Raw genomic sequence first — 57494 nt, forward strand, 5'->3', positions numbered from 1 at the left:
GCATGCAGATCATCGCCGAAACCCGTTCGCTCGAGCAGATTTTCGTCCGAAACTCGACGCGGCCGCAGGACGTCGTAGTCGATTTCAGCTGCTGAGCAAGGGCGCGGCTCATCGGCCCTCACCGCGGATGAGTTTCGCGAGTTCGGACCGGTCGGCGACACCGAGCTTCGCGCAGATCCGGTAGAGGTGACCTTCGACGGTGCGCACCGAGACGACAAGGCGCTCGGCGATCAACCGATTGGTCAGACCCGTCGCGACGAGGTTGGCGATCTCCCGCTCCCGGACGGTGAGCGGCAGCGGGTTGGCCGCGGCCAGCAGCGCGGGTGTACGTGCCCCACCGCACAGTACGGCGAGGCGATTGGCGTGGGCCGCCGACCGGTGCTCGTCCACGCGAAAATCCCCGCCGTGCGCTGTCGCCGCCTGCGCGGCCGCGTCGGCCGCGGACAGCAGCGCGCCCATGGCCTCGAATTCGGCGGCTACTGCGTCGAGGCCCTTCCCGTCGCCCGCGGCGACGGCGGCAGCGTGCCGAGTCTGCACTGCCACCAACCGACCGTCGATTCGCTCCGCCAACTCGGCCAGCGGCGCGGCGGCGGTCCGGTCGCCGAAGCGACTGGCCGTGTGCCACGCCTCGGCCGCGACGGCCAACTGGCCCGACGCCGTCGCGGATTCTGCGGCAGCCCTGGCGAGTTCGACACTGCGGCCGACGGCACCTTCCGCGGCCGCCAGCCACGCCTCGGCCACATCCAGCTGCGGGCCGAACAGCGCCACGTGCCGGCCCATCCGGGACTTCGCGTCCGTGCACAACCGCGCCGCGTCGGCGCTCCGCCCGAGGGCGGCGTAGCCCTCAATGAGCAGAATCTTCGCCGGTAGGCTCCACGTGGCGGCCGATTTCTCCGGAAAGGCCGCGATCGCCTGTTCGAGGCGAGGCACGGCGTCGCCGAACCGACCCATGGCGACATTCGCCGTACCGATCATCGTGTTCGCCAACGCCCATGCGATGAATTGACCGGCGGAGGAGAACTCACGGTAGGCCTCGGCGCGAGCGAGCGCACGTTCGAGATCGCCGGTGAATGCGAGCGCCTGCACTTCGCAGAGCGCCGCCGGATAACGCAGCAGGCCATCCAACTCGCCCGCGACGGCGTCCATTCGGTCGACCACGCGCATTACCTCGGAGCTACGGCCCATCAGCGCGAGCGCCCGCCCTCCCCCGAAGCAGGCCCACTCGATTGCCACCGGCGGTGCGCCGCGCGCGCTCAGTACCCGTTCGGCCGCGGCCACCGCCTCGTCGAGCCGGTTCTCGTGCAGCGCGCATGCCGACGCAGCGCCCTCGACGATCAGCGACAGCGCCGGAATCGTGATCTGTTTCCGCATCGCCGCGAGTTGTTGGTCGGCCCGCACGGAATCGCCAAGAGACCACAGCGAATTCGCGATCCGGGTGAGACCCCAGCGGACCAGCTGGATCTGGTCGGACTCGATCGGTGGATGCGCGGTGAGCGTGGACTCCGCTTCCACCGCCTCGCCCTGCCACAGAAGTACGCGAGCGAGCATCGCCGCGGACGTCGCGCCGCCACCCGCATCGACCGCCGCTCGGGCGAACCGTTCGCTCAGTGCCACGTCGGCGAGTGCCATCGCGTCATTGGCTGCCGCGTCCAGCAGCGCGACATCGGGGCGCCGGTCGCTGTCGAGCCCGAGTTCGGCCAGCCGTATTCGATCCGCGACGGAGTCCACCGGGCGCGCGGCCAGTGTCGCGACCAGCCGCCCGCGCAACCGGCGGGCGGCGGCAACGCCGAGCGAGCGGCGCAGCACCTCGCCGAACAGCGGATGCTGCAATCGGGCATCGAGGCGGCCGTCGACCGGCACCAGCCGCACGAGTCGTTGATTCTCGGCGTCTTCGACCGCCTGCTCGCCGGCCACCTCGGCAAGAACGTCGGCGTCGATCGGCTCGCACAGGGTCAGCAGCCGCAGCGTGTTGAGCACAGCATCCGGCAACCGATCGAGTCGGTCCGCGAGGAGCGTCGCGAGCTCCGCGGTCACAGTTGCCCGCCCGCGCAACTGCCACACGCCATTCGCTTCGCGCAGCGAACCTGCTTCCAGCGCACCGTCAACGAGGTGCCGCAGGTACAACGCGTTGCCGGCCGACGCCTCCCAGATCAGTTCTGCACTCAGTCCTTCGAGCGGACCGCTCAGCATCGCTTCCACCAGTTCGACGCTCTGTTGCTTGGTGAACGGCGTGAGGTCAATGTGTCGGAGGTGACCGTCCTTCCAGAGCGAGGTGACCGCGTCGGGCACCGTCTCGCCGGAACGAACAGTGGCCACGATCGGCGCGGCCCGGTCGATCGCGATCTGGTGCAGCAGGGTTGCCGAAAGCCGGTCCAGCAGGTGGGCGTCGTCGACGCCGATCACCACGCCGCTCTCGGCGAGCAGCGCCTTGCGCGCCGCGGACATAAACGTCACCGGGTCGCGCGAGGTCGTCGGCCCGACGACGTGCGCGAACACTCCGAGCGGGATGCTGCGAGCCGACTCGGTACCGGCGACCCAGCGCACGTGACCGGGGAGGGTCTTGGTCACCGCCCGCGCCAGCGTCGTCTTGCCGACGCCCGCTGCACCGGTGAGCAGGACACCCCCGGCGTCCCCCCGACCGGTCAGCACCGCACGGATCTCGTCGAACTCGGTCTGCCGCTCGACCAGCGGCCAGGCGCTCACATCTGTGCAGCTTAATGGCCTGCGGCCGACTCCATGCGATTATCCCATCCGGCCGAACCGCGGCGGAACGCGCCCGCTACCTTGATCCGAGCGGCTCTCCGAGCGATGCCGCGAGTACGGAGGATCGACGTTCATGAGCACATCGCTGGCCTATTTCGAGCAGGGCGGAGCCGACCTGGTGCCGACGAAGTATGCAGTGAGTTCGTGGGCGCCGGACATGCTGAGCGGACCGGTGGTGTGCGGGGTGCTCGCGCGGGCGATCGAGAACGCCTACGGTGCGCACGACTTTCAACCGTCGCGACTGACCGTCGACATGTTCCGCCCGGCCCGCACCAAGCGGTTCGACGTCGCCACCACCCTGGTCCGCGACGGCAACCGAATTCGGGTCGCGGACGCGGAGATCGTCCAGGACGGCGAGCCGGTCGCGCGCGCGAGTGTGGTGTTTCTGCGCCGATCCTCGCCGCCGCCGGGCGAGTTCTGGTCGCGCGCGGAACGGCCGCAGGTCCCACCGGCGAGCCTGACCGACCCGACCGACCGTCCACATCATGCGGTATGGGGCAGCGATGCCGGCGGGTGGACTCGGCATCGCGGCGACCACCAGGGTGTGAGCCGTAAGCGGATCTGGCTGCGCCAACTCGACCTCGTCGCCGGGGAAACCCCGTCACCGTTCATCACCGCGGTCACCGTCGGTGAGCTGACCAGCATGGTCAACAACTGGGGTTCGGAAGGAGTCGGCTACATCAACGCCGACCTCACCGTTGCCCTGACCCGGCTGCCGGTCGGCCGGGAGATCGGCGTCGAGGCCGACAACCACCTGGCCACCGACGGCATCTCGGTCGGTACGTCGACGCTGTTCGACACCGACGGCGCATTCGGTACCGGCGTCGTCACCGCGCTGTCGAATGCCAAGCGCATGGTCGACTACTCGGGGACCCGGCCGCGCCAATTCGAGTAGCGCACTACCCACGACGATCTCCGCGCCGAGTCGCATCATTCGGTTATGACGAACACTCGTGTTCACAAATACGCCCGCCACCGACGTGCGCCCCTTGCCACCGCGTTCGCCGGGGTCACGCTTTCCGTCGTCGCGGCACTGAGCGGATGCGAACTGGAAGCAGCTTCGGGCGCAACAAGTTTCACGTCCACGCCTGCATCGGCACCGGCGAGCACGCAGCCGGCGGCCGTCACCACATCTCCGACGGCGACCCTCACCACACCGTCGCGCGGCGCCGCCTTCGTGCCCCTCCCCCCGACTGCGCCTCTCCTTCGGCCTGCACCGACCCTTCAGGCGCCACCGGCCGCTGCGGGAATGGAACCCTGATCCACCGAGCTACCTACTCGCTGCCGACGGCCCGATCTGCGCCCTCGCCGTCGGACCCGGCACCGAGCGCCGCTCGTACCGCCTTCGCCGTGGTCAGTCCGATACCCGGCACCTCGGTGATCTCCTCCACGCTGGCCTTCTTCAGGTTCGCGACCGAGCCGAAGTGCATGACCAGCGCCGTGCGGCGGGTCTCCCCCAACCCGCGCACGGAGTCCAACGCCGACGCGGTCATCCGGCGCGATCGCTTGCTGCGGTGGAAGGTGATCGCGAACCGGTGCGCTTCGTCCCGGATCCGTTGCAGCAGATACAGCGATTCGCTGGTGCGCGGCAGGATCACCGGATCGGCCTCACCCGGCACCCAGACCTCTTCCAAGCGTTTCGCCAGCCCGATCACCGCGACGTCGGTGATCCCGAGTTCGTCGAGCACCTCCGCCGCGGCCGCGACCTGTGGCGCGCCGCCGTCGACGACAAACAGGTTGGGTGGGTAGGCGAATCGGCGCGGGCGTCCGGTCTGCGGGTCGATCGCGGCCGCCGTCGCCCGGACCAGTTCCTCCGATTCGCCGATGCTGTCGGTGCGCATCCGCAGGAAGCGGCGCCGGGTGACCTCGGCGATGCTGGCCACGTCGTCGGAACGGCCCTCGCCTGCGGCTTCCCTGATGGTGTAGTGCCGATAGTCCGACTTGCGCGGCAGGCCGTCCTCGAACACCACCAGCGAAGCGACTACGTCGGTGCCCTGCACGTGGCTGATGTCGACGCACTCGATCCGCAGCGGTGCGGTGTCCAGGTCGAGCGCATCCTGAATGCCCTGCAGGGCGGCCGAGCGTGCATCGAAATCGCTGGCGCGCTTGAGTTTGTGCTGCGTGAGCGCGTCGGCAGCGTTGCGCTGCACCGTGTCGGCGAGCGCCTTCTTGTCGCCGCGCTGCGGCACCCGCAACTGCACCGCCGAACCGCGCAGCCGGGACAGCCACTGCTGCACCTGATCCGCGTCACGCGGCAGCGTCGGCACCAGCACTTCGCGCGGCACCGCGGAGGTCGGCTGCACATCCGCACCGTCGGATTCGGCGGCGGCGAAGGCTGCCTGCTCGCCGTAGAACTGCGTGACGAACTGTTCGACGAGTACGGCCAGGCCATCCTCGGGCGTCTCGTCGATGGTGGGTTCGATTGCCTCGCCAGACTTTTCCACCACCCAGCCGCGTTGCCCACGCACCCGTCCACCGCGGACATGGAATACCTGGACCGCGGCCTCCAGATCGTCGGTGGCGAACGCGACCACGTCCGCGTCGGTGCCGTTGCCGAGCACCACGGCCTGCTTCTCCAGCGCTCGCCGCAGCGCGGCGATATCGTCACGCAGCCGCGCCGCGGACTCGAAATCGAGCGCCTCCGATGCCGCACGCATCCGGTTCTCCAGATCGCGCACGAGCCGGTCGGTCTTTCCGGCGAGGAAGTCGCAGAAGTCCTCCACGATCTGGCGGTGCTCGGCCGCGCTCACCCGTCCGACGCACGGCGCGGAGCATTTGTCGATGTAGCCGAGCAGACACGGCCGTCCGATCTGGTTGTGCCGCTTGAACACTCCCGTCGAGCACGTTCTGGACGGGAACACCCGCAGCAGCAGATCCAGGGTTTCCCGGATCGCCCAGGCATGTGAGTACGGGCCGAAGTACCGCACGCCTTTGCGGCGGGCACCGCGATAGACGAACAGCCGCGGATACTCCTCGTTCAGCGTCACGGCGAGCACCGGATACGACTTGTCGTCGCGGTAGCGGACATTGAACCGGGGATCGAATTCCTTGATCCAGTTGTACTCGAGCTGCAGCGCCTCGACCTCGGTGGACACCACCGTCCATTCCACGCTCGCGGCCGCGGTGACCATCTGGCGGGTGCGCGGATGCAGCGAGAAAACGTCGGCGAAGTAGGAGTTCAGCCGGCTGCGCAGGCTCTTCGCCTTGCCGACGTAGATGACCCGCCCGTACTGGTCGCGGAACTTGTAGACCCCTGGTTCGACCGGGATGCTGCCGGGGGCCGGTCGGTACGTTGCGGGATCTGCCACGTAATCCAGATTAGTCGCGCGCGCAGACAGCTTCGCTCAGCTCATCCGATGGCGGGCAAGCAGCGCCTCGTCGTCGAGCAGTTCGGCGATGGGCCGGTCGGCGACGACCCGGCCCGCGTCGAGCAGCACCGCACGATCGCAGATCCGGGCAGCGTAGGGCAGGTCGTGGGTGACGAGCATGATCGTCGTGTCCAGTGCGAGCAGTACGTCGGCGAGCTCACGCCGCGACTCCGGGTCCAGGTTCGCCGACGGTTCGTCGAGGACAAGGACATCCGGCCGGCAGGACAGCACCGTGGCCAGCGCGGCGCGGCGGCGTTCACCAACCGAGAGGTGCGCGGGCGAGCGGTCCGCGAGCGCCGTCATACCCACCGCTGCGAGCGCTTCGTGCACCCGATTGTCGAGTTCGGCCGCCGTCGTCCCGAAGTTTGCCGGTCCGAACGCGACGTCCTGCGCGACTGTCGGCATGAACAACTGGTCGTCGGGATCCTGGAAGACCACGCCGACCCGACGCCGGATTTCGCGCACCGTGTCCCTGCGGAGCTCGAGGCCGTTGATCGAGACGGTGCCCGCGTGTGCCGTGTAAACCCCGTTGACGTGCAGCATCAGGGTGGACTTGCCCGCCCCGTTCGGGCCGAGCACGGCGACCCGCTCCCCGACGTCGATGTCCAGGTCGATCTCGCGCAACGCGGGTGTGCCGTTGGGATAGTCGTAGCTCACACCGCGCAAGGAGACCGCGGGGAGTGGCCTGTTCATCGCAACGTCCATGACATGGCACAGACCGCCACCGCCGCCGTGCCGGGCACGAGCGCAACGAGCCAGATCCGCGCGGTCGGTGCCGGGCTCCCGTAACCGGGCACGGCACCGGCGTATCCGCGCGAGAGCATCGCGAGGTGCACCCGCTCGCCCCGTTCGTAGGACCTCAGGAACAGCGCCCCGGCCCCCCGCGCGGTCGCCGCGGCCTGCCGCAACGTTCGCGGGTCGTCACCGCGGGCGATCCGGGCGAGCCGCATTCGTCCGGCCTCGGCCACGAGCAGATCGACATAGCGCAACATGAGTACGACGACAGTGGTGATCATGCCGGGGACCCGTAGCCGGGTCAGCGCTCCGGGCAGGTCGCGGACCTGCGTGGTGGCGGCGAGGGTGAGCGAAACACCAACACCGATCGTGCCCTTCGCGACGATTCCCCACGCCGCGTGCAAACCGGGCGTCGACAGCGACATTCCGAGCACGTCCGTGCGCGGCGTACCGGCGGCGAACGGCAAGAGCACGGCCAGCACCACGAACGGCAATTCGATCAGCATCCGGGGCGCCATCCAGCGCAACGGGATTCGGGCGGTGACCCATACCGCGAACAGGATGGCTGCGTAGCAGGCATACGGCCAGACCACGTCGCGTGGGGTCGCGACGACGGCGCAGACCGCGAGAATCGCAGCGACCACCTTGACGTCTGCCGGCAGCCGGTGCACCGACGACCGCCCGGGCAGGTAAAGCGCTGGAACGGCGACCACCTAAGGCGTCCGCCCGGCCAGGCTGCGTGCGGTTCCGTCGCTCGTTGGCGCCGGACGCCGTCGGGCCCCGATGGCGCGGACGAGCGCGACGAGTATGGCGAATGCGGCGGCGACCCCGAGTACCCCCGCAACGCCGGTGAGGGCGCCGTTACCGTCGACCGTGTAGCCGGCCAACGGGGAGTTCACCGGGTGGTGTTGGTTGGCCTGCTGGGCGATGCACGTGCCGTCGAGTTGCTCGACCCCACCGACTTCGCTCACGGTGCATCCACGCTGGGTGGTGGCGTCGAGGCCGTCGGGTGCACTGCCGGCCAGATAGGACAGCAGTCCGGCGACGGTCACGGCCACGAGCGCAAAGCCGACCAGGAACTGGTTTGCGGACACGCGCGCGCGGCGCGAGGCCGTCGACCGAGACCGGGTGCGGAGCAGATACACCAGGTCGGGCCGCGCGGCCGCGACGGAGGTGACCGTGATCGCGGTGATCACGCCCTCGCCGACGCCGATGAGGGCATGGGTAATCACCATGTAGCCGGTGACGGTCCCCAGCGATGCTCCGGCCGCTCCCCCGATCGCGTACTCGAGCACGAAGCCGAGTGCGGCACAGAGTGTTCCGATGAGCCCGGCGAGGAAGGCCAGCACGGCCAGGCCGGACTCGCGACGCGCCAGCAACACCGGCGCCAGCACGCGCGCGGCCAGATAGCCGACGGTCACACCGATCAGCGCCATGTTCGTGATGTTCGTCCCGAGCGCGGTGAGCCCGCCGTCCGCGAAGAGCAGCGCCTGCACGACCAGCACGACAGAAATGCAGAGGACACCGACGTACGGTCCGACCAGGATCGCGGCGAGCGCCCCACCGAGCACGTGTCCGCTCACGCCGGGCAGAACGGGGAAATTGACCATTTGCACGGCGAAGATGAAGGCGGCGACGAGTCCGGCCATCGGGGCTGTCCGCTCGTCGAGTTCGGTTCTGGCCCGCCACGCGGCGAACCCCACACCCCCGATGGCGATCGCCGCGAACAACGCCGACGTCGGAGCGTTGACGATGCCGTCGCTCATGTGCATAGCCAACGTCGCCGAAGTGCTCACCCATCGCAGGTTACTCCCCAATAATTCATCTGATCAGGTGAGCAGGTGTATTTCCTGCGTTCGTTCCGAGCTGCTGATCGCCCGCACCGGCGCACCCTGCGGTGTTAGTTTCGGGCCATGACCGCCGCGATGAGATCGGGCAAGGGAATTCGTGCCGCCATCGCGGTTGTCGCAGCATTCGGCCTCGTGGTCGGCTGCTCGTCGGACGACAACGAGGAGTCTGCGGCGAGCGCCGCGCAGACCTGCGTCGAGACGCCGAACGGCACCCCGGTCACCGCGTCCCCGACGGCTCCCCCCGTATCGGGTGCGCCCCCGACCACACAGAACCTGTCGACGAATCCTGAGGTCGCTACCGGTTACCGCTCGGACATGACCGCGGTCCACACCGCGTCCTACGCGGTGTCGACCGCCAATCCGGTGTCCACCCAGGCGGCGTGCGAGGTGTTGCGGGACGGCGGCACCGCTGCGGACGCGCTGATCGCCGCTCAGATGGTGCTCGGCCTCGTCGAGCCGCAATCTTCCGGGATCGGTGGTGGCGCCTTCCTGCTGTACTACGACCACGATTCGAAAACGGTCGACGCCTACGACGGCCGCGAGACCGCACCGGCCGCGGCGACCGAGAACTACCTGCGCTGGGTCAGCGACACCGACCGCACACTGCCCCGCCCCGACGCACGCGCCAGCGGACGGTCCATCGGTGTGCCCGGCGTGTTGCGGATGCTGGCGCTCGCGCATGCCGATCACGGTCAGACGACGTGGAGCAACCTGTTCCAGCCCGCGATCACACTCGCCGACAACGGTTTGACCATCAGCCCCCGCATGGCACAGCAGATTGCCGAGTCCGCGCCGCAGCTCGCGGTGGACGACAACGCGAGGTCCTATTTCCTCAACCCCGACGGCTCTCCCAAGCCGGTGGGCACGACGCTGACCAATCCGGCAATGGCCAAGACCCTCGGCGCGATCGCCACCGACGGCGCCGACGCGTTCTACACCGGCGCTACCGCCCGCAACATCATCGACGCGCAGGCCGCTCCGACCGGCGGACGCACACCGGGCCAGATGACGCTCGACGATCTGAGCGGGTACCAGGCCAAGAAGCGGACGGCGCTGTGTACGACCTACCGTGAGCACGAGATCTGCGGCATGCCGAATCCCTCCTCGGGCGGCATCGCGGTCGCGTCCACGCTGGGGATCCTCTCGAATTTCGATCTCGGCACGATGGGGCCGACCGAGGTGGATCGCAACGGCGGCAAACCGACCGCACCGGCGGTGCACCTTATCGCCGAGGCGGAGCGACTCGCCTATGCCGACCGCGACAAGTACGTCGCCGACTCCGATTTCGTACCACTACCGGGTAATTCGCCGGACACTTTGCTCAACCCGGACTATCTGAAACAGCGCGCCGGCCTGATCGACCCGAACAAGAGCATGGGCACCGCACAACCGGGTGATTTCGGCCCGGTGCCGCTGGCGCCGCAGACCCAGGACCGCGAGCATGGCACGAGCCAGATCACGGTGGCCGACAGGTACGGCGATGTCGCATCGATGACCACCACGGTCGAGTCGGCGTTCGGATCGTTCCACATGGTCGACGGATTCCTGCTGAACAACCAGCTCACCGATTTCTCCGCGAACCCCACCGGCGCGGACGGCGCACCGCTGGCGAACCGGGTCCAAGCGGGCAAGCGGCCGCGCAGCTCGATGTCACCGACCCTGGTGTTCGACCTCGGCAAGGACGGTTCGCGCGGGGACATCGCCTACGCCGCAGGGTCACCCGGCGGTTCGGTCATCATTCAGTTCGTGGTGAAGACCCTGGTGAACACGCTCGACTGGGGTCTCGATCCACAGCAGGCCGTGTCGGGGGTCGATTTCGGCGCGGCGAACAGTCCCACCACCAATGTCGGCGGCGAGCATCCCAATATCGACGCGTCCAACGATGGTGCGAACGACCCGCTGGTACAACAACTGCGAGCGATGGGACATCAGGTCTCGGTCGCGCCACAGTCGAGTGGACTCAGCGCACTCCAGCGCGACGGCGACGGCTGGGTGGGCGGGGCCGACCCGCGCCGCGAGGGCGCAGTCATGGGTGATGTCAAGAGTGGGTGAGCGTCTCGCCGGCCTGCTCCTTGCCGCCGGTGCCGGACGTCGGTTCGGCGGACCGAAGGCGCTCGCGACGGTGCACGGGCGGTCGCTGCTGACCACCGCGCTCGACGCGCTGCGCGACGGCGGCTGCGATCCGGTGCTCGTGGTGACCGGCGCTCGCGGCGATGAAGTCGCGCAGCGCCTCCCTACGGGTGTCACCGAGATACGTTGCGAGAAATGGTCACTCGGCATGGGCGAGTCGCTACGCGCCGGGTTGGCGGCGCTGCCTGCGACGGCCGCCGACGCGGCGCTCGTCCACCTGGTGGACCTACCCGACGTCGGTGCGGACGTGGTTCGCCGGCTCGGATCACTCACCGGGACCGACGTGCTCGCGCGGGCCGCTTACGGAACGGGCCCCGGCCATCCGGTGCTGATCGGTCGACGCTGGTGGCCCGACGTCATCGCCACCGCACGCGGAGACCGCGGTGCGCGCGACTTCCTCGCGACCCGAAGCGATCTCGTCGAAATCGACTGCTCGGATCTGGCGGGCGGTGCGGACGTGGACTACCCGGATCCCTGATGCGCGCGGTCGGCGCGCAACTCAGGCGGAGTACTTGACGTACAGCGAGCGGAACCGCTGGATCGCGGCGACCGCGTGGTCGCGGTCGTTCGACTGGATCGCGAGGACCGGAATGTACTCGTCGTCGGGCAGATCGATCCGCGCCCAGGATGCGCCGTCCGGAAACGACAAGCCCCGCATCGACTTCCAATCGACATGCTTCTCACCGAAGGCATTGCGCACGAGCACTCCCGACGCACCGGCTCGCAGCCGCGGCCGAGCGAGTAGCAGCACGCCACCGCCGAGCAGGAAACCGAGCAGCACCATGGCGATCTGATCCGACACTCCGAAGTACACCCCGGTCGCCGATGAGCGCAACAGCAACGCTACGACGATGAAGAGCACGACCAAGCCGGTGGCAATCCCGATCGCGACCCGCGCGGTCTTGCGCGGTCGGACGTCGAGTTCCCAGTCGGTGTCTGCAGTCACGGTCGGGGGGGTCATCGATTCTCGCGCAGCGTGCGGAGGGTGACGGCAGCGTCGAGCGCTGCGGCGCACGCCTCTTCACCCTTGTCTTCGGACGAGTCGGGGAGCCCGGCACGATCGAGCGCCTGCTCTTTGCTGTTGGTGGTGAGCACGCCGTTACCGATCGGAGTACTTGCGTCGAGTGAGACACGGGTCAGCCCGGCCGTGACAGCGTCACACACGTACTCGAAATGTGGTGTGCCACCACGGATCACGACACCGAGCGCGACGACTGCATCGTGGTCGCGGGCGAGTTCCTGTGCCACGACGGGCAATTCGCCCGCACCGGAGCAACGCACGATAGTGACCTCGTGTACGCCGGCAGCTTTGGCCGCGCGCTGCGCGCCCGCGAGCAGAGCCTCGCAAATGTCGTCGTGCCAGCGCGAAGCGACGACGCCGAGCCGCAGATTGGACGCGCCGCTGACGACGAGATCGGGAACGCCTTCGCCACTCATCGCAGTGTTCCGCCGGCGTCGAAATCGTCGAGACCGATCAGGTCGTGCCCCATCCGGTCTCGCTTGGTGCGCAAATACGTGAGGTTCTCCGCGTTCGCCCGCACCGGCATCGGCACACGCGCGGTGATGTGCAGCCCGTACCCGTCGAGACCGACCCGCTTGGCGGGGTTGTTGGTGAGCAGCCGCATCGACCTGACGCCGAGGTCCACGAGAATCTGCGCGCCGATACCGTAGTCGCGGGCATCGGCGGGAAGACCGAGCTGCAGGTTCGCGTCCACCGTGTCGTGGCCGGAGTCCTGCAACTGGTACGCCTGCAGCTTGTGCAGCAATCCGATCCCGCGGCCCTCGTGCCCGCGCATGTAGAGCACGACGCCGCGCCCCTCCTGGGCGACCATGTCGAGTGCGGCATCGAGCTGCGGCCCGCAGTCGCAGCGCAGTGACCCGAACACGTCACCGGTGAGGCACTCGGAGTGCACCCGCACAAGCACATCCTCGCCGCGGCCGTCCTCCGCGGGGATGTTGCCGCGCACCAACGCCACGTGTTCGACGTCCTCGTAGATGCTCTGGTACCCGACGGCACGGAACTCGCCGTGGCGGGTCGGGATACGCGCATCGGCCACGCGCACCACATGCTTCTCGTGCTTGCGCCGCCATGCGATCAGATCGGCGATCGAGATCAGCGCCAGATTGTGTTCGTCGGCGAAGACGCGCAGCTCGTCGGTCTGCGCCATCGCGCCTTCGTCCTTCTGGCTGACGATCTCGCAGATCACGCCGGCCGGACGCAGGTCGGCCATGCGGGCGAGGTCGACCGCGGCCTCGGTGTGGCCCGGACGCCGAAGCACGCCGCCCTCCTTGGCGCGCAACGGAACCACGTGGCCGGGGCGGGTGAAGTCGTTTGCACCGGTACCCGGGTCGGCGAGCAACCGCATCGTCTGTGCGCGATCCGCGGCCGAGATTCCGGTGCCGATCCCCTCCCGGGCGTCCACCGTGACGGTGTAGGCGGTGCCGTGCTTGTCCTGATTCGTCGCGTACATCGGCGGCAGACCGAGGCGGTCGCAGTCCTCGCCGGCGAGCGGAACACACAGGTAACCGGAGGTGTAGCGGACCATGAAGGCGACCAGCTCGGGCGTGGCCTTCTCTGCGGCGAAGATGAGGTCGCCCTCGTTCTCCCGGTCCTCATCGTCGACGACGACCACGGCCTTGCCCGCGGCGATATCGGCGACGGCGCGCTCGATGGTGTCGAACCTGGTCACGGCTACATTCTCCAAATCGCGAGTGTCTGGACGATGAAACTCGTCAGTACTACACAGTACGTGGGGTCATCCCGGTTGCTGAAACCGCTCGACGTGCAGGGACATCTCCGGCCTGGCTTGCCGTCCAACTCTCCGATCGCCGGCACGCGGGGCCAGTCGACCAAGGCATTGCCGCCTCGGCCGACGCACGGCTTTCTACGGCGCCGGTAAGTCGTCCAGCAGCCGAACGAACTGGTCGTCGCGACGCGACCGGCTACTCGCGTCGTCGCGGGATCAGCTTTGCCAGACTCAGTCCGGCGTAGACGAGGGTGTTGATGGCCACGAACGTCGCCATGACTTGGAACCATCCCGACTTGAGCGTTCCGTCGGAAAAGAAAATTCCGGCCAGGTTCGTCATTGGGCCACCGCCTCTCGCGGAACGTAGTTCCAGCCGGCAGAGCTGCCGGTGACAATGTCGAAAAGGGATTTCACATAGACCGCCTGCAGCATGACGTCATAGCCGACCTCCAGCGCGAGTGGGAGCGCGAGCGCCCTGCCCCGCCACCCGGCAGACCACACGGTAACCACGCGCTCGACCACGAAGATGGCGCCCGCTACCGTCCAGAACCAGACCAGCTCGAAGCCGCCTGCCGAGAGCAGCGTGATCAACATGAGGAGCAGGTACACGTTCAGAGCGATGGCGCCGTAGCCGATGCCCAACTGCTGCAACCAGTACCGCAGCGTCGCCCGGGTCAGCCCATAGGCACCGATGTTCTCCAGTGCGCCGCGCTGCCAGCGCATCCGTTGACGCCACAGCGCTCGCCACGTCGGCATCAGCTCGGTAGTGACACGGCACTGCATCGGCGAAATCATCTTCGCTCCCAGCGATTTCAACGCCAGAGTGAGCTCGTTGTCCTCCGTCATCGCCAAGGTGTCGTACACCTGACCGGGATTACCTGGAATGAGGGACCCGCGCGAGTCGGCGACCGCCTTCAGCGCATAAGCGCGGAACAGGGAGGCCGTGCCGGTGAGCACGAACACCTTCCCGCGGCGACGGCCGATGCTGCGGCCGTAGCGAGCGTATTCGTTGCGCTGCAACTGCCCCACCAACCCAGAACCAGATTCGCCGTAGAAGACTCCACCGACAGCGATGAGGTCGGCGTCGGCCTCGAGTCGTGTCATGGCCGTGTCGAGAAACTCCGGGACGATGACCGAGTCGGCGTCCATCACCATGACAACGTCACGGACGTCGATCTCGGCGAACATATCCGCCAGCGCTTGGTTGAGGCCGCCGGCCTTCTTGTCCGTGTTGGCGACCGTGGTGAACACTTCGGCCCCGTGCCGCCGGGCGATGTCGGCCGTGTCGTCCGTGCAGTTGTCGGCCACGACCACCACTCGCTGCGGTGGGCGGGTCTGGGTCCACAACGACTCCAACGTGGCCCCGATGGTGATCCGCTCGTTGTGCGCCGGCACCAGCACAGTCAGGCGCAGCGGCACCGCGGTGGCAACCCCAGCAGCGGGCAACTGGCTCGGCGGGAGGTCCGGCTCGTCCGTCACGAGCCGGACCGCCTTCGGACCGAGCGGTGTCAGCATTAGCCGGCGCATCTGACGCGCATGCGCTGGCAGCGGCGCGGGAATCCGCCGGTCGCGGGACAGGACCCGCATGGCAGCGGCCGCGTGCAGTGCCGTCAGTCCGACGATGCATCCGGTCGCCGCAGCGCCTGCAGCCAGGATCACCGAGAGCGAGGGCACGCTGGCATCCGACCCAAGCGGCAAGTAACCGACGTCGTCTCCCGGGGCAGTTCGCGATGCGATCCACCCGCCCAGCAACATCAGAACCAGGGTGAAACCTGCAAGCGCGATGGTGAGCACACTCAACCGAGCAACGCGTCGGCCGGGCGGGACTTCGTTGACTGACAAAGCCGACTCCTGGGTTCGCTGGGCCGCGCTCGTGCCCAATTTATCGTGGCGCAGTCGGTCTGGAACCCAATCCGGTGTATGTGTGCCAGCCCTGAGACGTTCTCAGCGAAGAATCCTCTGCTCTGATAACGAGCTGCCGGGATACTTTGAACGCATGACCGTTCCCCATCCCCCTTCAGGTGCCCGCAACGGCAAGCCGACCTGGGCGTCACCGGAACGATCCGGCACGGCAGCGGGTTGCACGTGAGGCTCCGGTGGGTGCCAGCCGTCCTCCTGTGTTGCCTTCTGTGTCAGCCGGCGACAGCGGGCGCCACGGAAACGGTTATTGACGATTTCAACGGGCCCGCCGGGACACATCCCGACCCAGGCCTGTGGGGTTACGACACCGGCGACGGGTGGTCCGAGTTGCAGACCTACACCGACTCCACCGACAACGTCTACCAGGACGGCGCGGGGCACCTCGTCATCAAGGCCGTCAAGACGGACGACGGCTACATATCGGGCCGGATCAAGACCCAGAACAAGTTGACGATGGGTTACGGCAGGGTCGAGGCCAGCATCCAGATGCCGTCCGGCCCCGGCAACCTCCCCGCGTTCTGGCTGCTGGGCAGCGACTACCCCAGAGTCGGCCACCCCGACTGCGGTGAGATCGACATCGTCGAATACGTCAAGTCGGCTCTCCACTCCACCCTGCACGGGCCGCAGCAGGGGGAAGCCGACTACCGACCACCTGGCACAGGCGAGTACACGGGGGTGGGGCGTTCCCAAGTGCCCGCCTTCGACCCCTCGGCAGGCTTCCACACCTACTGGATGGACCGGTCGCCCGACCTGATCACCATCGGCGTCGATGGCACGACCACCGGCGTGTTCACTCCGAACTCGCTGCCGGACGGTGCCACCTGGGTGTTCAACGACAAGCCCATGTTCGCCGTCATCAACTTCGCCATCGGCGGCCCTTGGCCCGGCACTCCGCCCGCCGGAACGCCGTTCCCGCAACAGATGGTCGTCGACTGGTTCCGATACACACCGTAAGAGAACTGATGTCGGCGACAATTGGCGTTCAATGGCAGCGAGCCGCCACCACAATCGGCGTCGGCGGAATCCCGTTGAACCTCGACGACGTCACCGAGGTGTAGGCGCCCATCATCGGACTGACCACGACGTCGCCGACCCCCAGCGTCGGCATCGGGTAGTCGCGAGCGACGACGTCGGCGCTGTCACACGTCGGGCCCGCCAAAGTCATGGGTTCCATGACCGCTGACCGGCCGTCGTCCTCGAGCTCCGACAACGCGAGGATTGGTGGGTGGACGTCCTCGGCCATCACATTGGAGTAGCTGCCGTAGACCCCGTCGTCGAGGTAGTGCCACTGCCGGCCCGCCCGCATCGCGCTGCCGACGACGCTGGTCAGCAGCGACATGCAGTCCGCGACGATGAAACGGCCAGGCTCGGCGAGCAGCGTGTGCTTACGGCGGTCGCTTCCGAGGGCCTCGTCGACGACGTCGGCGATCGCGCCGATGGGCCGCGCGTCGGCCCGGTAGGACACCGGGAACCCACCACCGATGTCGATGGTCGACGCCGTCAGTCCCAGCGTCCGCTCGACGTGCTTGCTCAGCTCGAGTGTCGAACCGATCGCGCGCCGAAACGGCTCGAGCGCGCAACCCTGACTCCCCACATGGAAGCTGAAGCCCTCGAACCGCACTCCGGCGGTGGCCACGTGTTTGACCAACAATTCGGCCTCGCCGAGTTCGGCGCCGAACTTGGTCGACAGGTCCGATTTGGCGGACGGATTGGGGAACGCCAGCCGCACGAGGATCCGGATATCGGATTCGCGGCCGACGAACTTCTGGGCCTCGATCTGGTTGTCGACGACGAAGGTGCGGATGCCCCGCCCGTAGGCGTAGCTGATGTCCGCCGGCTTCTTGACCGGATGGGTGTAGATGCACCGGGACATCGGGACACCCAGCGCCGCAACGAGGTCCACTTCGGCTGCGGTGGCTACGTCGAAACTGCTGCCGCACGCGGCCAGCACGGTCAGCACCGCTGGGTGCGGCAGGGCCTTGACCGCATAGTGCAGCCGAAATCCCCGAAGGTGTTCGGTGAGCAGCGAATATTGCACGGCCACCCGATGCGGGTCGAGCACCAGCAGCGGCGTGCCGTGTTCGGCCACCAGGTCCCGCCACTGTCCGCCTTGGGCGCGCAACGCATTGCGCAGCTGCGATCGTCGGCGCGCGTTCATCGGGCTCCTTCGGATGCCGATCGGCCGACCATCAGCAGGCGATGGAACCGTTCGTAGCTGAAGATCGCCAGCACGTAGAAGCCGATATCCGCCACCAACTTGGCGAAGATCCACCCGACCACCGTGCTACCGAACAGGATCGGCCCAAGGTAATAGGCCAGTGGCCGGACGATCAGGCTGTCGAGAACCTCGGCGGGCCCGAACTCGACGGCGACGCTACGCAGCGCGAGCGCATTCGCGACCAATGCACGTCGCACCGGGTGCAGCGACGGATGCGAGCGGGAGGCGATGCGGACCGCGGCGAGGTACGCCGCGGCGTAGTAGCCGACCAAGGCGCCGATAGTGGCGACCAACGCGGCCGCAGCCAAGGATCCGGTGATCTGGAAGGCGATCGCGGCGCCGCCGAGTTCGCCCACCGTTCCGGCGATTTCGCACGGCAGATATCGCCGCACCCATTCCACAAGCTTTCGACCCAACCTGCGGTCTCGAACCATGCATGAACTATCCCGTTAGGTGCCACGCCCGCGGATGAGTAGCGGCCTACCCGATTTCCCGCGATATCCGAAGGACGTCGCCGCATCGGGGAGGTGAGTAGTCACAGGGATTAGGGGTCCCGCGCCTCTTCCGTCCTGTCCACTCAGGCGTTGTCCCCGCTGGTGGGAGTCGTATTCCAGAGGGAGAGCCGCTCGACGTACTTGGCGATGACGTCCACTTCCAGGTTCACCGGTGCCCCGACCGGTGCCTGCCCGAGGGTGGTCAGTTCGAGCGTCGTGGGGATCAGCGACACCTCGAACCAGTCCGCGCCCTCCTCGCCGCCGCTTGCGGCGCCATCGCCACGGCCGAGCGCCGACACGGTGAGCGAGATGCCGTCCACCGTGATCGAGCCCTTCTCGACCACATACCGCGCGATCTGGGCGGGCAGCGCGATCCGCACCACTTCCCAATGCTCCGACGGGGATCGGGACACGACATGTCCGGTGGCATCGACATGCCCCTGCACCAGGTGACCGCCGAGTCGGCTGTTCAGCGCTGCCGCACGTTCCAGATTGACTCGGCTACCCACCTCGAGCGCGCCGAGGCTGGACCGGTTCAGCGTCTCGGCCATCACATCTGCGGTGAACGAACCGCCCGCAAGCACATCGACGACGGTAAGGCACACGCCGTTCACCGCGATCGAATCCCCATGTCCCGCATCGGAAGTCACGACCTCGCCGCGCAGCGTGAAGCGAGCCGCATCGCCCAGATCCGCTTTTTCTAGCACCTCGCCCAGCTCTTCGACGATGCCGGTGAACACGTGTCGCACTCCTTAGTCTTTGTCCGTGGTGCCGTTCGCGGAACCACGGTCGCCGGAATGGCCCGGCACCAGGCCGAGCAGAATATCCGGCCCGACCGTCTCGACGCTCTCTCTTTCGAACCGCAGCGCCTGCTCGATATTTCCGACGCCCGCGTCGCGCAGCGCCGCCGCGCCCTGGCCGAGTAGGACCGGCGCGATGTAGGCCTGGATGCGATCAACCCGCCGTGCGGCGAGAAACGCGCCGGCCAGCGTCGGCCCGCCTTCGAGCAGGACGTCGGGGTAATCGGACAATGCGTCGAGCACCTCGCCAGGGTCACGGGTGCGCAGCCGCAGCGTTGGCGCCGCGTCGTCCAGCACCCGGGCTGTGGCCGGAATCTCACCGATACCGACGATCACCCGCACGGGCTGATTCGGGGCGAGCGAGCCGTCGGGCAGGCGCGCGGTGAGCCACGGATCGTCGTACCGGACGGTGCCGGTACCGACGATGATCGCGTCGAGCTTGGCGCGTTCGGCGTGCACGCGAGCACGGGCGAGCGGGCCGGTGATCCAGCGGCTCGTGCCGTCCGCCGCCGCGCTTCGCCCGTCCAGACTGGCGGCGAATTTCCAGGTCACGTGCGGGCGGCCGTGGCGCTGGCGGTGCAGCCAGGCGCGCAGCGGACCCGCCGCCACCTCGTCGGCGAGCAGGCCGCGCTGCACCGCGATCCCGGCGGCTTCGAGCGTCTCCGCGCCACCGCGTGCGAGCGGATTGGGATCGGCGAGGGCGAAGTACACCGCGGCCACACCCGCGTCGATCAAAGCCTCGGCGCACGGCGGCGTCCGCCCGGTGTGATTGCAGGGTTCGAGGGTGACGACTGCGGTCCCGCCACGGGCCCGCTCCCCCGCTGCCGCGAGCGCGGAGACCTCGGCGTGCGCCCCACCCGGCGGCAGTGTCGCGCCGACACCCGCGGTGTTTCCATCCGCGTCGAGGATGACGGCGCCGACCGGCGGATTGGGGCTCGTCGTGCCACGAACCGACTCGGAAGCCTCGATCGCCGAGCGCATCGCCGCCTGCAACGCGGTCTCGGAGGTCGCCACATCGGGAGTCTAACCGCCGCCGCGATGGGAAGATTTCGACGTGACCGGTGAACGAGATCTGCCACGTTTGCTCGCCGGGGCCAGCCCCCGATTACTCCCCGCCGAGTACGTATTCGTGACGGTCGCAGCCGACCGCGTGGGCGACATTCCGGCCCGCGCCCGGATCGAGGAGGACGAAGGCACGACGCTCGTCATCGAGCGCGCCGACGCCGACGCTCGTGGGTTGTCCTACGAATTCGTTGCCCGCTGGATCACGCTGGATGTGCAGTCGGCGCTCGACGCAATAGGGCTGACCGCGGCATTCGGTACCGCGCTCGCCGTCGCCGGGATCAGCTGCAACGTCCTCGCCGGGTACCACCACGATCACCTGCTGGTACCGGCCGAGGACGCGCACACGGCCGTCGAGGTACTCGAGCAGTTGTCGCCGTGATCGATCAGCGCGACGGCGGAGGACCTCCGGGCGGACCGTACGGCGGCTGCGGCGGACTCTGCGGCGGCTGACCATACGGCGGTGGGTACTGCCCGGGCGCACCGTGGGGCCACGGGTTCTGCCCCGGCTGACCGTACGGCTGTTGGCCCTGGCCCGGCTGACCATACGGCGACGGTCCTTGGCCGGGAGGGCCATAGGGCTGCTGCCCTTGACCGGGCTGGCCGTAGGGCTGCGGCTGCCCCGGAGTGCCGTAGGGCCACGGGTTCTGCCCCGGCGGACCGGATGGCTGGTACTGCCCGGCACCGGGATCGAATGGGGGCGGCGTCTTCCTGCCGCGCCGCCGCAGCAGGACGATGACCACGATCGCAATGACTACGACTGCAATCGCGATGGCGATCAGCACCCAGATGAGGGGGCCGTCGAGGATTGCCGCCGCGCTCGGCTCTGCGCTTGCGGTTGCCTGCACATCGACGACGCCCTGCTCGTTCGGCGTAAAGGTGACTGTGCGGTCGTGGTTGCTCAGTTCGCCGTCGGTGGAGGTGACCTTGCCGGGGAAGGTGAACGTGAACCGGATGTCCGCCTTATCGAGGGCCTCGCTCATGTCGAACATTTCCTCGTCGCCCGACCCGGCCGCGTCGCGCAGATCGAGAGAGCCGGCGATCTCGAACGTGTCGCCATTGCGGGTCAGCGAGAGGTCGTCTTCCGTGCTGCCGCCGAACTCTTCGAGGGACACCTTCTCGAAGGTGCACGAGATTCCGGTGTAGCCGTCCTGCTTGTAAGACTCGGCGGTCGAATTCGGCAGGTCGCAGCCCTCGTTCATCATCTCGTCTTCGAAGCTCGCATCGTCCTGCGGTAGCAGGTCGAGAACCTCGTCCGACAAGCCGAACACGATCGAACCGGAGACGGTGTTGTCGGCATCCACTTCGGCGTCGACGATGGCGCGCATACATCCGGAGAGCACCAGGATGAGCGGCACGAGCAACAGGGGCAGGACTATGCGCCGCCGGACACGAATCATGCGCTCATAATCGCAGGTTTCGCCCGAATCGGGCGCGGTGGGCGGCTATGCCACCCCGCTTTCACGCTCGTAATCGATTCGGCGGCGGGCATCGCGGAGCAGCTCGTCCGGGTGGTGCCGGGTGTTGATCCCGACTCGTTGATCCGGGTCCGTCGCGACCGGGCCGATCCACCCGGTTCGACCTGATGCAGTGGTGCGAGTTGCCCAGCCGAGTGGTCCCTCGTTGACGAGGGCGTGGCAGGAGTCGCAGGCCAGGGCGAGGTTCTCGATGTCGGTGCTACCGCCCTTGTTCCAGCCGCGGACGTGGTGCACCGCGCACAGGCTCGCGGGCGCGTCGCAGCCCGGCCGGGTGCACCCGCGATCCGCCGCGATCAATGCCAGCCGTTGATCGGACGAGGCGAGACGGTGCGCCCGGCCCAGATGCAGCGGCCTGCCGTCATTGCCGAACACGACGAGGAACGGGTGGGCCCGCTCCGCCAGCCGTAGGGCATCCGAAATCGGCAGGACACCACCGGTAGCCGTCGTTGCGACTCCGCCAGCTGCCTGTTCGAGCTGATCGATCGCCATCGTGACGATCACGATCGCCGGAAGTCCGCGCTGCTTCCCCAGCACACCCGATTCGAGGACGGTACGGAAGACCGCTGTCAGCGCGTCGTGATTGCGCTGCGCTGTGCTGCGTTGGTCGCGGCCCGCGGCCGCAGCGAGAACGTCCCGGTCGACGCCTTCGCCTGCACCACAAGGTGATTCGGGATCGTCGGGATTGTTCATTCCGGGCCGCGCCCATTTCGCCAGAATGGTGTCGAGCATCGCCCGCGCGATCGGGTCGAGCTCACCCGCCAGTCGCGACATCAGCGCATTGTCCTGACGTCCCACTGTTACGCCGCGGCGGCGGACCCTGTCCGGCTCGTCGGAAACAGTGCCGTCCGGATCGAGATGTGCCAGAAGTCGCTCCCCCGCGGACTGCACCGCTTCGGGTGTACTTGTGCGCGACAACTCGACCAGAATCGCTTCTGCCGCACGCCGATCATCCTTCGACACCGCCGCCGGAATTTTGCGCATTGCCGCACGCACCGCCCGCACATGGTCGGCTCCGATCGCACCGTCACGCTGCGCAACGGCGGTCTGCGGCAACGTGACTGGTAATTCCGCTCCACTCGGTGCGTGCCAGACGCCGAGGTCCTGGGCTGCGGTAATCCGCGCCGACGCATCGGCCGACGATATTCGCAGCACCTCGACCAGAAACCGCTTCGGCGACCGATGGCCGCGGGCAGCCGGAATCGACCGCTCCACCACCTCCACGATCATCCGATTCGATAACGCCTCGAGTCTTCTGCGCAACTCTTCGAGCTCCCGAAGTACATCGACGACCACCGCGTCCGACATCGTCGTGAGGTCCTGCTCGAGCAACGATTTCGCCTCCACGGCTGGTCGTTCCAAACATTGCGCCATTCGATCCCCCCATCGAATATCTGGTCGGAACGCTACGCCGACCCACCGACAAGTTTCGTAGCGTGCGCATAGCTCCGCCTCACGCGCGGTACATGATTCAGGCGATGGTGTCTTCCCGACACCGCCGCCTTCTCGGGATCGAGTAGCGCACTACTCGTGACCGTTGTCGACTACCCGGACAACATGGGTGACGACCGACGACGGCGGCGGACAGGTGCACTGATGGAGAACGCTCTACACACGACGGGTTTATCCGGTCCGTCGAGGCATAGCCGAGTGCAAGCGCGGGTCGATCCCTGCGCGCGGGTCCTCCCACCGCCGGGATGTGCCCAGCAAACACGTCGCAGCACCTACCGCTCGACAGCCAATCCGTCGCGACGGCCACCGCACTCGTCCGATTACGAACGGCTGCTTCCGGTTCCGGTCACGGCGGCACGCTCCCAGCCGACACGCCGTGCCGCGTGGATCGCGGCGGGTGTGCTCGTGGTTCTCGCGGCAGTTTCGGCAGTACTCGCGTGGAACGGTCCCGTCACCGGGGAAGGACTCGACCGGCAGCACACCGAATCACGCGTCCAGCAGTCTCCGCAAATGCATCCCGGTGGCCCCGACGATGTCGGCTCGTACGTCGTCGTCTCCCGCTGACCCCACTACACAGGCCACCAGCCGTGACATGTTCGCGGCGTCAAGCCAGCGACAGATGCGGCGACGCGCTCGCCGCCTGGCGACGCAGCGCCTCGACCGCGGCACCGGGATCGCTCGCCCCGTACACCGCCGACCCCGCGACGAAGCAGTCCACACCCGCCTCCGCCGCGGCCTCCACTGTGTCTGCGTTGATCCCGCCGTCGATCTCGACAACCAGACGCAACTCACCGGAATCGACCAGTCGGCGCACCGCCTTCGCCTTGTCCAGCACACTCGCGATGAACGACTGCCCGCCAAAACCGGGTTCGACGCTCATCACCAGCAGGGTGTCGAACTCCTTCAGGATCTCCAGGTAGGGCTCTATCGGGGTGTTCGGCTTGACGCTCAGGCCCGCCTTCGCGCCTGCCGCCCGAATGTCCCGAGCGACGGCGACCGGATCGTCGGTGGCCTCGGCGTGGAAAGTGACGTTGTAGGCGCCCGCCTCGGCGTAGGGGGGCGCCCAGCGTGCCGGATCCTCGATCATCAGGTGGCAGTCGATCGGGATATCGGTGGCCTTGAGCAGGCTCTCCACCACCGGAAGTCCGAGGGTGAGGTTCGGAACGAAGTGTGCGTCCATGACGTCGACATGCAACCAGTCGGCCCCCTCGACCGCGCGCGCTTCGTCGGCGAGCCGGGCGAAGTCGGCGGACAGGATGGACGGAGCAATCAGCGGCTTCGAGATCAGGGGCTTCGAGATCAGTGGCTTCGACACATCGCAAATGATATGCGGTCCCGCATCCCCTGCCGCCGCGGATGCGCCACGCCTCTTCGAGCAACTATTGGCCCTGGGTCCCCCGTTGATCAGCGGCCAGCTGTTCGGTGTCGCCGAGACCGAACATATGGCCTGCGACACGCCGAAAACAGGGGCCACACGCTCGTGATCAACGGGGCGGGTAGACCTCAACCGCGCAGCCGGCGGACCACCACGAACAGGATCGCGCCGAGCACGAGTGCACCGACCACCGGCCCGACCCGCTGCAGCACAGAACCGCGCGCGTACTGCATGAGATCCAGCGCCTCGGGTTGCGCGCTGGACTGGGCCGCGCCCGCAGACCTCGCCGCCGACTCGGGAGTCCCCGTCGCGCCGTGCGCCTCCACACCCGCCTGCGGCGCGGCCCCGGTCACCGCGCCGGCGTCCGCCTTCGCCGATTCCGTCGCTGCCGGGGCAGGGGGCGGACTGCCGAGCTTGTCGGACAGGCACTTGGCGAACTGCTCGATGATCTTGCCGCCGACATCGGAGAGCATGCCTCGCCCGAATTGCGCCGGCTTCCCGGTCACCGCGAGGTCGGTGACCACGTTGCCGGTGGTCTTCTCCCCGTCTGCGGTGAGCGTGATCCCGATGGACGCCTTCGCGGTGCCGTTCCCGCGCGAGTCCTTCGCGTTCGCTTCGAGCACGACCTTGTGCGCGGCCTCGTCCTTCTCGAGGAATTTCCCGACGCCCTTGTACAACAAGGCAACCGGGCCGATCTTGACCTTGATCTGCCCGGTGAAGGACTCCTCCTCGACCTCGGTCAGGGTCGCGCCGGGCATGCACCCGACCACCTGCGCCGGGTCGATCAGCGCCGCCCAGACGTCTGCGATCGGCGCGTCGACCGTCAACTTGTGCTGCAATTCCATCTCATACCCCCGCTGCAGTGAGAACGGCACGGCGAGTGAGCACCTTCGCCAGGTGAGTACGGTACTCCGCGTCGGCATTCTGGTCGCTCATCGGCGACGTTCCCTCGGCAGCGTGCTCGGCCGCCGCCCGCACGACATTCGCATCCGCCGCCTGGCCGATCAACGCCTCCTCCACCGCTCGGGCCCGCAGCGGCACCGTCGCCATATTCGTCAGTGCGACACCCGCTTGGCGGATCACGCCGCCCTCGACCTGCAAGGTCGCAGCGACCGCCACCATCGACCAACTCTGCGATACCCGATGGAACTTTTCGTAGTGCGCGGCCCACCCGGTGTGCTTCGGAACGCGTATCTCCACGACGATTTCGTCGGGTGTGAGCGCCGTGGTGAAGAAATCGGTGAAGAACTCGTCCGCGGCGATGGTGCGTTGCCCGCCCGTCCCGATCACCGTCAGCGTCGCGCCGAGCGCGACGACCGCGGCGCCGAGATCACCCGCCGGATCCGCGTGTGCCAATGCACCGCCCAGCGTGCCGCGGTGCCGGATCTGCGGATCCGCCACGGTCAGAGCGGTTTCCGCGAGCAGGGCGGCATGATCGCCCACCAACCTGTCGGTGGCCACATCGTGGTGCGTGGTCATGGCTCCGATGACGAGCGTGTCGCCATCCTCGCGCACACCGCGCAGTTGTTCGATGCGGCCGAGGTCGACTAGCGTGCTCGGCGCGGCCAGACGCAACCGCAGTACCGGCATCAGACTCTGCCCGCCCGCAATGATTTTCGCGTCCTCGCCGGCAGCGGAGAGTGCGGAGACCGCCTCGTCGAGGGTTGTCGGGGCGACGTAGTCGAAGCTCGACGGGATCATCGCGCGCCTCCTTCTGCTGCCTGAATGGCTTTCCATACCCGCATCGGACTGCACGGCATTTCGACGTCACGTACCCCGAGATGACGGAGCGCATCGATCACGGAGTTGACCACGGCCGGGGTCGAGGCGATCGTGCCGGCCTCGCCGACGCCCTTGACGCCCAACGGGTTCCCGGTCGCCGGGGTCTCGGTGCGATCGGTGACGAAGGTCGGGAGGTCGGGTGTGCCCGGCACCAGGTATTCGGCGAACGACCCGGACAGCAACGTGCCGGACTCGTCGTACACCGCATCCTCGTACAGTGCCTGCGCGATCCCCTGCGCGAGCCCGCCGTGCACCTGGCCCTCGACGATCAACGGGTTCACCACGTGCCCGATGTCATCGACGCAGACGTACTTGCGGATTTTCACGAACCCGGTTTCGGTGTCGACTTCGGTGGCGCACAGGTGCGTTCCGTGCGGGAAGGAGAAGTTGTCCGGGTCGTAGGTCGCCTCGGAGTCCAGATTCGGCTCCACTCCTTCCGGCAGGTCGTGCGCCGCGAACACAGCGAGCGCAATGTCGGTGAGGCCCACCGATTTCTCGGTCCCGGAAACCCGGAACTGGCCACCGGTGAACTCGAGGTCGTCCGGGGAGGCTTCGAGCATGTGCGCAGCGATCGGACGGGCCTTACCGACGACCTTCTCGGCGGCTTTCACCACCGCGATCGCACCGACCGACAGCGAACGCGACCCGTAGGTGTCCAAGCCGCGCGGCGCGGACAACGTATCTCCGTGCAGAACCTCGATATCCTCGAACGGCACGCCGAGTTGGTCGGCGACGATCTGGCTCCACGCCGTCTCGTGGCCCTGCCCGTGGGCGGAGGAGCCGGTCACCACCTCGACCTTGCCGGTGGGCAGCATCCGGATCGCGGCGTGTTCCCAGCCGCCCGCGCCGTAGGACAGCGAACCGAGCACCCGGGACGGCGCGAGCCCACACATCTCGGTGAACGTGGAAACGCCGATACCGAGTTGCACGGTGTCGCCGCGCTCGCGGCGCTCGGCTTGCTCACGGCGCAGCCCGTCGTAGTCGAAGAGCTCCTTGGCCTTGGCGGTGGCCGCCTCGTAGTTACCCGAGTCGTAGGTGAGGCCGGCGATCGTGTCGAACGGGAACTCCTCGTGCTTTATCCAGTTCTTCTCGCGCAGCTCGAGCGGGTCCATCGACAACTCGGTGGCCAACTCGTCCATCATCCGCTCGATCGCAAAGGTGGCCTCCGGCCGCCCCGCCCCCCGGTATGCGTCGGTGGGCACCTGATTGGTGAATACATTGGTGCAGGTGAAGTGGTAGGCCGGGAATTTGTAGATGCCGTTGAACATGAACGCGCCGAGGATCGGCACCCCGGAGGTGACGAGCCGGAGGTAGGCCCCCATCCCGGCGAGCAGTTCCACCTTCATGGCGGTGACCGTGCCGTCGCGGCGTGCGGCGAGGGTGAGCTTCTGGATCTGATCGCGTCCGTGATGTGCCGCCACCATGGTCTCGCTGCGGGACTCGGTGTACTTCACCGGCTTTCCGAGCCGCTGCGCGACCAACAAGGTGAGCAGCTCCTCGGGGGTGACCTGCAGCTTGCCGCCGAATCCACCGCCGACATCGGGTGCGATCACCCGCAGCTTGTGCTCGGGAATCCCCAGGGTCATTGCGAGCATCAACCGGAGGATGTGCGGCACCTGGGTGGCGGACCACATGGTGATCTGGCTTCCGGTCGGATCGACGACGACCGACCGTGGCTCCATGAACGACGGGATGAGGCGCTGCTGGCGGAAGGTGCGTTCGATGACGACCTCCCCGTCCCGGATCGCGTCCTCGACGTCGCCGCCGGTGCCGGCCTCCGCGGAGTCGAACGTCCACACCGCGCTGATGTTCGTGCCGAGATCGGGGTGCACCAATTCGGCGCCCTCCTTGGCGGCGGCAGCCAGATCCAGCACCACCGGAAGGTCGTCGTAGTCGACGTCGATGGCCTCGATCGCGTCCTGCGCCTCGGCGGAACTGCGCGCCACCACCAGTGCGACCGCCTCGCCCGCGAATTGCACGGTATCCACCGCCAGCGCAGGCGCGTTCGGCGTCAGCATGTCCTCGGTGATCGGCCAGGCGCACGGCAAACTGCCCTGCTCCTCAGCGACATCCGCGCCGGTATAGACCGCGACGACACCCGGCATCGACCGCGCGGGCTCGGCGTCTATCCGGCTGATCGTGGCGTGCGCCACCGGGCTGCGCAGGATCGCGGCGTGCAACATGCCGGGCAGCACCAGATTGTCCGTCCAGCGTGTGCGGCCGGTGATCAGGTGTTCATCTTCCTTGCGGACCCGGGCGCGCCCGATCTCCAGCTCGGTGCTCTGCGGTTCGACCGTGGCGGTCATCGCGCACCTCCGGTTTCCTGCATATCGGCCTGCGCCGGTTGTGCGGAACCGGCTTCGATCCGGCTCGACGCATCACCTTTCAATCGTTGCGCCGCATCCAGTGCCGCTTTGACGATGTTCTGGTAGCCGGTGCAGCGACACAGGTTGCCCTCGAGGCCTTCCCGCACGGCGTATTCGTCGGGATCGGGATCCTCGGCGAGAAGGTCGATCGTCGCCATGATCATCCCCGGAGTGCAGAACCCACACTGCAACGCGTGATTGTCCCGGAACGCTTCCTGCACCGGATGCAAAGTGCCATTTTTGGCAAGTCCCTCGATCGTGGTGACGTCCGCGCCGTCGGCCTGCACCGCCAGCACGGAGCAGGATTTCACGCTGTGCCCGTTCAGCATGACCGTGCACGCTCCGCAGTTGCTGGTGTCGCAACCGACGACGGTGCCGACCTTGCCGAGCCGATCGCGCAGGTGCTGGACGAGCAGGGTTCGGGGCTCCACCTCGTCGGTGTAAGCCGTGCCATCCACGGTGATGGTGATGCGCATGAGGCCTCCCAATAACGGCGCATGGGTTGGTGCACGAACGTCGCGCAGGCGTTCACGCCTACTGTGCTCTACCTGCCCTGCTCAAACACCCGAAATGGTCAAACCTGCAACCACCGCGTGGAATTCGCTCGGAAGCGTTCGCCTCAGGCCTTGCGCATCTCGTCCAGTAGTTCCTGCAAAGTTGCGAGTGAGTGGCCGGCAAGCAGACGGTCCAGGTGCGGCAGCGCGGCCGCGATCCCACCCTGCACCGGACGGTAACCGGCCGCGCCGGCGTGCGGGTTGACCCACAGCACGGCCCGGGCGAGCCGATGCAGTTGCGCCAGCTGCTCGGCAAGCAGTGCCGGGTCGCCGCGCTCCCACCCGTCGGAGAAGATCACCACCACCGCGCCACGGGCCAGCCCACGCCGTCCCCACCGGTCGAGAAATGCCCGCAGCGTCTCCCCCAGCCGAGTGCCGCCCGCCCAGTCCGGTACCGAGCGGCCTGCTGCGGACAGCGCAGCCTCGGCGTCTCTGGCGCGCAGCGCACGCGACAATCTGGTCAGCCGGGTACCCAGCGAAAAGACCTCGGTACCAGAAGGATTCGTGCGAGTCACCACATGCGCGAAACGCAGCAACGCATCCGCATACGGGCTCATCGAGCCGGAGACGTCGATCAGCAGCACCACCCGGCGCGGTCGCACCGCCCGGCGCTGCCGGCTCGGGCGCACCGGTTCGCCGCCCGCGGCGAGCATGTCGCGGACGGTGCGGCGTGGGTCGACCCGGCCGCGACGGGACGGGCGCAGTCGCACCGCGGGGCGCAGCGGTGGTCGCGGATGCAGTACGGCGATCAACTCGTTGAGATGGGCCCGCTCCGCAGCACTCAGTTCGGCGATGTCACGGTGCCGCAGTACCTCGGTGTCGGCGGCGGCAACGGCGTGCGCGTCCGTCGCGTCGGCGCGGCCGCGCTGCTCGCCCGGGGTCAGGACCGCGGTCCGGCTCCGCCGCGGATGCTGACGACGAGTGCGCGCACCCGAAGGCGGCGGCCGGCGGTGGAACCACGCGTCGAACGCCAGGTCGTAGGGGGCGTGGTCGGCCGGATCCCGGCACAACGTGGCGCGGCCCGCCCAGTACACCTGATCCGGATCGGCGACGTCGACCAATTCCACCGCGCGCACGAACGATTCCACCGAGTCCGTCGCGACGGGTAGGCCGGCGTGCGCCAGCGCTCGCGCGAACCCGGTCAGCCCGACCAGTTCGCCGGTCACGGCGTGAGCAGCCGGTCGAGCCCGGCACGCACCACCCGGTCGAGATCCTCCCGGTATTTCAGCACCGCGCCGAGCGTCGCGGCCGCGGTTTGCGCGTCCAGTTCGTCGCGGCCCAGTTCACGAAGCGCCCGCGCCCAATCCAGTGTTTCGGCGACGCCGGGTGGCTTCAGCAGTTCCTGCGCACGCAACGCATGCACCGCGGTGGCGACCTGTTCGGCGAGTCGGGGCGCGATCCCCGGCACCCGCCGCTGCAGGATCGCGACCTCACGCGGCAGGTCGGGGTGCTCGAGCCAGTGGTAGAGACAGCGGCGCTTGAGCGCGTCGTGCACCTCGCGGGTGCGATTGGAGGTGAGCACGGTCAGCGGCGGGGTCGCGGCCCGGATTTCCCCGAGTTCCGGGATGGTGACGGCATTTTCGTCGAGCAACTGCAGCAGGAATGCTTCGAACTCGTCGTCGGCACGGTCGATCTCGTCGACGAGTAGCACGCACGGCGCTTCGGTGAGCGCGCGCAGCAGCGGACGTTCGAGCAGGAACCGCCGCGTGTAGAGGGAACGTTCGGCCGCGTCCGCGTCCAGCGCGCCACCGCTGGCCGCCTCCAGCGTGCGCAGGTGCAGCAACTGGCGGGGAAAGTCCCAGTCGTAGAGCGCCTGCGTTGCGTCGATGCCTTCGTGGCACTGCAGCCGAATCAGCGGTAGGCCGAGCGCCTGTGCGAGACCCGCCGCGAGCGAGGTCTTGCCGGTGCCGGGTTCGCCCTCGCAGAACAGCGGTCGGCCCATCCGCATCGCCAGAAACACGGTCATCGCGAGACCCTCGTCGGCCAGGTAGCCGGTCGAGTCGAGTGCCTCGGCGAGATCGGCGGGCGACCCGATCTCGTCCGGTTGCGGTGTCACCGGCGACCTAAGCGCCGCGGCCGTCCTTCTTCGCTTGTCGCCGTGCACCCGCGGCGATCCTGGACGCCTCGTACTTTTTGCGGCCCGCCGAGTCCCTGGTGGTGTCGGCGCGAGCCCGCCCAGCGGAGGTGACCTTGCCGTCGCCGCGCGTCGATGCGAATGACGTCCCCTCCTTGTGCGCCGCCGCGAGCCGTTCCTCTTTCAATTCGAGCGCGCTGTGCGCGGCGAGGGTGGCGAGGCGCAAACTGACTCTACTCAGCGCCTCCTCGAAGACCTCGGCCTTCTCGGCGTTGCGCCGATTCGCCGACTTCGCCTGTCCGCGAGCCTTCTTCGCGTCGACCTTGGCAGCGCCCTTGCGTCGGTAGAGCTTGACGTACTTGTTGCGCGCGCGCCGAACGCGGGTGTGCAGATCGATCAGGTCGTCTTCGTCGAGACCGGTCAGCTTCCTGCGTTTGGTCTCCCGGATCAGCACATACTCGGCTTCGGTGAGCAACTTCGACGGCTTCGTCATTCCGGGATCCGATCAGCGGGCGGGACGCGACTTGGCGCAATGATAGGCACACCGAACGGGGCCGCCGCAGGAGATTCGGGCCGATCAGCGGGTTAGTGCGGCCAAGAACATGGCGTCCGTGCCGTGCAGGTGTGGCCACAGCTGCACATGCGGACCGGTACCGATCTCGGGCACACCGGGCAGCAGCTCACGCGCATCGAGCTGGGTGGCGCCGAACCGGCGCACGGCGTCCGCGACCACGCCGACCGTTTCCTGCAGATGCGGCGAACAGGTCGAATACAGCACGACACCGCCCGGACGAATCAACTCGAGCGCGGCGGCGAGCAGCTCGCGTTGCAGCCGGACCAAGTCGGCCACATCGGCCGGTTGCCGGCGCCAGCGCGCCTCCGGTCGGCGGCGCAGCGCGCCGAGACCGGTGCACGGTGCGTCGACGAGGATCCGGTCGAAGCCGGGCGCGAGACCGGCGTCGCGACCGTCCGCGACGTGCACATCCACCGGGAGGTCGCGCGTGGATTTCCGGACCAGCTCGGCCCGATGCTCGGCGGGCTCGACGGCGTCCACCCGGAACCCTTCGATCGCGGCGAGCGCCCCCAGCAGGGCCGCCTTGCCACCGGGTCCGGCGCACAGGTCGAGCCAGCGGCCTCGGTCGACACCGTCGAGTGCCGCGCGGGAAAGCGCGAGCGCGACCAGCTGGCTGCCCTCGTCCTGCACCGCGGCAAGGCCATCCCGCACCGGTTCGAGCGCGCCGGGATCGCCACCGTCGAGGTGCACGGCGTACGGCGAGTACGGACCGGGCTCACCGCCGGTGATCAACGCGAGTTCCTCGGCACTGATCTCACCTGGGCGCGCGACGAGATGCACCTGCGGGCGGGCATCGTCGGCCTCGAGCACGGCACGCAACTCGCCGGCCCGCGGGCCGAGCGCGTCCGCGAAGGACTGCGCGATCCAGCGCGGATGAGCGAATTGGAACGCCAGGTGACCGATCGGGTCGCGTTCGCTGTTCGGGGCGAGCTTCGCCACCCATTGCTGCTCCGTCTTGGCGCCGGCCTTGCGAAGGACCGCGTTGACGAATCCGGCCTTTCCGCTGCCCGCCTCGGTGCGGACCAGGTCGACGGAGGTGGCGACCGCGGCGTGCGCGGCGATTCGGGTGCGGAGTAGTTGGTAGGTGCCGAGCCGAAGCACATCGAGCAGCGGACCGTCAATCTCGGTGATCGGGCGGGCCGCACACTCGGCAATCACCGCATCCAGGAGCCCTTGGGATCGGCAAGCGCCGTAGGTGAGTTCGGTGGCCAGCGCGGCGTCGCGGCCGGTGATGCGGCGTTCGCGCAGCAAGCCGGGCAACACGAGGTTGGCGTACGCGTCGCGTTCGCGAACCGCACGCAGCACATCGCGGGCGGCCAGCCGAGGGTCATCGCGTTGCGCGACCGCGGTATTCGGCGGCTGCCCCGGACGCCGGGAGCGTTCCGACGGTCCCGAACCGGGCGACTTGGACCGCCGCCGAGGCGGTTTCGACTCGCCGTTCATTTCGCCACCACACCCTCTCCGAGTCGGGCCCCGCGCGCCCAGTCGAGAGCGGGCATCATTCGCTTTCCTTGTGGCTGAACACTTTTCAAACGAATCGCATCGGTCGCGGTGCCGACGAACACACCGTCCTTGCGTACCTCGAACGCGCCGGGAGCAAGCGCGAGGCCTGGTTCGATCTCCACGGCCCCGACCTTGATCCGGTTGTCCGACACCGTCGTCCACGCGCCGGGCGCGGGGGTGACCGCGCGGATGTGCCGATCGACGGCGGCGGCGGGACGGTGCCAAACCACCCGAGCCGAATCTACGGTGACCTTGGGGGCGTGTGAGATTCCGTTGTCGGGCTGCGGAACCGCCTGCAGCGCTTCCGATGCCAGTCCGTCCAGGGTCGATTCGAGCAGCTTTGCGCCCGAATCTGCCAGTCGGGCAAGCAGTTCCCCCGCGGTGTCGTGTTCGCGAATGCGTTCGGTCATCACCCCGTACACCGGCCCGGTGTCGAGACCTTTTTCCAGCCGGAACGTCGTTGCGCCGGTGATCTCGTCGCCGGCGTTGATCGCCGCCTGTACGGGCGCGGCGCCACGCCACGCGGGCAGCAGCGAGAAGTGCAGATTGACCCAGCCGAACCGTGGGATATCCAGTGCCGCAGTTGGTATCAGCCCGCCGTAGGCCACCACCGGCGCGCAGTCGGGGGCAAGTTCGCGCAACCGATCGAGAAAATCGGGCTCGCTCGGCTTCGCCGGGGTGAGTACCGGGATACCGGCCTCGTCGGCGAGCGCACCGACCGGTGAACGGGTGACCCGCCGGCCGCGACCGGCGACGGCGTCGGGGCGAGTGAGGACGGCCACCACCTCGTGGTTGGGCGAGTCGATCAGCCGCCGCAGCGACGGCACGGCCGGCTCGGGTGTGCCCGCGAAAAGCAGTCGCATCAGCGCCCCGTTCCGTGCAGGCCGTACGGATTGGCCTTCACGACAGGCGGTTCGGCGCCGAACCAGTCCGAAGACCGAATCTGCCGCATCGCCTCGCGTCGAGCCGCCGGATCGAGGCGGTCGAGGAACAGCACCCCGTCGAGATGGTCGATCTCGTGTTGGATGCACCGGGCCAGCAGGCCGTCGCCGTCGATGGTGACCGGTTCACCGTGCATGTCGAACCCGCGTGCCACGACGCGCATTGCGCGCAGGCAGTCCGCGCGCAGTTCCGGAATGGACAGGCACCCTTCGGGGCCTAATTGTTCGTCGTCGCCGATCACCTCGAACTTCGGGTTTACCAGGTGACCGCTGGTGCCGTGCACATCGTAGGCGAAGACCCGCAACGCGACACCGATCTGCGGTGCGGCCAGGCCGACTCCCCCCTGCTCGTGCATCGTGTCGCCGAGATCGGCCACCAAATTGCGTAGCTCACGGTCGAAGTCGACGACCTCGTCGGCGCGGCTACGCAGGATCGGGTCGCCGAACAGGCGGACGGGGACTACGGTCACGGGCTGCTCCAGCGGGTCGATGTTTGGTCCGCTTCAGTCTAGGGACCGCCCACCCCGCCGTGGCGGCGCGGGCGGGCAATACTGCGCGTTGTCGCGCGGGGCGGCATCAGCCCTGGTAGAACGGCAGATGGCCGGGCGGGTGCCGATTCCCCGCCCGGCCAACTGCTGCCCCCGCGCAGGGCAGGTCAGAAATTGGCCGCCAGAACGACATCTGGTATCCCCGTGCCGAGCGCAACGAACCGGCACTCGGGTACCACCGCACGGGTCGGGTCGAGCGCATTGAGCACCAACTGCTGGGCGAACTGGTCGTAGACCATGTTGAAATGCCCCGACATGTCGATCGGGCAGAGATCCTGCACGATGATGTTCACCGCCCCTGGGCCGCGCAGGGCAATATTCGAGTTCGGCTGGATCATCTCGTCGTAGCGGGAACCGATGGTGGTGTACTGCACCCCCGGCACAGTGTCCGAGCCCGCGTTGAGCCCGGCGAGGAAGTCGGAGTTGGCCATCTGCTCGACCACCGCGAGAGAGGTGAAGTCCTGGACCGCATCGACGCCGCCGGGAATGGCACGGACCAGCGGCACGAGCCCGTACATCACGCCGCCGTAGGTCGGCGACGCGAGTCCGACCCAGCGGCGCACGGCGTCCGCGCCACCGAGCTTGTTGACGTAGTAGCGCGACATCGTTGCGCCCTGGGAGAAGCCCACCACGTCGACCTCGGCTGCGCCGGTCGCGGCGCGAACCCGATCGACGAAGTCGCGGAACTGAACGGCGCTGGTCGAAATCGCCTCGGTGCCGTAGTGATCGGCACCGGGGCGACCGCCGTAGTTCGGCGCGAAGACGCAGTAGCCGGCTCGCTTCAACCGGGGTGAGAGCCCGGCCCAGTCCGTGTACGCGGCGGTGTCGGTACCGTGCGCGAGCACGACCGGCAGCGTTCCCGGACTGGGCCGGCAGCCGAAGTCATTGGCTCCCGGGGGCGCGATGTCGGGATGGGCCTCGGCGTAGCGGATTGCGTCGCCGGGGCCGAACTGCTCGGGTCCGGCACCGGTCGGTACGACCACCGGCGAGACGCCGTCCACCGGATCGGCGCCCGCGCTGGGAAGGGCGACGAGCCACAGCCCCAAGACGCAGGCGAGCACTGCGGCGAGTCGCGGCATCATCGACCGACTCATGGCCTCATGGAAGCACGCGCGCTTGCCTTTGGACCCGGACTAGGCCGGATCGTGATCGGATCCTTGCTGGTCCGCTTCGTCGGCACCGTCAACCTCGTCGGCCTGATCGTCCTCGGCGAGAATCCGGTACATCGCGCGGCGCGCCTCGGTCAGCACCTCGCCGGCCCGCTTGGCCTGTTCCGGGGTGCCTGCCATCGCGACCTGGCCGGCTGCACCCATCAGTTGCCCGACGAGTGCGCGAAGATCGAGGGCCTGGTCGCCGACGCCGGCGTTCACGTCGGCCCACGGATCGCCGAGCTCGTCGCGGTTGCTCTCGATGTACTGGCGTCCAGCCTCGGTAAGGGTGGCCGTCTTGCGGCCCGCGATCTTCTCGATCAGCAGCAGGCCCTCGTCCTCGAGCTGAGACAGCGCGGGGTAGATCGATCCGGGGCTGGGCCGCCAAACGTCGTTGCTGCGCTCGCGGATCTGCTGAATCAGCTCGTAGCCGTGCATCGGACGGTCCTCGAGCAAGAGCAGGATCGCCGCGCGCACGTCACCGCGACGGCCGCGGCCGCCACGTCCGCGTCCTCGGCCGAAGGGTGCGCCCGGACCGAAGCCCGGACCGAAGCCCGGGCCACCGGGACCGAAGCCCGGGCCGTGGCCGCGGGGGCCGTGCCGATGGTCGTGTCCGCGCTCGGCGAGTTCTGGCCGTCCCATCCGGCCGCCGCGTGGACGTCGGTTCATCCACGGGCCGAATTCATCACGTTGATGGTCATTTTGGTACTGCATGTCTGCCTCCTCAGGCGTTGTACGTAGTATCGACGATATATCGTCAATCTATCGAACGCAAGGCGCCGATAGAATGTTCCCGGTATAGTTCCCCGCCGTGACCGGCCTGATTCGATCCCTGCAAACCGACGACATCGGCCGTGTCCGCGAGATCGAGGACGCCGCAGGTGAGGCGTTCCGCGGACTCGGCATGGTTTCCGTCGCCGATGACCCCGCACCCGCGGCCGATGTCCTGGCGGGATACGTCCGTACCGACCGCGGTTGGGTATGGACGCCTGGTCCCGCCGAGACCGTCGGGGCCTACCTGATCGCCGACATCGTGGATTCGTGCGCGCATATCGCACAGGTGTCGGTGCACCCGGACTGCGCGCACCGGCGAATCGGCGGACGGCTGATCGAAACGGCAGCGGCCTGGGCGCTCGCCCACGATCTCGACGCCCTGACCTTGACCACGTTCCGGGATGTGCCGTGGAACGCGCCGTACTACTGGCGGCTCGGATTCCGTCCGGTGCCCGAGCATCGGCTCGGCCCTGGGCTACGCGAGATTTGCGACGACGAGGCACGCGCAGGCCTCGATGCGTGGCCGCGCGTCGTCATGCGACGGGAACTGCCGCCGTTCGCCGGGGTCAGCCCAGATCGATCGGATCGATCTGTACCCGCACCGGCGGGTCGGCCTTTCGTGCACTCCGCACGGCCTGCGCCGCGGCCAGGGACCGCGACAAACTGAGTCCGGCCGATTTCGGCACCCGCAACAACAGGCGCTGGACATCGGTAGGCGCTTGCCGCTGCGCGGCGTCGGGCATCGGTACCGGTCCGAGGGTTTCGACGCCATCGGGCAGTTCCGTGCCTGCCACCAGGTCCTCGACCGCCGCGAGCGGTCCGTCGAGCGCCGCGATCCGCACGGCGGGCGGAAACCGAACCTCGGTGCGCTCGGCCAGCTGACCCGCAGCATGGCCGACCGGATCCCACCGCACCAGCGCCTGCACCGTCGCATTGGCCGGATCGGCCACCACGATCACCTTTCCCCCGGCCTCGCCGGACCGGACGAGCGCGGCGCCCGACATCCAGCGGCGCAAAGTTTCCTCCGCCGCCCGCAGATCGGCGCGGCCGAGCAGCGCCCATGCGTCGAGGAGCAGCGCGGCACCGTAACCACCCGCCGCGACCGGCTCGGCACCCACCGTCGCGACGACCACGCGCGCACCGGACGCGACCTCGTCGAGGATTTCGTTGCCACCCGAGGACTGCACGGTCACGCCGGCGAAGGCACGGCCCAGTTCCTCGGCGGTGCGGCTCGCCCCGACCACCTGTGCCCGTAGCGCCCTCGACCCGCACGCCGCGCAGCGATAGGCCGCGTCCGCGCTGCCGCACCAGCGACACGAGGGGCTCGTCGGCACGTCCCCCGAACCGGACGGCAGTTGCATCGGCCCGTTGCACTTGCGGCACCGCGCCGGGGTGCGGCATTTCGCGCACGCCAGGGTCGGGACATAACCACGGCGCGGCACCTGCACCAGCACCGGGAGATCGGCGGCGAGCGCTTCGCGTGCGGCAGCGAACGCCACCGCAGGCAATCGCGCGGCACGCGCGCCCGGGTCGCGTTCCAGCGCGACGTCCGTGTCGCCGGGCACCACGATCCGCGGCGAGCGGGTGCGGATCCGCTGCCGGGACGCGAGGAGGTCGCGGGCCCAGCCGGTGTCGACGAGCGACTGGGTTTCCGCGGTCCGCGCGAAGCCGCCGACGACGAATGCGCAGCCCGTGGCGTGCGCACGCAGCAATGCCACCTCCCGCGCATGCGGGTACGGCGAACGCGGTTCGGCGTAGGTGTCGTCTCCGTCGTCCCAGATTGCGACCAGCCCTAGCCGATCCACCGGGGCGAACACAGCCGAGCGGGTGCCAACGACGACTCGCGCCGTGCCACGGAGCACCGCGAGCCAGCGCCGGTACCGGGCGGCCGGACCCAGTCCGGCGGCGAGGCCGACCACCTGCTCGCCGCCGAGCAGTCCGACACAGGCGGCGTGCACCCGGTCGAGGTCGCGCTGGTCGGGAACCAGCAGCAACGCACCGGCACCGGACTCGACGGCAACCCCGGCCAGCTCGGCCAGCCGTTGCGGCCAATCCTCGCCGGGCAGTGCCTGCCACGCCGCGCGCGGCGCGCGACCGGCCCGCACTGCTCCAATGAAGGCAGAACCGTGCGTGTACTCGGACCAGCCATCGGCCGCAACGGTCGCCGGCGGCATGGCTTCCGCCGTTTTCGGCTCCTCGTTTTCGACGCGGGCATGCCGGGGCGGGATGGCGAGGCGCAGCACGTCCGCGCGGGTTCCGGCGTAGCGCGCGGCCACCGCGTCGGCGAGTTCGGCGATTTCCGGGGTCAGTACCCGTTCCGGCGACACGACCCGATCGAGTGTGCCCAGCTTGCCCGGATGGTCACTGGTCGCCGTCCGCGCGAGCACGAAACCGTCGACAAGGCGGCCGGCGAACCGCACCCGTACCCGAACACCCGGCTGGGCGGCCTCATCGAGCTCGTCCGGCACCAGATAGTCGAACTCCCGATCGAGGTGCGGCAGCGGCAGCAGCGGCAGCACGCGGGCAATCGGCAGGCTCCGCACCAAGTGGGGCTACAGACCGGCTGCGGCGCGCAGCTTCTCCGCCCGGTCGGTGCGCTCCCAGGGCAGATCGATATCGGTGCGGCCGAAGTGACCGTAGGCCGCGGTCTGCGCGTAGATCGGGCGCAGCAGGTCCAGGTCGCGGATGATCGCGCCCGGGCGCAGGTCGAAGACCTCGTTGATCGCGGCCGCAATGCGCGCCGGATCGGTCTTCTCCGTGCCGAATGTTTCCACGAACAGCCCGACCGGCGCGGCCTTGCCGATGGCGTAGGCGACCTGGACCTCGATGCGGTCGGCGAGCCCCGCGGCGACGGCATTCTTGGCAACCCAGCGCATCGCGTACGCGGCGGAACGGTCGACCTTCGACGGGTCCTTGCCGGAGAACGCGCCGCCGCCGTGGCGCGCGTAGCCGCCGTAGGTGTCGACGATGATCTTGCGGCCGGTCAGGCCGGCGTCCCCCATCGGTCCGCCGAGCACGAACTTGCCGGTCGGATTCACCAGCAGCCGGACGTCGGAGGTGTCCAGCGGAGTTTCCAGGGTCGGTGCGAGGTCGGCGAGGACCGAATCGAGCACCTTCTCCCGGATGTCGGGGGTGAGCATGTTGTCCAGGTCGATATCGGCAGCGTGCTGCGTGGACACCACAACGGTGTCCAGCCGGACCGGCTTGTCGTCGAGGTACTCGATGGTGACCTGGGTCTTGCCGTCCGGGCGCAGGTACGGCAGCACACCGGACTTGCGTACCTCGGTGAGCCGGCGGGCAAGACGGTGCGCGAGCGCGATCGGCAACGGCATCAGCTCGGGGGTCTCATTGTTGGCATAGCCGAACATCAGGCCCTGGTCGCCGGCGCCCTGCCGGTCGATCTCGTCGTCGGCGAGTCCGTCGACGCGTGCCTCGTGCGAGTGGTCGACGCCCTGGGCGATCTCCGGGGACTGCGCGCCGATCGCGACGTTCACGCCGCAGGAGTTGCCGTCGAAGCCCTTCGCGGAGGAGTCGTAACCGATTTCGAGGACCTTGTCGCGAACGATCTTCGGGATGTCCACATACGCGGTGGTGGTCACCTCACCGGCGACGTGCACCTGCCCGGTGGTCACCAGTGTCTCGACCGCGACGCGGCTGCGCGGATCGGCGGCGAGCATTGCGTCGAGGACGGAGTCGCTGATCGCGTCACAGATTTTGTCCGGGTGCCCCTCGGTCACGGACTCACTGGTGAAAAGCCGACTGCCGGTCGTGCCCACAGAATCTCCCTCTCGACAGGTTGCCGACACACCCCGTGTCAGCCGCTGGTAACCCTAGTACGGTGCCCCAACACGTGGCGTAGCGCACTACTTGTAATCAGAGTATTCAAGAATGCCAGCTCAGGGGTTACGGCGATGCATCGCCGCAACCAAAGCATCGAGCACTCGGCTGGCCATCAGAGCCTTCGAACCGTGCTCCATGGCAACCTCGGAGCCGTCCTCGGACAGCAGCCAGCCGTCGTTGCTGTCCACCTCGAACGCACGGCCTTCGCCGACCGCGTTCACCACGAGCAGGTCGCACCCCTTGCGGGCGAGCTTCTGGCGTGCGTGATGCAGCACGTCGCCGTCGGCGTCCCCGGTCTCGGCGGCGAATCCGACGATGGCGGTGGTCTTCTGCAGCTTGCCGTCGTCGCGGGCGCGCACCAGACCGGCCAGGATGTCGTCGTTGCGGACGAGCGGAATGGAGTCCGGTTCCGCCTTGCCCTTTTTGATCTTCGCGGTGGCCACGGTGGAGGGACGGAAATCCGCGACGGCCGCGGACATGACCACGGCATCGGCATCGGGCGCGTGCTTGTCCACGGCGACCCGCATCTGCTCGGCGGTCGTCACGTGCACCACGTCGACCGCAGCGGGCTCGGTGAGCCCGGCGGTGACCCCCGAGATCAGCGTGACCGTGGCACCGCGCTGGGCGGCCAGCCGGGCGATCGCATAGCCCTGCTTGCCGGAACTGCGGTTGCCGAGGAATCGGACCGGGTCGAGCGGCTCTCTGGTGCCGCCGGCCGACACGACCACATGGCGGCCCTCGAGGTCTCGCGGCAGCGCGTCTGCGCGCTCGAGCAGCAGCGAGGCGAGCGCGTGAATCTCCTCGGGTTCGGGCAGCCGGCCGGGACCGGTGTCGACACCGGTGAGGCGACCGGAGGCCGGCTCGAGGACGGTGTTGCCGCGGGCGCGCAGCGTCGCGACGTTGGCGACGGTCGCCGGGTGCTCCCACATTTCGGTGTGCATCGCGGGGGCGAACACCACCGGACAGCGTGCGGTGAGGAGCGTGGCGGTGAGCAGATCGTCGGCGCGGCCGTGCGCGGCGCGGGCCATCAGGTCCGCGGTCGCCGGCGCGATGACGACGAGGTCGGCCTCCTGGCCGAGCCGGACGTGCGCGACCTGGGGAACGTCCTCGAAGACATCGGTGCGCACCGGATTGCCGGACAGCGCCTCGAACGTGGCCCGACCGACGAATTCCAGCGCGGATTCCGTCGGAATCACGCGGACGTGGTGACCGGCCTCGGCGAACAGCCGGATCAGCGCGCAACTCTTGTAGGCCGCAATCCCGCCGCCGACCCCGACGACGATGTTGCGACGGTGCTCGGCGGCGATGCGTGCCGTACCGCTCACTCGCCCTCGGTGTGCTCGAGAAGGTCGGAGTGGATTTCGCGCAGGGCGATGGACAGCGGCTTCTCCTGCAGACCCGGCTCGACGAGCGGGCCGACGTACTCGAGGATGCCGTCGCCGAGCTGGTTGTAGTAATCGTTGATCTGGCGCGCCCGCTTGGCGGCGTAGATGACCAGCGCGTACTTCGAGGACGTGCGGTCGAGCAACTCGTCGATCGGCGGGTTGGTGATGCCGAGCGGGGTGTCGTATGCCGGGAGTTCCGCCTTGAACTCGGTCGCTGCGGCCTGGCTACTGCTCACTCGAACACTCCTGAATCGTTGCTTTACTACGGGCGACTTACGTGGGCAAGAACGAAGAAAATTAGTGGGCGACGCGTTCCGGCGGTCGTCCGACCAACAAGGATACCAAGGTTTCGCAGGTCCGTTGCACGTCGTCATTGACGACGACGATGTCGAACTCGTCACGCGCGTCCAATTCGACCCGGGCGGTCTCCAACCGGCGCGCGATCACTTCCTCGGATTCGGTGCCTCGTCCGGTGAGCCGAGACACCAATTCCTCCCAACTCGGCGGGGCCATGAACACCCCGACGGCTTCGGGCATCGCGGCGCGCACCGAACGGGCCCCGGCCAGATCGACCTCGACCAGCACCGGGGTGCCTGCTTCCAGCGCCGCCCGCACCGGCGCGGCAGGCGTACCGGACCGCTGCAGACCACCGTGGATCTCGGCCCATTCGAGCAACTCCCCCGCCGCGATCATCCGGTCGAACTCGGACCGATCGACGAAGCGGTAATCCCGGCCGTCGACCTCACCGGGCCGCGGCGGCCGCGTGGTCGCCGAAACGCTGAACACCAGGTCGGGGACACGCTCGCGCAAGCAGCGAACGACAGTTGATTTACCGACGGCTGAGGGGCCGACCAGAACAACCAGTCGACCCCTCTGCACATCGCCCAACTCGGCGATCACCCTCGCGTCAGGACGCGAAATCGAACTTGGCGAGCAGCGCCTTACGCTGCCGATCGCCGAGTCCACGCAGCCGACGGGTCGGCGCAATCTCGAGCTCGGTCATGATCTCCTGCGCCTTGACCTTGCCAACCTTGGGCAGAGCCTCGAGCAGCGCCGAAACCTTCATCTTGCCGAGAATCTCGTCGCTTTCGGCGTCGGCGAGAACCTGCTTCAGGTCGGTGCCGCCACGCTTCAGGCGCTCCTTGAGCTCCGCCCGGGCGCGACGAGCGGCAGCCGCCTTCTCCAACGCAGCGGCGCGCTGCTCATCGGTCAACTGGGGAAGGGCCACGGTTCCTCCGTCTCATCGTTTACCTACACGGCGCCGGTTACCCAGCAGCCGTAGCGAACCGTACCCACGGTAGCCCCTGATTGCGAACCCACCCCCCAGGTCAGACCACATTTTTTGGTGTGTCTGTCATCCGAGCACCCGCCGAACAGGCCCGAAACGGGGTCCGCAGGGGGGTGCACGGACGGTTGCGGTGCCCGCCCCTCGGCCTGCAAATAACCCCAGGTCAGCCCGGTGGGTGGCGACCGTCCGCCGTCGCGGACTAGCCTTCGAACGGCCGTGCGCAAGGCAGCGGAGCGACACGAAAGGGACCAGGCGTGGATATCGGGGTTTTCGTTCAGGAGCAGACCGTCGACACCGCCGTCGAGCGCATCCGCGAGGCCGATGAACGCGGTTTTGCCCGCGCCTGGATGCCACAGGTCTTCGGTATCGACGCGCTCACCGTGCTCGCCATCGCCGCCCGTGAGGCGCCGACGATCGGTCTGGGCACCGCCGTCGTGCCGACCTATCCGCGCCACCCGTTCGCGCTGGCCACGCAGGCCCGCACCGTCGCGCAAGTGTCCGACGGCCGCTTCACGCTCGGCATCGGCCTCTCGCACAAGGTCGTCATCGAAGGCATGCTCGGCATGAAGTGGGGGCAGGTCCGCCACCTGCGCGACTACCTGTCGATCCTGATGCCGCTGCTGGCCGGGGAGCCTGCCGACTACGCCGGGGAAACGTTGACCGGGCGAGTCGCGCTCGATATCCCGGCCGAGCCGGTCCCGACGGTCGTTGCCGCACTCGGACCCAAAATGCTCGAGCTCGCCGGGCGCATGACCGCAGGCACCGCCACCTGGATGAGCGGGCTCGAAACCGTCGGCGGGCACGTTGTGCCCTCGATCCGGGCCGCGGCCGAGGAAGCCGGGCGGCCGGCGCCGCAAATCGTCGTCGCGCTACCGGTGGCCGTCACCGACGATCCCGAGCAGGCCCGGGAACACGCCGCCAAGGCGTTCCGGATGTACGGCTCGCTGCCGTCCTACCGGGCGATGCTCGACCGGGAGGGTGCGGCCGGGCCGGCCGACGTGGTCATCGCCGGGAACGAGGCGACGGTGCGCGGTGAGGTCGAACGCTTCGCCGAGGCCGGAGCGACCGAGTTCGTCATCGTGCCGTTCTTCGAGCGGGAACGCACGCTCGATTGTTTTACCGCCGGCTGACGCGACCGAACGCTAGGGCCGCAGGAAGTCGAATGCCTCGACTGTCGCAGCGACCGCGTCGCGCAGCGTGGTGACCGACGGCCCGGCGCGCAGCACTTCCCGTGATACCGACGGCACCAGAGTGGCGCCGGTGTCGACGAGTCGACGAATGTCGGCCGGACCGCCACCTTGGGCCCCGACGCCGGGCATCAGAACCGGGCCGTTGAGCGCGGACAGGTCCGGTGTGGCGGCCAGCGTCGCGCCGACCACCACGCCGACCGAGCCGAGCGGAACGGCACCCGCGTTGCAGGCGGCTGCCTCGTCCACCATCACCTGCGCGATCGACCGACCGTCGGGCGCAGTGGCGCCCTGCACTTGCGCACCCTCCGGGTTGGAGGTCGCCGCGAGCACAAACACGCCGCGCTCGGGCGTGGCCGCGAGCGCGGGTGCCAGCGAGCCGAACCCGAGGTACGGCGACACCGTCACCGCGTCGCAGGCCAGCGGACCGTCGCCGAGCCAGGCCCGCGCGTAGGCCGCCATCGTGGACCCGATATCGCCGCGCTTGGCGTCGGCGAGCACGAGAGTGCCGGTCGCACGCAGGTCGGCGATCGTCCGCTCCAGCACCGCGATACCGGCCGAGCCGTAGGTCTCGAAGAACGCGACCTGCGGCTTGACCAGGGCGGTGCCGGTGAACGCCTCGACGCAGATCTCGGCGAACTTCTCCAGCGACACGTCCCATGCGTCGAGCAATTCGGGGTGCGGATCGATCCCGACGCACACCGGCCCGCGTTCGGCGAGCGCGGCGTGCAGCCGGGCGCCGAAGCCCGTCATGCCAGGCCCGGTCATGCCAAGCCCATCGCCTTGTGCAGATCCTGCAGCGACCGCACCCCGATATCGCCGCGGATCGCGGCCTCGATCCCCTGCACCGCGGCGGCGGCACCCTGCACGGTCGTGATGCACGGGATGTTCATCAGCACGGCGGCACTGCGGATCTCGTAGCCGTCGACGCGCGGGCCGGAGTTGCCGAACGGCGTGTTGAACACCATGTCGACCTGGCCGTCCTTGATCCGGTCCACGATGTCGGGCTCGTCCGCGATCGCGGGATCGGACACCTTGCGCGCGATCTCGCACGGGATACCGTTGCGGCGCAGCATCTCCGCGGTGCCCTCGGTGGCGAGAATGTGGAACCCGAGGTCGGCGAGGCGCTTCACCGGGAACACCATCGAGCGCTTGTCCCGGTTGGCGATCGACACGAACACGGTGCCCTGCACCGGCAGCGAGCCGTACGCCGCGGCCTGCGATTTGGCGAATGCGGTACCGAAATCGGCATCGATACCCATCACCTCGCCGGTCGACTTCATCTCCGGGCTCAGCAGCGACTCGACGTTGCTGCCCTCGGCGGTGCGGAACCGGTTGAACGGCAACACCGCTTCCTTCACCGCGATCGGCGCGCTCTGCGGCAGGGCACCGCCATCCCCCTGGGCGGGCAGCACACCGGAGGCGCGCAGGTCGGCGATCGACTCGCCGAGCATCACCCGGGCGCAGGCCTTGGCCAGCTGCACGGCGGTCGCCTTGGACACGAACGGCACGGTGCGCGACGCCCGCGGGTTTGCTTCGAGCACATACAGGATGTCGTCCTTGAGGGCGTACTGCACGTTGAGCAGACCCTTGACGCCGATGCCCTTCGCCAGCGCCTCGGTGGAGCGACGCACGTTCTCGAGGTCGGTGCGACCGAGGGTGATCGGTGGCAACGCGCAGGCCGAGTCGCCGGAGTGGATGCCCGCTTCCTCGATGTGCTCCATGATGCCGCCGAGGTACACCTCGGTGCCGTCGCACAGGGCGTCCACGTCGATTTCGACGGCGTCGTCGAGGAACCGGTCGACGAGCACCGGGCGATCGTCGGAGATCTCGGTGGCGCGAGAGATGTAGTTCTCCAAGGACTTCTCGTCGTACACGATCTCCATCCCGCGCCCACCGAGGACATAGGACGGACGCACCAGCACCGGGTAGCCGATACCGGCGGCGATGTCGCGAGCACCCTCGAACGTGGTGGCGGTGCCGAACTTCGGCGCGGGCAGGCCGGCCTCGGTGAGGACGCGGCCGAATTCGCCGCGGTCCTCGGCGAGGTCGATCGCGGCGGGGCTCGTGCCGACAATCGGCACCCCCGCCGCTTCGAGTCGGCGCGCCAGGCCGAGCGGGGTCTGCCCACCGAGCTGCACGATGACACCCTCGACGGTCCCGGATTCCGACTCTGCCCGGTACACCTCGAGCACATCCTCGAAGGTGAGCGGCTCGAAGTACAGCCGGTCGGCAGTGTCGTAGTCGGTGGAGACGGTCTCCGGGTTGCAGTTGACCATCACCGTCTCGTAGCCGGCTTCGGACAACGTCAGCGCGGCATGCACGCACGAGTAGTCGAACTCGATGCCCTGCCCGATCCGGTTGGGACCGGAACCGAGGATGAGCACCTTCGGCTTGTCCGGCTGCTCGGCGATCTCCGATTCGGCCGCAGGGTCAAGCTCGTAGGTCGAATAGTGGTACGGGGTGCGGGCCTCGAACTCGGCCGCGCAGGTGTCGACGGTCTTGTAGACGGGGTGCACGCCGAGCTGCCCACGCACCTCGCGCACGGCGTCCTCGGTGCCGAGTTCGGGTCGCAGCGCGGCGATCTGCCGATCGGACAGGCCGTGGTACTTGGCCTGGCGCAGCAGCGCCTCGTCGAACTCGGACGCGTCACGGACGGTGTTGCCGAGTTCGTGGATCTGCCGGATCTGGTCGAGGAACCACGGGTCGATCTTGGTGGCGTCGAACAGTTGCTCGTCGGTGGCGCCGAGACGCATCGCGCGCTCGATGCCGTACAGCCGTCCGTCGTGCGGAACCGCCAGCTCCGCCAGGACGGTCTCCAGATCACCGCTCGCCGGATCGTCGACGGTCCAGAATCCGGCCGCCTTCGTCTCCAGTGAGCGCATCACCTTGCCCAGCGCCTCGGTGAAGTTACGACCGATCGACATCGCCTCGCCGACCGACTTCATCGTCGTGGTCAGCGTCGCATCCGCCCCCGGGAACTTCTCGAACGCGAACCGCGGCGCCTTGACCACCACGTAGTCGAGCGTCGGCTCGAAACAAGCCGGCGTCTCCTTGGTGATGTCGTTGATGATCTCGTCGAGGGTGTAGCCGATCGCCAGCTTCGCGGCCATCTTCGCGATCGGGTATCCGGTCGCCTTCGAGGCCAGCGCCGACGAGCGGGACACCCGCGGATTCATTTCGATGACGACCAGGCGGCCGTCGCTCGGGTCCATCGCGAACTGGATGTTGCAGCCGCCGGTGTCGACGCCGACCTCGCGCAGGATCGCGATCGAGAGGTCGCGCATCTTCTGGTACTCGCGGTCGGTCAGGGTCATCGCCGGGGCGACGGTCACCGAGTCACCGGTGTGCACGCCGACCGGGTCCACGTTCTCGATCGAGCAGATGATGACGACATTGTCGCGACCGTCGCGCATCAGCTCGAGCTCGTACTCCTTCCAGCCGAGGATGGATTCCTCGATGAGCACGTTCGCGGTCGGCGACGCGGCCAGCCCGCCGCCGGCGATGCGTGCGAGGTCGGTTTCGTTGTAGGCCATGCCCGAGCCGAGCCCGCCCATGGTGAACGAGGGCCGCACGACGACCGGGTAGCCAAGCTCGGCGACGGTGTCGCGGACCTCGGCCATGGTGAAACAGACTCGCGAGCGGGCACTTTCGCCGCCGACCTTGGCGACGATGTCCTTGAACTTCTGCCGGTCCTCGCCACGCTGGATGGCCTCGAAGTCGGCTCCGATCAGTTCGACGTCGTACTTCTCCAGGATGCCGCGCTCGTGCAGCGCGACTGCGGTGTTGAGTGCCGTCTGCCCACCGAGCGTGGCGAGCACGGCGTCGATCTTGTGCCCCTGCTCGGCCTCTCGGGCGATGACCTTCTCCACGAACTCGGGCGTGATCGGCTCCACGTAGGTGGCGTCGGCGAACTCGGGGTCGGTCATGATCGTCGCCGGGTTCGAGTTGACCAGCGACACGCGCATGCCCTCGGCGCGCAGGACGCGGCAGGCCTGGGTGCCCGAGTAGTCGAACTCGCACGCCTGGCCGATGACGATCGGCCCGGAGCCGATCACCAGGATGTGGTTGATGTCTGTGCGGCGTGGCATTACTTACTGTCCTCCAGCAGGCCGGTGAACCGGTCGAAGAGATAGGCGGCGTCGTGCGGGCCTGCGGCGGCCTCGGGGTGGTATTGCACCGAGAAGGCGCGCCCGTTGACGAGCCGGACGCCTTCGACCACACCGTCGTTGGCGCAGGTGTGGCTGACCTCGGCGGGCCCGAACGGGGTGTCGAACCGCTCCCCCGCTTCGCCTTCGAGCGCGAAGCCGTGGTTCTGCGCGGTGATCGCGATCCGGCCCGTGTCGTGCTCGATGACCGGCACGTTGATGCCGCGGTGGCCGAACTTCAGCTTGTAGGTGGCGCGACCGAGCGCCCGGCCGAGGATCTGGTTGCCGAAGCAGATGCCGAACAGCGGCACCCCGGCCCCGAGCACCTCCTGGGTCAGCGCAACGGCGCCACCGGCAGTCGCCGGGTCGCCCGGTCCGTTGGACAGGAACACGCCATCCGGTTTCAGCTCCCGCACCGCGTCGAACGACGTGCCGGCAGGCAGCACGTGCACCCGGATGCCGCGCTGCGCGAACATGCGCGGCGTGTTCGTCTTGATGCCGAGGTCGATCGCGGCGACGGTGAAGCGCGGCGTCCCGGTCGGCTCGATCACGTAGCCCGCGTCGGTGGTGACTTCGCTGGCCAGGTCGGCGCCGAGCATGGACGGCTGTGCGTTGACCTTGGCGAGCAGTTCCTCGGTGCCGGCGAGCGCGTCACCGGAGAAGATGCCTGCCTTCATCGAGCCGCGGGTGCGCAGGTGCCGCACGACGGCGCGAGTGTCGATCCCGGCGATGCCGACAATGTCTTGCCGGTCGAGTTCGTCGGTGAGCGACCCGGTGGCACGCCAACTCGACACGGTGCGCGAGGGGTCGCGCACGGCGTAGCCGGCCACCCAGATGCGCGCGGACTCGTCGTCCTCGTCGTTCCATCCGGTGTTACCGATCTGCGGTGCCGTCGACACCACGATCTGGCGGTGGTAGCTCGGGTCGGTGAGCGTCTCCTGGTACCCGGTCATGCCGGTGCTGAACACCGCCTCACCGAGGGTCTCGCCGACCGCACCGAAGGCGGTGCCGCGGAAAACCTTTCCGTCCTCCAGTACCAGGGCTGCTGGTATGGCGCTCACGCGCTCACTCCGTTCTGATCGATCCATTGGGGATAAACCGTCTTGTCGTCGCCGCGGAAACCGGTGTCGATCTCGGTTCCGGTCGGCAATTGCCAGCGCACCACAAGGACGCCGTCTTTGGTCATAACTTTGCCTGCTAGGCCGCGTTCGGTGCGCACAGCGCGAATCGCTTCGCGTGGGATCCAGATGGTGCTTGCCCCGGTCCGTTCGAGCAGGATGCCCTTCTCGAACCGGGCGATCCGCGCGGTGGCCCGGTGGCCGAGATCACCTACCGCGATTCGGTCCTGCCAGCTCGGCGCGATGGTGCTGCCCACGTAGAGACCGGTGGTCGCATCGATCAGCTGCGTGCCGAGATCCTCGGGCGCGGCGGGCAGTTCGCCGATCTGCGGGGCTTGCCGCTTGGCCCGGTTGCGCCAGCCGCGGTACATCAGCCCGATCAGCGCCGCCCACAGGAGGACGAGCCCGATCACCCAGAGCGCCCGTTCCATTACGCGCTCACCCCGACCTTGCCGTCGCGCGCGGTGACGCGGCCACGCAGGAATGTGGCGACCACCCGCGCGGGCAACGTCATCGCCTCGTACGGGGTGTTGCTGGAGATGCTCGCGAGTTCCGGTCCGCTCACTGTCCATGTCGCTTCCGGGTCGACGAGCACGAGGTTCGCCGGTTCGCCGACCGCGATGGGCCGGCCCTGGTCGCTGAGCTCGACGATCTCGGCGGGCCGCTCGCTCATCACCCGGGCGACGCCGCGCCAGTCGAGGTGACCCGGCTCGACCATTGCGGCCACCACCACCGACAGCGCGGTCTCCAGACCGAGCATGCCGGGTCGGGCCCTGGCGAACTCGTGGCATTTGTCCTGCTCGGCATGCGGCGCATGGTCGGTCGCGACGCAGTCGATGACGCCCTCGGCCAGGGCGCGGCGCAGCGCTTCGGCGTCGGAGATTTCGCGCAGCGGCGGATTGACCCGGTTCACCGGGTCGTAGGTCTCCAGCCGCGTGTCGTCGAGCAGCAGGTGATGCGGGGTCACCTCGGCCGTGATCTTGATGCCGAGGCTCTTGGCCCAGCGCATCAGCTCGACGGTGCCTGCGGTCGAGGCGTGGCAGACATGCACGCGCGCACCGGCATCGCGCGCGAGCAGTGCGTCGCGGGCGACGATGGCTTCCTCGGCCGCGCGCGGCCAGCCGGCCAGGCCGAGGCGCGCCGCGTTCGGGCCTTCGTGTGCGACGGCTCCGGCGGTGAGCCGGGGCTCCTCCGCGTGCTGGGCAATCAGTACCCCGAGCGAGTTCGCATACTCCAGCGCGCGCCGCATGATCAGCGGGTCGTGCACGCATTGCCCGTCGTCGGAGAACATCCGCACCCCGGCGATACCGCTGGCCATGGTGCCCATCTCGGCGAGTTGCTTGCCGTCCAGGCCGACCGTCACGGCACCGACCGGGTACACGTCGACGAGGCCGACTTCCTGTCCGCGCCGCCAAACGTGGTCGGTGACAACGACCGAGTCCGCGACCGGGTTCGTGTTCGCCATCGCGAAGACCGCGGTGTAGCCGCCGAGCGCCGCCGCGGCCGAACCGGTCTCGATGGTTTCGGTGTCCTCCCGGCCGGGTTCGCGCAAGTGGGTGTGCAGGTCGACGAAACCGGGCAGCAGGATCTTGCCCGCGCCGTCGATGACGGTTGCATCGTCGTCGGCCAGGTCGGAGCCGATCTCGGCGATCTCCTCGTCGGCGAGCAGCACGTCCACCGGATCGCCCTCGCCGTACAGGCGAACGCCCTCGATCAGGATGCGCGCGCTCATGCGACTGCCTCGTCGGTGCCGACCAGCAGCGTGAACAGCACCGCCATCCGCATGTGCACTCCATTCGTAACCTGTTGCAGCACAGCTGCCTTCGACGAATCTGCCACGGCCGAAGCGATCTCCATGCCGCGCAGCATCGGGCCGGGGTGCAGCACGGTAGCGTGGTCGGCGAGTAGACCCATGCGACGCTCGGACAGTCCGTAGTTGACCGAGTACTCGCGGGCCGACGGGAAGAATCCGCCGTTCATCCGTTCGGCCTGCACGCGCAGCATCAGCACCGCGTCGGCGCCCGGCAGTTCGGCGTCGATCGAATGCGACACGGTGACGGGCCAGGTCTCTACGCCGATCGGCAGCAGCGTCTGCGGCGCGACGAGCACGACTTCGGCGCCGAGTTCGGCGAGCAGGAACGCGTTCGAGCGAGCGACCCGGCTGTGCAGGATGTCGCCCACGATCGCGATCCGCTTGCCCTCGATGGTGCCGAGGCGCTGGCGCAGCGTGAGCGCGTCGAGCAGGGCCTGCGTCGGATGCTCATGTGTGCCGTCACCGGCATTGATCACCGCCGGCGCGTTCCCCCGCTGCTCGAGCCAGTTCGCGATCTGATGCGCCGCGCCCGAGGCAGGGTGACGCACGATCAGCGCATCCGCGCCCGCGGCGTGCAAGGTCATCGCGGTATCGCGCAGCGACTCCCCCTTCTGCACCGACGAGCTGCTCGCGCTGACATTGATGACGTCGGCGCTCATCCATTTGCCGGCGACCTCGAAGGACACCCGGGTGCGGGTGGAGTTCTCGAAGAACACGGTCATCACCGTGCGCCCACGCAGGGTCGGCAGCTTGCGCACCTCGCGACCGAGCAGTGCCTGCTCGAACCGTTCGGCTTCGTCGAGCAGTGCGGTCGCCGCCGCCCGGTCGAGATCGGTCACCGAGAGCAGATGCTTCACTTCGCCCCACCCTGGAACAGCTGCACCCCGTCCACACCGTCCTGTTCGACGAGCAATACCGACACATCCTCCGACCGCGCGGTCGGCACGTTCTTTCCGACGTAATCGGCGCGAATCGGGAGTTCTCGATGTCCGCGGTCGACCAGCACGGCGAGCTGCACGGCGCGCGGCCGGCCGAGGTCACGCAGCGCATCCAGCGCGGCGCGCGTGGAGCGGCCGGAGAAGAGCACGTCGTCGACGAGCACCACGAGTGCGTCCTCCACGCCGCCTTCGGGCACGGAGGTCCGCTCGAGCGGGCGATGCGGCTTGGTCCGCAGATCGTCGCGGTACAACGTGATGTCGAGCGAACCGACGGCGGGACGGATCCCGGAGAACTCGGCGATCTTGTCGGCGAGCCGGACTGCGAGCGTGCTGCCGCGGGTGGGAATCCCGATCAGCACGACGCGCGGCGTGAGGGGATCGTCGGAGTCGAGCGCGGTTTTCTCGATGATTTGATGCGCGATGCGGGCAATGGTCCGAGAAACGTCGGACGCCGAAAGCAGTTCGCGCGTCGCCTCGGAATCGTGGCGACGTTGATGGGGCACCCGTTCGTCGGGCACGCTCATTCCGCGGACCTCCTTCTCCGCCTCACGGGACGGGTCGTTAAAGGATGTCTTACGGGCAGCAAGCCTAGCAGCGGAGATGCCGAACTCCGACCTCAGTCCAGCGTCGCCCCGACGAATGTGACCCGCATTGCACGGCTGGCGCGATGCGGGTCACACCGTGGCGAGTCCGGGTCTGACATCTAGGTCGCCGCGGCAGCCTTGACCAGCCCCGGCTCGAGCAGATTCAGCACGTAGGGCACCGAGAGCGGTGTCGGCGTGTTGAGCCCGGTCACGGCCATGATGTCGAGGTTCGTCACGGATCCGTTCTGCACCGACGGCAGTTCGCCGTAGCCGGGCAGCTTCTCGTAGGCGCCTTCCATGCCCGGCATCGTGCTCGTGACCAGGAACTGTGAGTTCAACTCACCGACCCGCTCGGGTGAGACCCCCATCCGGCCCTGTCCGCCCGCCGCGGCGACAACCTCCGGGGGCAGGATCATGCCGAGGGTCTGGACCTGCTTGTCCCACGGGTCGACCTGCGCCGGCGTGAGAGCCCCGACGGTCGGCGCGAGCTGCGAAAGCTTGTCGTACTTGGGCTGGTCGATCAGGAAGTTCGGCACCAGGATGAGGTCCGGGTTCAGCGCGGCAATCTGCTCGACGATGTCGCCACCGACGTTGATCACGGTCGCGTCCGCCAGGCTCGCCGGCTCCCACGGCGCCGGCTTCCCGCCGGTCAACACGCTCGCCGCGGCGGCGTACCCGACCGGTTCCACGCCGAGCGACTCCGCTGCGTCGAGCCACTGGTCACCGAGCGCGACGACCCGCTCGGGCGTCGCGTCGAACTCGGTCGTCCCCAGGTTGTGGGTGATGACGACAGTCGTTCCACCGCCCGATGCGTCGTCGCTGTCATCGTCGGACCCGCACCCCGCCACGCCGATCGCGAGATCGCCTGCGGTGCGGCGATGGCGACTCGGCGCCACCCACGCCGCACAGTGCTGTCTGGCTGCATTGACTACTCCCTCACATTGCCCATGCGGCGATACACCAGCCCCGACCCACTTAGCGCATATATGCTCTAATGGCGTGAACCGAAGGGGTCTCCGATGATCGAATTCTTGAACTCGACAGCGCTCACCATGTTCGGCGCACCGACCACCTGGGCGGAGGTGGTGGGGTTCGCCACCGGCGCATGGTGTGTATGGCTCGTCGGTCGGCAGTCGGTGTGGAACTGGCCGATCGGTATCGCGAACAACCTGGTCTGGATCCTGCTGTTCTTCACCGCGGGCCTGTTCGCCGACGCCGGACTGCAAATCGTGTATATCGCACTCGCACTGTGGGGTTGGTACCAGTGGGTGCGTGGCGACGCCGGCGCGCCGCTCGCGGTCGGTTCGACGAGCCGGTCCGAATGGGCCGTGCTCGCGGGAGTCGGAATCGCCGGCACCGCCGCGTTGACGCTGCTGCTCGCCACGGCAACCGACTCGACCGTGCCGTTCTGGGACGCCCTCACGACCGCCTTGTCGTTGCTGGCGACCTGGGGTCAGGCGCGCAAGTACTGGGAGTCCTGGCTGCTGTGGATCGCCGCCGACCTCATCTACATTCCGCTCTATCTGCACAAGGACCTCACGCTGACCGCGCTGCTGTACGCCGGGTTTCTGGTGTTGTGCGTACGTGGCCTGCTCGCCTGGCGGCGCAGCGGTGCGACCACACCCGCGCTGGTGGCCGCACGATGACCGCGACCTATCGGCATGCCCTGGTCATCGGCAAGTTCTACCCACCGCACCGCGGACATCATCACCTGGTCCGAGCCGCCGCCGGTGTCGCCGAGCGTGTGACGGTCGTCGTGATGGCCTCGACAGCCGAGACCATCCCACTCGCCGATCGGGTGGCCTGGCTGCGCGCCTCGCACGTGGCCGACGCGGGTGTGCGGGTCACCGGGATTGCTTGCGACGCACCGATGGATCTGGAATCGGATGCGGTGTGGGCGGCCCAGGTGGCATGCATGCGCGCGGCGATCCGCGCGGTCGATCCGGCCCCGATCGACGCCGTCGTCTCCAGCGAGAAGTACGGCGACGAACTTGCCCGCCGGTTCGACGCCGTGCACGTGTGTGTCGATCCCGAACGCGTTGTCCATCCGGTGTCCGGCACGGCGTGCCGCGCGGGCCTCGCCGACAACTGGGAGATGCTCGACAGCCCGGCACGGAGCGGGCTCGCCACCCGAATCGTGTTTCTAGGGGCCGAATCGACCGGCACCACGACCGTCAGCCGCGCGGTGGCGAGGCACTACCGCGACCGCGGTGGTGCCTGGGCGCGCACCGGCTGGGTGCCCGAATACGGCCGCCGGGCCACCATCGCGAAGCTCGACCGACTGCGCCGGATCAACCCAGGCGCGACCGTGGACGATATCGTTTGGACCCCAATCGATTTCGAGCACATCGCGCGCACACAGGCCCGTCTCGAGGAGGACGCGGCACGGCGGGGGTCGCCGGTGTTGCTGTGCGACACGGATGCGTTCGCCACGACGGTGTGGGAGCGGCGCTATCTCGGTCCGCACAGCGACCGCGCCGCGGCAATCCGCACCGGCCGTGCCGCCATCTACCTGCTCACCGACCACCGCGGAGTGCCGTTCGTCCAGGACGGTGTTCGCGACGGCGAGCACGTGCGCGCCGAGATGACGGGCTGGTTCGAGGATGCGCTCACCGCGGCCGGGCGGTCCTGGGTGCTGCTCACCGGGTCACTCGACGATCGAGTCGACCTCGCCGTGCGCGTTGCCGACCAGGCATTGCGGATCCGCGCGACATTCGGCGACCCGCCGGGGTGATGGCCGAGTCACCTACGGTGGTGGCATGACGTCCGGCGAACCGAGTTGGGTTTACGACGCACTGTGGTGGCAGGTCTATCCGCTGAGCTTCGTCGGAGCGCCGGTGCGGCCCACCGCGGGCGAGGCGGAACTGCTGCATCGCCTTTCCCGGATCGAGGCGTGGCTCGATCATGTCGTCGAACTCGGGCTCAACGGGCTGCTGCTCGGCCCAATCTTCGCGTCGAGCACGCACGGCTACGACGTGATCGACCATCGCCGAATCGACCCGCGTCTCGGGGACGATGCCGATTTCGACCGACTGCTCACCGCCGCCCACGACCGCGGGATTCGGGTGATCCTCGACGGCGTCTTCAATCACGTCGGGCGCGCGCACCCGGCGTTTCGCGCCGTCGAGCAGGACGGTCCCGAGGCAGCGACCGCGGGCCTGTTCGCCGTGGACTGGAATGGCTGGCAGCCGGGTGACCCGGTGCGCGCCAACGTGTTCGAGGGACACGACAACCTCGTGGAGGTGAATCACAATTCGCCGGCGGCCGAGGAGTTCGTCGGCGGCATCATCCGGTATTGGCTCGATCGCGGCGTCGACGGTTGGCGCCTCGACGCGGCCTATTCGGTGCCCGACGCGTTCTGGCACGCCGTCCTGAGTTCGGTGCGCCGCGACTACCCCGACGCTTGGTTTCTCGGCGAGGTCATCCACGGGGACTACACCGAGATCGTGCGCAATTCCGCGATGCACGCGCTCACGCAGTACGAACTCTGGCAGGGGCTGTGGCACGCCGTCGTCGACCGGAACTTCTTCGAACTTTCCCATGCGCTGGGGCGGCATCGCGAACTCCTGGACACATTCGTGCCTGCGACCTTCGTCGGCAACCACGACGTCACCCGGATCGCGTCGGCGGTCGGACCGGAGTTCGTTCCGCACACTCTCGCCGTACTGTTCACCGTTGCCGGAACGCCGATCGTCTATGCAGGCGACGAGTACGCGATGCTCGGCATCAAGGAGGAACGGCACGGCGGTGACGACGCGGTACGTCCGGAGTTTGCTTCCACACCAACAGCTTCCGCCGATCTCGACGACACCGCACGGCAAGTCGTGGACATACATCGGCAGCTGATCGGTCTGCGTCGGCGGCACCACTGGCTGCACGAGGCCCGCACCGACGTGCTCGAGGTGAACAATCTGAGTCTCGCGCTGCGGGCCGGGCGCGACGCCGATGCCGTCGTCACTGTTCTCAACATCGACGACGAGCAGGTGGAGCTTCCGGCCGGGGGCGCTGCGCGGGTCGCGGCCGGCTCGGCGGAAATTGCGAACGGGCGCGCGCGGCTGCCGGCGCGTGGCTGGGCGGTGCTGACGACGTGAGCAGCTTGACCATCGGCGTGGATCTGGCCGCCGAGCCTGCGCGTACGGCGTTGGCAGTGCTGGAATGGCGCCCGAATGGTGCGCTGGTCACCAACGTGCGACTCGGGGTGTCCGACGCCGCCATCACCGATGCTGCCAAGGGGGCAGGACGGATCGGTATCGACTCCCCATTCGGCTGGCCGGATGCGTTCGTCGAATTCGTGGCGGCACATCACGAAGGGCATCCGCCGACCGTCGAACTGCAGACCCGCGAACAGCGCCGACCGCTGACGAAACGCCGCACCGATCTCGTGGTGGCACAGCGCACCGGCATCATGCCGCTGAGCGTGTCGGCCGATCTGATTGCGCACGTGGCGCTGCGCTGCGCTGGCCTACTGGCCCGGCTGGATGTGGTCGATCGGGTCGATGGCCGGGCCGTGGAGGTCTATCCCGCTGCGGCGCTGAAGGTC

Annotated in this window: 56 protein-coding genes and 1 pseudogene (2 of these 57 cut by a window edge); 13 read left to right on the plus strand and 44 right to left on the minus strand. The window is 68.3% G+C overall.

The features are described 5' to 3' along the window. Nucleotides 1-95 carry the 3' end of a peroxidase family protein gene (locus OG921_RS18650; protein ID WP_266114009.1) on the plus strand. Its footprint begins 1420 nt before the window's first position, so the window shows 95 of its 1515 coding nt (coding positions 1421-1515); its start codon lies beyond the left edge, outside the window; it ends in the stop codon at nt 93-95. Nucleotides 96-108: 13 nt separating this feature from the next. Here the strand turns inward: OG921_RS18650 and OG921_RS18655 are convergent, their stop codons facing one another. Beyond that, a complete protein-coding gene (locus OG921_RS18655) occupies nt 109-2703 on the minus strand; it encodes a LuxR family transcriptional regulator (RefSeq protein WP_266114010.1) in 2595 nt (864 codons plus the stop codon). A 133-nt stretch (nt 2704-2836) separates the two neighbouring features. Between OG921_RS18655 and OG921_RS18660 the strand changes: the two genes are divergently transcribed. Beyond that, nucleotides 2837-3658, plus strand: coding sequence for a thioesterase family protein (locus tag OG921_RS18660; RefSeq protein ID WP_266114011.1), 822 nt, complete (start codon nt 2837-2839; stop codon nt 3656-3658). 379 nt (nt 3659-4037) lie between these two features. Here OG921_RS18660 and uvrC read toward each other — a convergent pair whose 3' ends face one another. The 5 genes and pseudogenes from uvrC to OG921_RS18685 all read right to left on the minus strand — a co-directional run. After that, complete coding sequence (uvrC, locus tag OG921_RS18665) at nt 4038-6071, minus strand: excinuclease ABC subunit UvrC (protein ID WP_266114013.1); 2034 nt, start codon at nt 6069-6071, stop codon at nt 4038-4040. A gap of 36 nt (nt 6072-6107) precedes the next feature. Then, nucleotides 6108-6824, minus strand: coding sequence for an energy-coupling factor ABC transporter ATP-binding protein (locus tag OG921_RS18670; RefSeq protein WP_266114016.1), 717 nt, complete (start codon nt 6822-6824; stop codon nt 6108-6110). Next, nucleotides 6821-7579 (minus strand): cobalt ECF transporter T component CbiQ, encoded by a 759-nt coding sequence (gene cbiQ, locus OG921_RS18675; protein ID WP_266114017.1) that lies wholly within the window; start codon nt 7577-7579, stop codon nt 6821-6823. The genes OG921_RS18670 and cbiQ overlap by 4 nt, the downstream gene beginning before the upstream one ends. Then, the gene (locus tag OG921_RS18680; protein WP_266114260.1) at nt 7580-8011 is read right to left on the minus strand and encodes a PDGLE domain-containing protein; all 432 of its coding nucleotides are present in this window, start codon (nt 8009-8011) and stop codon (nt 7580-7582) included. It lies immediately after the preceding gene. Then, a pseudogene (locus OG921_RS18685) lies at nt 7997-8638 on the minus strand (energy-coupling factor ABC transporter permease); the annotation flags it as partial. The pseudogene OG921_RS18685 and the gene OG921_RS18680, both read right to left, overlap by 15 nt. A gap of 141 nt (nt 8639-8779) precedes the next feature. Between OG921_RS18685 and OG921_RS18690 the strand changes: the two are divergent. Together OG921_RS18690 and OG921_RS18695 are read left to right on the plus strand one after the other, a co-directional pair. Beyond that, a complete protein-coding gene (locus tag OG921_RS18690; RefSeq protein WP_266114018.1) occupies nt 8780-10768 on the plus strand; it encodes a gamma-glutamyltransferase family protein in 1989 nt (662 codons plus the stop codon). Beyond that, nucleotides 10752-11324, plus strand: a complete 573-nt coding sequence (locus OG921_RS18695) for an NTP transferase domain-containing protein (protein WP_266114019.1) — start codon at nt 10752-10754, stop codon at nt 11322-11324. Before OG921_RS18690 ends, OG921_RS18695 begins: the two co-directional genes overlap by 17 nt. A 21-nt stretch (nt 11325-11345) precedes the next feature. Here OG921_RS18695 and OG921_RS18700 read toward each other — a convergent pair whose 3' ends face one another. The 5 genes from OG921_RS18700 to OG921_RS18720 form a co-directional block, all read right to left on the minus strand. Then, complete coding sequence (locus OG921_RS18700; RefSeq protein WP_266114020.1) at nt 11346-11807, minus strand: PH domain-containing protein; 462 nt, start codon at nt 11805-11807, stop codon at nt 11346-11348. Further along, nucleotides 11804-12283, minus strand: coding sequence for a 6,7-dimethyl-8-ribityllumazine synthase (gene ribH / locus OG921_RS18705; RefSeq protein ID WP_266114021.1), 480 nt, complete (start codon nt 12281-12283; stop codon nt 11804-11806). Before ribH ends, OG921_RS18700 begins: the two co-directional genes overlap by 4 nt. Then, nucleotides 12280-13536 (minus strand): bifunctional 3,4-dihydroxy-2-butanone-4-phosphate synthase/GTP cyclohydrolase II, encoded by a 1257-nt coding sequence (locus OG921_RS18710; protein ID WP_266114022.1) that lies wholly within the window; start codon nt 13534-13536, stop codon nt 12280-12282. Before OG921_RS18710 ends, ribH begins: the two co-directional genes overlap by 4 nt. A 253-nt stretch (nt 13537-13789) precedes the next feature. Further along, nucleotides 13790-13933, minus strand: a complete 144-nt coding sequence (locus OG921_RS18715) for a hypothetical protein (protein ID WP_266114023.1) — start codon at nt 13931-13933, stop codon at nt 13790-13792. After that, a complete protein-coding gene (locus OG921_RS18720; RefSeq protein WP_266114024.1) occupies nt 13930-15435 on the minus strand; it encodes a glycosyltransferase family 2 protein in 1506 nt (501 codons plus the stop codon). Before OG921_RS18720 ends, OG921_RS18715 begins: the two co-directional genes overlap by 4 nt. Nucleotides 15436-15693: 258 nt before the next feature. Between OG921_RS18720 and OG921_RS18725 the strand changes: the two genes are divergently transcribed. Further along, nucleotides 15694-16467 (plus strand): glycoside hydrolase family 16 protein, encoded by a 774-nt coding sequence (locus OG921_RS18725; RefSeq protein ID WP_266114025.1) that lies wholly within the window; start codon nt 15694-15696, stop codon nt 16465-16467. A gap of 28 nt (nt 16468-16495) precedes the next feature. Here OG921_RS18725 and OG921_RS18730 read toward each other — a convergent pair whose 3' ends face one another. From OG921_RS18730 to ribD, 4 genes are all read right to left on the minus strand, one after another. Next, a complete protein-coding gene (locus tag OG921_RS18730) occupies nt 16496-17671 on the minus strand; it encodes a type III PLP-dependent enzyme (RefSeq protein ID WP_266114027.1) in 1176 nt (391 codons plus the stop codon). After that, nucleotides 17668-18165, minus strand: coding sequence for a hypothetical protein (locus tag OG921_RS18735; RefSeq protein ID WP_266114028.1), 498 nt, complete (start codon nt 18163-18165; stop codon nt 17668-17670). Before OG921_RS18735 ends, OG921_RS18730 begins: the two co-directional genes overlap by 4 nt. Before the next feature lie 143 nt (nt 18166-18308). Further along, on the minus strand, nt 18309-18965 hold the full coding sequence (locus tag OG921_RS18740) for a riboflavin synthase (RefSeq protein WP_266114029.1): 657 nt from the start codon (nt 18963-18965) through the stop codon (nt 18309-18311). A gap of 12 nt (nt 18966-18977) precedes the next feature. After that, nucleotides 18978-20006, minus strand: a complete 1029-nt coding sequence (ribD, locus tag OG921_RS18745) for a bifunctional diaminohydroxyphosphoribosylaminopyrimidine deaminase/5-amino-6-(5-phosphoribosylamino)uracil reductase RibD (RefSeq protein WP_266114261.1) — start codon at nt 20004-20006, stop codon at nt 18978-18980. Nucleotides 20007-20079: 73 nt separating this feature from the next. On the opposite strand from ribD, the gene OG921_RS18750 reads away from it, so the two are divergent. After that, the gene (locus tag OG921_RS18750; RefSeq protein ID WP_266114030.1) at nt 20080-20469 is read left to right on the plus strand and encodes an ACT domain-containing protein; all 390 of its coding nucleotides are present in this window, start codon (nt 20080-20082) and stop codon (nt 20467-20469) included. 4 nt (nt 20470-20473) lie between these two features. Here OG921_RS18750 and OG921_RS18755 read toward each other — a convergent pair whose 3' ends face one another. Continuing rightward, nucleotides 20474-21487, minus strand: a complete 1014-nt coding sequence (locus tag OG921_RS18755; RefSeq protein WP_266114031.1) for a hypothetical protein — start codon at nt 21485-21487, stop codon at nt 20474-20476. 45 nt (nt 21488-21532) lie between these two features. Further along, nucleotides 21533-22924, minus strand: coding sequence for an HNH endonuclease signature motif containing protein (locus OG921_RS18760; RefSeq protein WP_266114033.1), 1392 nt, complete (start codon nt 22922-22924; stop codon nt 21533-21535). A 495-nt stretch (nt 22925-23419) separates the two neighbouring features. Here OG921_RS18760 and OG921_RS18765 point away from each other — a divergent pair, with 495 nt between their 5' ends. Beyond that, entirely contained in the window at nt 23420-23578 is a 159-nt protein-coding gene (locus OG921_RS18765) for a hypothetical protein (protein ID WP_266114034.1), read from the plus strand. Nucleotides 23579-23618: 40 nt separating this feature from the next. On the opposite strand, the gene rpe is transcribed toward OG921_RS18765, so the two are convergent. The 13 genes from rpe to OG921_RS18830 all read right to left on the minus strand — a co-directional run bounded on the left by rpe (nt 23619) and on the right by OG921_RS18830 (nt 36593). Further along, nucleotides 23619-24299, minus strand: a complete 681-nt coding sequence (rpe, locus tag OG921_RS18770) for a ribulose-phosphate 3-epimerase (RefSeq protein ID WP_266114262.1) — start codon at nt 24297-24299, stop codon at nt 23619-23621. Nucleotides 24300-24517: 218 nt separating this feature from the next. Next, a complete protein-coding gene (locus OG921_RS18775) occupies nt 24518-25264 on the minus strand; it encodes an SRPBCC family protein (RefSeq protein WP_323182816.1) in 747 nt (248 codons plus the stop codon). Then, nucleotides 25236-26090: a xanthine dehydrogenase family protein subunit M gene (locus tag OG921_RS18780; RefSeq protein WP_266114035.1), complete on the minus strand. Its 855-nt coding sequence runs from the start codon at nt 26088-26090 to the stop codon at nt 25236-25238. The genes OG921_RS18775 and OG921_RS18780 overlap by 29 nt, the downstream gene beginning before the upstream one ends. Then, nucleotides 26087-28477 (minus strand): xanthine dehydrogenase family protein molybdopterin-binding subunit, encoded by a 2391-nt coding sequence (locus OG921_RS18785; protein ID WP_266114036.1) that lies wholly within the window; start codon nt 28475-28477, stop codon nt 26087-26089. Before OG921_RS18785 ends, OG921_RS18780 begins: the two co-directional genes overlap by 4 nt. After that, complete coding sequence (locus OG921_RS18790; RefSeq protein WP_266114037.1) at nt 28474-29013, minus strand: (2Fe-2S)-binding protein; 540 nt, start codon at nt 29011-29013, stop codon at nt 28474-28476. Before OG921_RS18790 ends, OG921_RS18785 begins: the two co-directional genes overlap by 4 nt. Before the next feature lie 143 nt (nt 29014-29156). Then, a complete protein-coding gene (locus OG921_RS18795; RefSeq protein WP_266114038.1) occupies nt 29157-30257 on the minus strand; it encodes a VWA domain-containing protein in 1101 nt (366 codons plus the stop codon). Beyond that, a complete protein-coding gene (locus OG921_RS18800) occupies nt 30254-31147 on the minus strand; it encodes a MoxR family ATPase (protein ID WP_266114039.1) in 894 nt (297 codons plus the stop codon). The genes OG921_RS18795 and OG921_RS18800 overlap by 4 nt, the downstream gene beginning before the upstream one ends. Before the next feature lie 7 nt (nt 31148-31154). After that, complete coding sequence (locus tag OG921_RS18805) at nt 31155-31658, minus strand: hypothetical protein (RefSeq protein WP_266114040.1); 504 nt, start codon at nt 31656-31658, stop codon at nt 31155-31157. An 84-nt stretch (nt 31659-31742) separates the two neighbouring features. Then, nucleotides 31743-33182 (minus strand): RsmB/NOP family class I SAM-dependent RNA methyltransferase, encoded by a 1440-nt coding sequence (locus OG921_RS18810; protein WP_266114041.1) that lies wholly within the window; start codon nt 33180-33182, stop codon nt 31743-31745. Further along, the gene (gene fmt, locus OG921_RS18815; RefSeq protein WP_266114043.1) at nt 33179-34105 is read right to left on the minus strand and encodes a methionyl-tRNA formyltransferase; all 927 of its coding nucleotides are present in this window, start codon (nt 34103-34105) and stop codon (nt 33179-33181) included. The genes OG921_RS18810 and fmt overlap by 4 nt, the downstream gene beginning before the upstream one ends. Continuing rightward, nucleotides 34105-34653, minus strand: coding sequence for a peptide deformylase (gene def / locus OG921_RS18820; protein ID WP_266114044.1), 549 nt, complete (start codon nt 34651-34653; stop codon nt 34105-34107). The genes fmt and def overlap by 1 nt, the downstream gene beginning before the upstream one ends. Nucleotides 34654-34838: 185 nt before the next feature. Further along, the gene (locus OG921_RS18825) at nt 34839-35825 is read right to left on the minus strand and encodes a triacylglycerol lipase (RefSeq protein ID WP_266114045.1); all 987 of its coding nucleotides are present in this window, start codon (nt 35823-35825) and stop codon (nt 34839-34841) included. Between the two features lie 39 nt (nt 35826-35864). Continuing rightward, the gene (locus OG921_RS18830) at nt 35865-36593 is read right to left on the minus strand and encodes a PadR family transcriptional regulator (RefSeq protein ID WP_266114047.1); all 729 of its coding nucleotides are present in this window, start codon (nt 36591-36593) and stop codon (nt 35865-35867) included. A 97-nt stretch (nt 36594-36690) separates the two neighbouring features. On the opposite strand from OG921_RS18830, the gene OG921_RS18835 reads away from it, so the two are divergent. Then, nucleotides 36691-37320: a GNAT family N-acetyltransferase gene (locus tag OG921_RS18835; RefSeq protein WP_266114048.1), complete on the plus strand. Its 630-nt coding sequence runs from the start codon at nt 36691-36693 to the stop codon at nt 37318-37320. On the opposite strand, the gene OG921_RS18840 is transcribed toward OG921_RS18835, so the two are convergent. The 6 genes from OG921_RS18840 to mihF all read right to left on the minus strand — a co-directional run bounded on the left by OG921_RS18840 (nt 37220) and on the right by mihF (nt 43106). After that, nucleotides 37220-39196, minus strand: coding sequence for a primosomal protein N' (locus tag OG921_RS18840; RefSeq protein ID WP_266114049.1), 1977 nt, complete (start codon nt 39194-39196; stop codon nt 37220-37222). The two genes, OG921_RS18835 and OG921_RS18840, sit on opposite strands and share 101 nt — an antisense overlap. A gap of 9 nt (nt 39197-39205) precedes the next feature. Next, nucleotides 39206-40429, minus strand: a complete 1224-nt coding sequence (gene metK, locus OG921_RS18845) for a methionine adenosyltransferase (RefSeq protein ID WP_266114052.1) — start codon at nt 40427-40429, stop codon at nt 39206-39208. Between the two features lie 120 nt (nt 40430-40549). Further along, a complete protein-coding gene (coaBC, locus tag OG921_RS18850; protein ID WP_266114053.1) occupies nt 40550-41818 on the minus strand; it encodes a bifunctional phosphopantothenoylcysteine decarboxylase/phosphopantothenate--cysteine ligase CoaBC in 1269 nt (422 codons plus the stop codon). Next, on the minus strand, nt 41815-42114 hold the full coding sequence (gene rpoZ, locus OG921_RS18855) for a DNA-directed RNA polymerase subunit omega (RefSeq protein ID WP_266114054.1): 300 nt from the start codon (nt 42112-42114) through the stop codon (nt 41815-41817). Before rpoZ ends, coaBC begins: the two co-directional genes overlap by 4 nt. A gap of 61 nt (nt 42115-42175) precedes the next feature. Beyond that, on the minus strand, nt 42176-42757 hold the full coding sequence (gene gmk / locus OG921_RS18860) for a guanylate kinase (RefSeq protein WP_266114055.1): 582 nt from the start codon (nt 42755-42757) through the stop codon (nt 42176-42178). Nucleotides 42758-42785: 28 nt separating this feature from the next. Then, nucleotides 42786-43106 (minus strand): integration host factor, actinobacterial type, encoded by a 321-nt coding sequence (mihF, locus tag OG921_RS18865; RefSeq protein ID WP_266114056.1) that lies wholly within the window; start codon nt 43104-43106, stop codon nt 42786-42788. 314 nt (nt 43107-43420) lie between these two features. Here mihF and OG921_RS18870 point away from each other — a divergent pair, with 314 nt between their 5' ends. Then, entirely contained in the window at nt 43421-44296 is an 876-nt protein-coding gene (locus OG921_RS18870) for a TIGR03564 family F420-dependent LLM class oxidoreductase (RefSeq protein ID WP_266114057.1), read from the plus strand. Nucleotides 44297-44308: 12 nt separating this feature from the next. Here OG921_RS18870 and pyrF read toward each other — a convergent pair whose 3' ends face one another. From pyrF to OG921_RS18910, 8 genes are all read right to left on the minus strand, one after another. Then, nucleotides 44309-45106: an orotidine-5'-phosphate decarboxylase gene (pyrF, locus tag OG921_RS18875; protein WP_266114264.1), complete on the minus strand. Its 798-nt coding sequence runs from the start codon at nt 45104-45106 to the stop codon at nt 44309-44311. 11 nt (nt 45107-45117) lie between these two features. Continuing rightward, nucleotides 45118-48444 carry a carbamoyl-phosphate synthase large subunit gene (gene carB / locus OG921_RS18880; protein WP_266114058.1) on the minus strand — a complete coding sequence of 1109 codons (3327 nt, stop codon included), beginning with the start codon at nt 48442-48444 and terminating at the stop codon, nt 45118-45120. Next, nucleotides 48444-49562, minus strand: a complete 1119-nt coding sequence (gene carA, locus OG921_RS18885) for a glutamine-hydrolyzing carbamoyl-phosphate synthase small subunit (protein WP_266114059.1) — start codon at nt 49560-49562, stop codon at nt 48444-48446. Before carA ends, carB begins: the two co-directional genes overlap by 1 nt. Continuing rightward, nucleotides 49559-50050 carry a transporter gene (locus tag OG921_RS18890; RefSeq protein WP_266114060.1) on the minus strand — a complete coding sequence of 164 codons (492 nt, stop codon included), beginning with the start codon at nt 50048-50050 and terminating at the stop codon, nt 49559-49561. The genes carA and OG921_RS18890 overlap by 4 nt, the downstream gene beginning before the upstream one ends. Next, nucleotides 50050-51351: a dihydroorotase gene (locus OG921_RS18895; RefSeq protein WP_266114061.1), complete on the minus strand. Its 1302-nt coding sequence runs from the start codon at nt 51349-51351 to the stop codon at nt 50050-50052. Before OG921_RS18895 ends, OG921_RS18890 begins: the two co-directional genes overlap by 1 nt. Then, the gene (locus OG921_RS18900) at nt 51348-52289 is read right to left on the minus strand and encodes an aspartate carbamoyltransferase catalytic subunit (RefSeq protein WP_266114062.1); all 942 of its coding nucleotides are present in this window, start codon (nt 52287-52289) and stop codon (nt 51348-51350) included. Before OG921_RS18900 ends, OG921_RS18895 begins: the two co-directional genes overlap by 4 nt. After that, the gene (pyrR, locus tag OG921_RS18905; RefSeq protein ID WP_266114063.1) at nt 52286-52894 is read right to left on the minus strand and encodes a bifunctional pyr operon transcriptional regulator/uracil phosphoribosyltransferase PyrR; all 609 of its coding nucleotides are present in this window, start codon (nt 52892-52894) and stop codon (nt 52286-52288) included. Before pyrR ends, OG921_RS18900 begins: the two co-directional genes overlap by 4 nt. 179 nt (nt 52895-53073) lie before the next feature. Further along, complete coding sequence (locus OG921_RS18910) at nt 53074-53850, minus strand: ABC transporter substrate-binding protein (RefSeq protein ID WP_266114064.1); 777 nt, start codon at nt 53848-53850, stop codon at nt 53074-53076. A gap of 123 nt (nt 53851-53973) precedes the next feature. Between OG921_RS18910 and pnuC the strand changes: the two genes are divergently transcribed. The 4 genes in view from pnuC to OG921_RS18930 are tightly spaced (at most 25 nt apart) and all read left to right on the plus strand, a layout consistent with a single transcriptional unit that may run on beyond the window. Continuing rightward, nucleotides 53974-54600: a nicotinamide riboside transporter PnuC gene (gene pnuC, locus OG921_RS18915; protein ID WP_266114065.1), complete on the plus strand. Its 627-nt coding sequence runs from the start codon at nt 53974-53976 to the stop codon at nt 54598-54600. After that, the gene (locus OG921_RS18920; RefSeq protein ID WP_266114066.1) at nt 54597-55688 is read left to right on the plus strand and encodes an AAA family ATPase; all 1092 of its coding nucleotides are present in this window, start codon (nt 54597-54599) and stop codon (nt 55686-55688) included. Before pnuC ends, OG921_RS18920 begins: the two co-directional genes overlap by 4 nt. Before the next feature lie 25 nt (nt 55689-55713). Continuing rightward, nucleotides 55714-57045: an alpha-amylase family glycosyl hydrolase gene (locus OG921_RS18925; RefSeq protein WP_266114067.1), complete on the plus strand. Its 1332-nt coding sequence runs from the start codon at nt 55714-55716 to the stop codon at nt 57043-57045. Further along, on the plus strand, nt 57042-57494 hold the 5' portion of the coding sequence (locus tag OG921_RS18930) for a DUF429 domain-containing protein (RefSeq protein ID WP_266114068.1). Its footprint extends 300 nt past the window's final position; 453 of the gene's 753 nt are visible here — the first part of the coding sequence; the start codon lies at nt 57042-57044; its stop codon lies beyond the right edge, outside the window. The genes OG921_RS18925 and OG921_RS18930 overlap by 4 nt, the downstream gene beginning before the upstream one ends.

This window comes from Aldersonia sp. NBC_00410, assembly GCF_026342035.1.
Classification (GTDB): domain Bacteria; phylum Actinomycetota; class Actinomycetes; order Mycobacteriales; family Mycobacteriaceae; genus Aldersonia.

Bases quoted from the DNA above. Each gene is read 5' to 3' on its own strand.
- pyrF (WP_266114264.1), bottom strand. From the start codon at position 45,106: ATGACGGGCTTCGGCGCCCGGCTGCACGCCGCGCTCGCCGAACGCGGG.
- OG921_RS18660 (WP_266114011.1), top strand. From the start codon at position 2,837: ATGAGCACATCGCTGGCCTATTTCGAGCAGGGCGGAGCCGACCTGGTG.
- OG921_RS18830 (WP_266114047.1), bottom strand. From the start codon at position 36,593: ATGCAGTACCAAAATGACCATCAACGTGATGAATTCGGCCCGTGGATG.
- OG921_RS18925 (WP_266114067.1), top strand. From the start codon at position 55,714: ATGACGTCCGGCGAACCGAGTTGGGTTTACGACGCACTGTGGTGGCAG.
- OG921_RS18780 (WP_266114035.1), bottom strand. From the start codon at position 26,090: ATGATCCCGTCGAGCTTCGACTACGTCGCCCCGACAACCCTCGACGAG.
- OG921_RS18895 (WP_266114061.1), bottom strand. From the start codon at position 51,351: ATGAGCGCGCGCATCCTGATCGAGGGCGTTCGCCTGTACGGCGAGGGC.
- OG921_RS18730 (WP_266114027.1), bottom strand. From the start codon at position 17,671: ATGAACGCGCGCCGACGATCGCAGCTGCGCAATGCGTTGCGCGCCCAA.
- OG921_RS18805 (WP_266114040.1), bottom strand. From the start codon at position 31,658: ATGACGAAGCCGTCGAAGTTGCTCACCGAAGCCGAGTATGTGCTGATC.
- OG921_RS18670 (WP_266114016.1), bottom strand. From the start codon at position 6,824: ATGAACAGGCCACTCCCCGCGGTCTCCTTGCGCGGTGTGAGCTACGAC.
- OG921_RS18735 (WP_266114028.1), bottom strand. From the start codon at position 18,165: ATGGTTCGAGACCGCAGGTTGGGTCGAAAGCTTGTGGAATGGGTGCGG.
- OG921_RS18715 (WP_266114023.1), bottom strand. From the start codon at position 13,933: ATGACGAACCTGGCCGGAATTTTCTTTTCCGACGGAACGCTCAAGTCG.
- OG921_RS18785 (WP_266114036.1), bottom strand. From the start codon at position 28,477: ATGACCGCCACGGTCGAACCGCAGAGCACCGAGCTGGAGATCGGGCGC.
- OG921_RS18890 (WP_266114060.1), bottom strand. From the start codon at position 50,050: ATGGAACGGGCGCTCTGGGTGATCGGGCTCGTCCTCCTGTGGGCGGCG.
- ribH (WP_266114021.1), bottom strand. From the start codon at position 12,283: ATGAGTGGCGAAGGCGTTCCCGATCTCGTCGTCAGCGGCGCGTCCAAT.
- OG921_RS18920 (WP_266114066.1), top strand. From the start codon at position 54,597: ATGACCGCGACCTATCGGCATGCCCTGGTCATCGGCAAGTTCTACCCA.
- OG921_RS18690 (WP_266114018.1), top strand. From the start codon at position 8,780: ATGACCGCCGCGATGAGATCGGGCAAGGGAATTCGTGCCGCCATCGCG.
- pnuC (WP_266114065.1), top strand. From the start codon at position 53,974: ATGATCGAATTCTTGAACTCGACAGCGCTCACCATGTTCGGCGCACCG.
- OG921_RS18810 (WP_266114041.1), bottom strand. From the start codon at position 33,182: ATGAACGGCGAGTCGAAACCGCCTCGGCGGCGGTCCAAGTCGCCCGGT.
- OG921_RS18755 (WP_266114031.1), bottom strand. From the start codon at position 21,487: ATGATTCGTGTCCGGCGGCGCATAGTCCTGCCCCTGTTGCTCGTGCCG.
- carB (WP_266114058.1), bottom strand. From the start codon at position 48,444: ATGCCACGCCGCACAGACATCAACCACATCCTGGTGATCGGCTCCGGG.
- OG921_RS18695 (WP_266114019.1), top strand. From the start codon at position 10,752: ATGTCAAGAGTGGGTGAGCGTCTCGCCGGCCTGCTCCTTGCCGCCGGT.
- ribD (WP_266114261.1), bottom strand. From the start codon at position 20,006: ATGCGCTCGGCGATCGAGGCTTCCGAGTCGGTTCGTGGCACGACGAGC.
- fmt (WP_266114043.1), bottom strand. From the start codon at position 34,105: ATGCGACTGCTTTTCGCGGGCACACCCGAGCCGGCCGTGCCGTCGCTG.
- pyrR (WP_266114063.1), bottom strand. From the start codon at position 52,894: ATGAGCGTGCCCGACGAACGGGTGCCCCATCAACGTCGCCACGATTCC.
- OG921_RS18790 (WP_266114037.1), bottom strand. From the start codon at position 29,013: ATGCGCATCACCATCACCGTGGATGGCACGGCTTACACCGACGAGGTG.
- OG921_RS18700 (WP_266114020.1), bottom strand. From the start codon at position 11,807: ATGACCCCCCCGACCGTGACTGCAGACACCGACTGGGAACTCGACGTC.
- OG921_RS18825 (WP_266114045.1), bottom strand. From the start codon at position 35,825: ATGAGTCGGTCGATGATGCCGCGACTCGCCGCAGTGCTCGCCTGCGTC.